Source organism: Micrococcus sp. H39-S4, assembly GCF_027158145.1.
GTDB lineage: Bacteria > Actinomycetota > Actinomycetes > Actinomycetales > Micrococcaceae > Micrococcus > Micrococcus luteus.
Genome location: NZ_JAPVLT010000013.1, coordinates 1 through 48,878, shown reverse-complemented (window position 1 = coordinate 48,878; position 48,878 = coordinate 1). Strand labels below are relative to the sequence as shown.

The following is a 48,878-nucleotide window of genomic DNA, read 5'->3' as shown; positions in this document are numbered from 1 at the left end:
TGCCGACTCACCACCGTCAGCAACACGGGAAGCGAGGTGAACCCCGACACCGCGCCCGCCCTCGAGTTCAGCGCCTGACAACCCCAACGAAGGAATCAGCCGCTACACCACTTCATGGGGCTTGACCTGACGGGCTGCAGCCTCAACGAAGTCCGCTCCCCACAGGAGCGGAGACTGCCCGGTCGCGAGGAGGGAGGACACGGTGCGGATGCCGCCTCAATGAAGTCCGCTCCCCACAGGAGCGGAGACGGCCTGGATCAAGCGCGGCCTGGGCTACCCGACGCCTCAACGAAGTCCGCTCCCCACAGGAGCGGAGACAGCACCTCAGATTACAGCCCTTTGACATGGGCAGACGCGACCGTCGGCGAGCCCTGGGCTCAAGAGGCGTCCGTGGAGCGCCATGCTTATCGGCCTCGACCCATGAACCGTGGGCTGACAAGCCCTTTTCTGATGCGACGGCTCGCCGGATTCCGGACATCGACGGAGCCTTCGCGAAGGTCCCTGGCTCGCTTCAGATGATGATGGGCCCATCCACAGTGATCTCGCGTGATCGACCCAGAAAGCTGAACTGCTCTGCGCCAAGCGTGGCCGTCAGGCCGAGGTCGCAGACCAGCACGCTGTCCTCGCCCGGATCCAGCACCGCTTCGAGGGCTGCCTGGAGGGAGACGAACTGGGCGGGCAAGGCATCCACCACGAAGACTGAATATTGGACTCGATCTCCGTACCCTTCGAGGACGCGGGCCGCCCGGGATCTGCGGCGGTCGTCAGGAATGTCATAGGCGATGAGCCGCCTCCGGAGACGATCCCGGGCACTCAACGGACTCGCACCCCCTTGTAGACCTCCTGCGAGCCGTCCAGGACGCCGAGGAACATCCTCGCCTGGACCTCTATCGCGCGGCGCCACGTCACTCTGTATCCGAAGACGGGGTGCTTGAACTCCGTCCCGAGACGCCGTTCCACCGCCGCGATCACTTTGCGCCGGCCGGCCGGAATGAGCCGCGCGCCGCCGAGCACATGAGTGAAAGACAGTCGCCCCAACTCGCCATTGTTGAACGCGGCCAGGATGGCGGAATCGACCACGGGCGGACGGAACTCCTCCATCAGGTCCAGCGCCAGGGCCGGCTTGTTCCGTCCGCTGGAGTGCAGCACCCCGGCATGCGGGTCCAGGCCGCAGGCCAGGACCGCACGGATCACCTCGGACAGGAGCATCCCATACCCGTAGTTCAAGGCGATGTTCAATGGGTCGGTGGCCCCTCGCCCGACCCGACCGGGGAAGGACTCAGCCACGCCCGCGTCCACACCTGGCGCCAGCAGTCCCGGGAATCCTGCGAAATACTCTGCGGCGGCCCGGCCCTCGATTCCGAACAACTGGCCGGTGGACGTCGCCGTGCTCGCCAGTCACGTCGCCGATCGAAGACGCTTGACCACAGCTGGCATGCCTCCGAAACGCCGGAGGATCGTAGCCTGGTTCGCGACCTTGGCCACCACGAGCTCGCGAGCGATGTCCACTCGGCCTTCGGCCGATGCCGCGAACTGACGGAAGCGTGCGCCGCCATTCGGCGGCTTGACTCCATTGGTCCATCCGACGACGCGCCCCGCCCCCGTGCACCAGACACAGGGAAGGCCTCGCCACATCAGCTCCCGCAGCAACGCTCCTGAGAGGTCGACGTTGCCGTGCACCACGACGGCTGCCACCCGCTCCAAAGGGATGCTGGCCAGCCGCTCATCGCCCTTCACCACCGTGATCCGCCCGGCCGACATGCTCGCTCGACTCCCCGGCACAGTGAGGTGCAGGGTCTCACCGGCAGGGTCCGGCGGGACGATTCGGGACAGCACTTCTGCTTCCTGCCGTTCCTCAGGGAGGCAGACGGAGGCGTGGGAGTACCGCATGCACCTCGGGTCGTCCAGTAACGGTGCCGGAGCGGTCTTCCCGTTGACCACGGACCGAGCCGATGCCACCGCATCACGGGCGGCCTTTCGGTCCGCAGCCGAGATCTCGACCGGGACCCGCCGGTGATGGGTGGTGAAGTACACCTCGGCGTCCTCCACCGTGTTCCCCTGGGATTCGAGCGCCATCGTCTGTAGTACCAGCTGCAGACGATTGGCGTCGCTGATTCGGGCAGCTCGCTTCACCGGGGTGGCTTTGTGCTCGACGACGCGTAGACGCCCCGACGGGAGTCGCTCGACCCGGTCGACTCGCCCGTGGACGCCGAGAGACGGGTCGCGCACGTCGATGCCGCGCATCGTCTGAGCCTCACGTGTGGTGGGCACGTCCACCCGCGCATGGTCCGCCACTCCCTGCTGGATCTGCGCCACCTTCGGCGCTTTCTCGTCCATAGCCTCGAGCCATGCCCGACGCGGGCAGAAACTCCAGTGCGCGACCAGACTGAATGGCAGCGAATCAGCATACGGCTCCCCGTGTCGTGCCCAGTCATCTCAGCGCCCTCGCCGCGAGAGTGCGCCGCTCCGGGGCCGACGCACTGCCGGTGACGTTCACGGGGAAGCTCAGGATCTGAGCGAACCCCCACTCCTCCAGGATCGCCTGAGCGGCCGTTGTCTCGGCTGAGCCCAGGCTGGGCCCTGTCGCGTCTTCCCCCGCCGCGAGCAGGTATCGAGAGCGCAAGGCGGCCTGCATCCGCGCCACCGTCACCCAGGACGTCGACACCGGCATCAACAACCGCGCCAAGGACTCCCTGCGGGCAGGGATATGAGCGGACGAAACGGACCGCCCGCGGCTGTCCGCCCAGACGGGCAAGGCCGCGAGCGCCCACAGCCCCACCCAGGCACGCGCGGCATCCACCGGCCCCAGGGGGGCCATGCCCGTCGCCGTGCGGGAATCCGGCTTGTTCTTGCCCGGTTCGTCCTCCACCGTGGTCCCGAGAAGGCCCGAGGTCACTGCCTCCACCGCTCGGCCAGCCACGGCCCTTCCCGTGGGGAGGAGTGAATGCGCGATGAACTCCATGCCCTTGTTCCTGGTGCGCATCTCCCAGGCGGCCGCGCCATGGTCAGGCCGGAACGATTTGCTCGTCCTGTGCCACCAGGCCCGCTCCCCCAAGCCCACCACGAGAGCCGAGTCGAGCCCGCGCAATGGCCGCGCCGCCTCTGTGCGATCGTGCAGCAGGTCGACCCACGCGTGCTCGGACGCCGGCATCTTGGTCCGGGCCGAGAACAACGATCCGGCCACTGCGTCCGTGGAGTACAGCCAGCCCCTCAGGTCTTGGACATGCCGGGTCGCATGGCGGTGGATGAGGCCGCCAAGGGCCGCGGCATCAAGCCCTGCCCCACACAACTGCGGTCGAGAGTCCGGCTCGTCGGTCCACCGCAGCCGCACGGCACCGGCTCCCAGTTCCTCCTCCACGATCATCGCGGCGCCGAGCAGTGCCGTATGGGACAGCAGCACGTCCCACGTGCCTGCCAGCGTCACGGGCTCAGTCGTGCGGGCCATGTTCATCGTCCTTCCTTGGAGATCGTCACGTCGGCGGCCCGCAGTACCGCCTCGAGCCAGGCCACAGCCCATAGCCCCCACGTCTGCTCTACGGACAGGACCAGTGCGTCCCAGACTCCGACGTCGAACAGTTCCTCCGCGGCCGTGCGGACGTGGGGGGCTGCCTCCGCGTGGACAAGGCTCTCCGCGCCCATCAGGAACGTGCCGCGCCCATGTCCGTGGCTCGTTCCGACCAGACACAGGGCCAGTGCGTCCGCCCCGTCCGCATGCGCGCGGAGCATCGCGGCGGACAGTTGCTCGTGCCGCCAGCCAGCGGGGAGGAACCGTGACTGCCGGAAGGGCAGGGCGCTCAGCAGACTCTTCGCCATCGGCTCGTCCACGCCAGCCACACCCTGGGTCAACCAGGCTTGGTAACGCTCGTCGCTCTTGCCGTCGTCGTGGTGTGCCCCCGCCACGGTCAACGTCCGCTTCAGACTCTCAGGCAGGCCGAGAACCTGGGCGAACTCGCCGGCCCGGTCTGCCACGTCCCTCTGGTGATCGGCGAGGGACACAGGGCTGCGCCCGGTTGTCGCAGACAGCTGGGCGTCGTCAGGATCGGCCGCGTCCAGCAGCTCGAACACCACCCATGCCGCCTGCTGCGGCGAGTCGGGAGCCCGGCCACCCACGTGGACCTTCACGTCGAATCGTGCGGCCAGGTCCGGGTCCGCCCACTGGCCGAGATAAGCGGTGAGCCACGCGGACTGTCCCCGGTCATCCAGCGCATCCAGCACGCTGGGGAGGGTCAGCGGAACGTCCGCCTCCTGCAGGCCCGCGCAGACCTCCAACAGGGAACATCGAAGGTAGTCCTGCACGCCAGGCGAGGCGACGCCGGTCATGAACACCACCCTGCGCCGACTGGCCTTCACCGGCTCGAGCGAGAGCATCGTTCCGTCCGGAGACCGCGGGTCGAGGACGTCGCCGACAGGCTCCCGGCCATCCTCGACCAGGACGTGATGATGTGTGGCAGCCCAGTCGTGGGGGACGCAGACGACATCTCCCGGGACGATCCCGTGACCCGAGGCATCCGGATCCACGAGCGTCCACTGGCGTCCACGACGGACGAACGCGGGCGTCGCCCGCCCGCGGCGGCCCCCGGCGAGCAGCAGGCGCAGCCGGGAGAGCGTGACCGGATAGGCCTCATGCGGCTGAGGTGGGGCAGTCGTCAGCAACGCCGCGGACTCCGCCTGGTCCAACCCTGACCAGTCCTCTCCAGCGTCTTCGCCGAGACGGGGAAGCCGGCGGCCCACGACGGCGACGTCCGTTTCCGCGTCTAGTGAGTCCCTCAGCCACAGCGTCAAGTCCGGTTCGACGGCCAGTGCCTCGGACGTGCGGCTGAACAGGGCCGCGCGCGCGGCTTCGATCTCACTGAGGACGGGCCTGGCCGGGGCGGTGGACGGGGCCGGGTGCTCCAGGAGAGCAGCGGGACTCACCCCCTTCGGATCCTCTGCGCGGTCCCGGAGCCACTCGAGCGCGTCGGTGATGTCCTGCACTTCGTAAGGAGCCGCCGTCTTGGCCGTGGGATCGGCGGACGGGCAGAGCACATGCACGGGCGCGGACTCCCGGGCCCCGGTGCGGTTGAGTCGCCCCGCCCGCTGCGCGAGCGCCGATCCCGACGCGATGTCCGTGATGAGGAACCCGAAGTCCAGGTCGAGGCCGACTTCGATCGCCTGGGTCGCCACGTAGACATCCGGGGTCCGGGATCGTTCGAGGGCCTGCTCCCAGCGGCGGCGCGGCCCCACGACGAGCGCGACATCCAGGCCGCCATTGAGACCGAGGAGGGCACGGTGCACGGCCAGGGCCGACGCGACGCGGTTCATGACGACCCCCACGGGGGTGTGTCCCGCCTGCACGGCGTCCGCCGCCATGCGGGCGATCTCCTGCGCTCCCTGCGTCGTTTCACGCGCTGTGCCCCCGACGAGCCAGGGGCCGTCCAGGTGCAGATGGACTGGCTTCGGACGATCCAGACGGCGCAGGAGCGCCTCCCCCACGGCACCCGTGCGGATGTCCGAAAGCTCGATGCCAATAGAAGTCTGGGCCGGCGCGAGTCCCGCCGGAGTGGCCGTCGTCTCGACGACCTGCAGTACTGGCACGTGAGCGGCGAGAGGTGACTCACCGGCGAGCGACGCGACACGACGAGCCGTGGTGAGCAGCTGCCGGTTGAGATGGGCCTCGTCCAGGATCAGCACGGAGTCGTATGCGATCAGCCCCGCCTCGCGGGGACGCATTCCTGCGGTGGAGCCATAGCCCCGGAACAGGAGCCGGCTGCCGGCCATGTCCGGCGTCGCACAGATCACCTGGCAGGAGACCGGGTCGTCCTGCCATCCGCGCTCCGGTGCGATCCCGCCGCGGAGCGTTGTCACCGAGCCCGGTTGCCCGGCCGGCGAGATGCGCCTCAGGGCAGCTGCGACTCGGCTCAATGGCGCCTCACCCGGGACGTCCGTGATCTCGGCGAGCTGGTCGAACACACCCTCGGCCCGGGAGGCCATGTCGTCAACGAGCGCTCGGCGCCCCACCACGTGCCAGAGGCGACGAGGGGCCCGGGCCCCTTCCCACCCGGGTGCGTGGGTCATGGCCACCGCGAAGACGTGCACCTCCAAGACGCTCGATTTGCCAGCGCCCGTGGGCGCAACGACGGCGTCAGGCCAGCGTCCCGTCGTCACGACCTGCCTCAGCAGAGCACGCTGCCAGGCGTAGGGCTCACGGCCATGGTTCACGGCGGCGAAGAACTCGTCGAACTCATCGATGGCGACGGTCAAGGCCGCCTTGTCATTGACGTTCATGACCGCTCCTGGGTCGATCCGGGAATGTCCGTGGGCACCAGCAGTCCGCAGCCCAGATGACGGCTCTGACCGAGCGCGAGGATGGCCCGATCAGGCACGACGGTACTGAGAGTGAGCGTGAGGCGGAACGGCTCGATGGGGCTGCGGCGGTCCGTACGGTGGACGTACGCCGTCGGCGTGAGCGTGCGGAACGCCCTGCCCCGAAGCCGCGCTCCGCTCTCCACGACCGCTGCGTGTCGAGCAACAGGGTCCTTCGTCGTGAACGCCGGTTCGAGGTCGCGGAGCACATTGCCCAGAGACCATGCGGCAGCCAGGTCGACGTCCCGGATCGGGGGCTTCGACTTGAGCCGTCGTTCTACGACCACGGCCGGCTGGGCGTCCCACGTCCGCACCGCACCCTCGGGCGGGGCCTTCCAGAATTGCGCCCCGTCATACACCTCGATCTCCTCGGGGGCGACGGTCAGCTGGTGCTCTGAGGTGACGACACGGCGGACGCCGGCCACGGCTGATGCCAGCATCCCCAGGGCGGGCCCGGGCATCCCTCGCGGCACGAGGACGAGGAATCGATCCCGTCCGTCCGAGAACGGCAGGGCCGGAAGGTCCCCCGGCACCAGGTGGAGTGCGACACGGTTGGCCGGTGGGGCATCGGACGGCGCATAACGGCCGGTGATCTCCGGCGGGGCGTCGGGTCCCAGGCGCGACACGAGCGCGCGGTGCAGGGCGACGCAGACACTCACGTACCGCTCTTCAGGGACAGTGGAGTTGGCCCCGATGACGGGGACCGCCAGCACCTGGGTCCAGGGAACGTCAGGTTCGTGTTGCTCGACCGACGCGAAGATCCCGCTCCGGAGGTGGTCGCGCGGCGGCAGGGCGGCATGCGGCACCGCCGACGTCGTGTGCTTGTCGCCGCTGGCCGAGGGCTTCCGCCCCAGCGTCGTTGCCGCGTGGGCACGGTCGAGCTCTGCCCTCCGTCCGGGATTCGGCATCGCCTGCCGCACCGCACCGGGGACCGCACGCAGACTTGCATTCCGGTCACGTCGATGCGTGGGCGCCGGAAGGCCCTCCCCCTCGTGCACCGTCAGACGTACGGGCGACGACGCCTCTCCGAGATGGGGCACGTCCGCGCAGAGTTGTTCCAGAGTTGAGCAGACCTGTGTGTCCGTCCCGCTGGGCCCGTCATCCCAGACCCACTGCACGGGGCCGCCGAGCGCAGTTCCGTCCGAGACAGGCCGGCCGGTCACTTTGTAGTTGGTCTTGCCGACCTCCTTGAGGAAGACCCCCTCCTTCCGGTACGCGAAGCGTCGCACGCCAGGTGCCACGGGCGTGTGACCAGGCAGGACCAACGCATCCGGCGGATGCTCCTCGAGCCAGTCCAGGGCGGCCAACGACTCTGCCGTGAACGGAGCCTCAGGATCCCCCGTCGAAAGAGTCCCCGCAGCGGCCGCCTGCACGAGGGCCGAGAAGAGCCTCGCGACATCAGGGAATCGCTCTGCGCCGCCGTCCGGCCCGTGGCCCGTGTAGACGCCCAGCGGGAAGTCCGCGCTGATGACGAGTCCGCCCACGGTCACACCTCGACGTCGTCGGTGCTGGCGGCGCCCAGGATCGCCGGGTCGCCCACCAGTTGGATGGTCTGCCCGTTCCACTCGACACCGGCGACCGACTTCGCATGCGCCAGCGCCGCTTCGAACACCTGGACGGCCACCTCGTCCGTGATGGGGGCGAGCGCCCGGGACTTGCCGTACCGGAGGTCGAGGGTCACGGTCGGCTCATCGGATTCGACCAGATGGCAGTTCGCACGCAGATGCAGCTCGCGGTCCGAGAGGGCCATGCCGAGCAGGGCGTAGGCCGCGAGCAGGGCGCGGCACGCCACGTCCTGCTCCGTCGTGCCGCCGAAGCGGAGCTGACGGAGCGCGGAAAAGGACAGGAGGCGTCGTCGCATGATGGAACGGCACGCGACACCGCCCAGTTCGCCGAGGACCGGCGGGATGTGGCCCAGGCCGAGCGTGGACATGGACGATCCGGTCTCCCCCTTCTTCTTGGCCTCGGCGAGCACCTTGTCCTGCAGTTTGGCGCTCAGTTCACCCGCCTGCGCCTTGACCAGTGCCTCGACGTCCTTGGCCGATGGCTTGACGCTCGCCGCGACGGGGTCCACACGGCCAGCTGCGCGCCGATTGGTCCGCGGCGCCCCGCCCTCCTGGTCCTGGTCGGCCAGAACGCCGATGGTCTCACCCGTCATGCAGGACTGGTAGCGGCCCTGATGCGACTTCCGAGTGGAGTCCCATGCGCCGAGGACCAAGGCCGTCGGTGCGGCGTCCAGCAGAGCCCGGGCGTCGAGCTTCGTGGCGTCCCGCAGTGCACGGTAGGCCTCGGTCTGCGTCACGGGAGCACCGTCAAGGGTGGCCGCCCGGATGTGTCCGTCGAACGCACGATGAGGCAGGGAGAGATCCGACTCGACAGCCTCTCCGTAACGCACCTCGATGGTCGGCACCTTGCGCAGCGCCTCTCCCTCCGGTGTCCCCTGATCCCGCCGAGCGGAGATGATGGCGTCCTCGTCCCGGTTGGAGACCGACTGCTTGCTGTCCACGACGACGGTCCACACCGGTCGCGGCTGACCGGCCTCGTCGAGTTCCATCCGACGCTCGTAGGCGTAGGTGGTCTCACCCCGGCCCTCGATCACCTTGGCCGGCGCGATCACCGCCCCGGGGCCGCCGGCGGGCCGGAGCGGGGTCTCCGACAAGAGTGAGGTGCTCCCCCCGGGAGCACACGCGGCGAGGAGGTCCTCGAGGGACAGGGTGTCGAAGTCAGACATGACGCGGCCTTTCGTCCTGGTCTCGGGGCCGCCCCATTCGCTCGGGCGCTGCCCCCGCTTAACGTGTCCGCCTCCCGCGCGAAGATCGAGTGGTCGGAAGCCTCGGTGAGGCATGACACAGATGCTGACAGAGCGGGCGCACAGGGTCAATAATGGAACCCTCTTAGCAAGTTCTCACTCGCATACTTACTATCAGCTAGTAGGGGTACATCCCCTGGCCCGCCTGCCCCGCGCGCCATGGGGACGCCTCCCCAGCACGCGCGTCCTCACGTAGGGTCGTCTTCGTCGCGCGGAGTCACCCACCCCCTTCGTTGAGGCTAGGTCTGTGCCTGAGAACTGCGCCCAGACGCACACCACGCGGGATCTCCGCGTCTTCGCTGAGCCGGCTCCGCGCGACACCGCCGGGCTCCATCAGGTGATTCCGCACAAGGCTGTGGAGCCTGCAGCCCCACCCCACAGACAAGGTGACGGTCGTGGGCGCTTCCGGTGTCCGGAGGCGACCACGACCGTCACCTTGTCTATCGCGGGGTACACGCCCCGCCTGACAGGCCTCACCTCACGGGGTCGGCATGCCGCCGGTCACCGGGATGGTCGCGCCCACCACATAGGAGGACTCCGGCGAGGCCAAGAACACGTACGCCGGGGCCAGCTCGGTGGGCTGCCCGGCGCGGCCCAGCGGAGTGGACTGGCCGAACTCCGGCAGGGCCTCCGGCTTCTGGCCGCCGGAGGGCTGCAGCGGGGTCCAGATCGGACCGGGCGCCACGGCGTTCACGCGGATGCCCTTCGGTGCCAGCTGCTGGCCCAGGGCCTTCGTGAAGGTGTTGATGGCGGCCTTGGTGGAGGAGTAGTCCACCAGCTGCTCCGGGGCCATGTAGGCGACCACGGAGGTGGTGTTGATGATCGTGGAGCCCGGCTTCAGGTGCGGCAGGGCGGCCTTGACCAGGCGGAACTGGGCCAGGATGTTGATGTCGAAGGTGGCCTCGAGCTGCTCGTCGTCGATGTCCTCGATCGAGTCCTGCGCCACCTGCTTGCCGCCGTTGTTCACCAGCACGTCCAGCCCGCCGAGCTTCTCGACCGCCTGGGCCACGAGGTCGGCGCAGAACGTCTTGTCGCGGAGGTCACCGGGGATCCCGACGGCGGTGCGCCCCTCCGCCTGCAGGACCTCGAGGACGTGCTGGGCGTCCTTCTCCTCCTCGGGCAGGTAGGTGATCACGACGTCGGCGCCCTCGCGCGCGAACGCGATCGCGGTGGCCGCGCCGATGCCGGAGTCACCGCCGGTGATGAGCGCCTTGCGGCCCTCGAGACGGCCGGTGCCGCGGTAGGACTTCTCACCCAGGTCGGCCTTCGGCGTCATCTCCGCGTCCAGGCCGGTGCCGGGCAGCGACTGCTCCGGCGGGCTGATCACGGGGTAGCGCTTCGTGGGGTCCTGCAGGGTGAGCTGGTCGGTGGTGGTGGTGTTCGCGTCGTCGTGCGCCACGGGGTGCTCCTCACGGTCTCGGGGCGACGCGCGGTCTGCGCGCCGTCCTCTGAGCGTAGGGAGCAGCCCCCCAGCAGAGCCACGGCTGACCGCCGGGTCACCGGACGTGCCCCACCCGCTCCCCCGGATGACGAGCCCTGCGATATGGCCCCTAAACCACGCGTTTAGGGGCCATATCGCAGGGCTCGTCGCGAGGAGTCGGGGCCGGTGCCGGGGCCGGGCGTCACAGTCCGCCGTGCACGAACTCCCCTCCCACGGCGGTGGCGACGACGTCGATCGCCGCGATCTGCTCGCTCGGCACCGCCCGAGGGTCCTCGCTGAGCACCGTGAAGTCCGCGAGCTGGCCTGCGACGAGCCGTCCCTTGCGGCCGCCCCAGCCGGTCGCCTCCGCGGAGCCGACCGTGTAGGCGTGGAGGGCCTCGGCCACCGTGAGCCGCTCCGCGTCCGGGCCGTACTGCTCGCCGGTCTCGGTGCGGCGCAGCACGAAGTCCTGGATGACCTCCAGCGGGCGGCCGCCGGCCACGGGACGGTCCGAGCTGCCCGGCAGCACCAGGCCCGCGCGCAGCAGCCGCCCGGCCGGGTACGACAGCGCGGCCCGCTCCGGCCCGATCCGCTCCCGCACCGACCCGCCGAACGCGCTGATGAAGTTCGGCTGGGTGGCCATCACGACCTCCAGCTCGGCCATACGGGCCACCTGATCGTCGCGGACCACCCCGCCGTGCTCCACGCGGTGCGGCATCACGGGCCGCCCGAACCGGCCCCGCGCCTCGGCGATCACGTCGAGGGCGAAGTCGAGGGCGGCGTCGCCGATCGCGTGCAGGGCCAGCGCCCAGCCGGCGGCCGCCGCACCGAGGCACGCCCGGCGCATCTCCCCCGCGTCCTGCTGCAGGTAACCGCGGCCATGACCGTGGCCGCAGTAGTCCTCGGTCATCGCGGCGGTCTGCCCGAGCATCGACCCGTCCGTGAACACCTTCGCCGGCCCGATCTGCAGCCACTCGTCGCCCACGCCCGTGCGCACGCCGGCGTCGAGGGTGAGGTGCGTGCCGTCGTCGGGATGGCCGTCCACCGAGTGCAGCGCGTCCAGGGTGACCATCGTCTGGAAGCGGGTGCGCAGCAGCCCCGCGTCCCGGGCGCGCTGATACGCGCCAAACTCGAGCGGGCTGTGCCCGATCCACCCGCCGGCCACCCCCGCATCGGTCACCGAGGTGATGCCCTCGGCCGCGTACTCCTGCGACGCCCGCGCCAGGCACGCGCCGATGTGCTCGTGGGACTCCGGGTGCAGCAGCCGGGTCACCAGGCTCATGGCGGTCTCCTCCAACAGACCGGTGGGCCGGCCGGCGGCGTCCGTGAGGATCCGCCCGCCCTCGGGCTGCTGCAGCACCTGCTCCCCCACGCCGGCCAGGACCAGCACCGCCCCGGACACCGTGACGGCGTGGCCCGTGTTGTGGCGGATGAGCACGGGGCGCCCGGAGGCGGCGGCATCGAGGCTGTCCCGGTCCGGTTGGGGTCCGGTGAGGTGGCCGGGGTCGAAGCCGGTGCACGTCACCCAGGCGCCGGGGTCGAGCTCGGCGGCGCGGGCGCGGACCCGGCGGTGGACCTCCTCCGCGGTGCGCGCGCCCTCGAGGTCCACGTCCAGCCGGGACTGGCCGAACCAGACGCTGTGCGCGTGGGCGTCGTTGAACCCGGCGAGGACGGTGCGCCCCCGCGCGTCGAGGCATTCGCGCGTCGCGAGGCCGTCCAGCTCCTCGTCCACCCCGACGACGACGCCCCGCCACACCCCCAGCCGCGAGGCCGACGGGCGGGCGGGGTCGCCGGTGATGAGGCAGGCGTTCTCCACGATCAGGTCGAGCTGCATGGGGGCGGGTCTCCTGGGGCGGGGCGGGCGGGCGAGGCGCGGGTGGGCGGCCTCGTCCGCGAGCGTAGCCGGGACGCGGGTCAGGGTGAGGTCTCGGCGGCGCTCACTTTCAGGGCCGAATACGACTCTCCCGGGCCCCAGAGCCCCCGGGAGAGTCGTATTCGGCCCACAAAGTGCGGAGGGCGCGGGTCAGGCGGTCGGCCCGCCGCCCGCGGCGGTCATCGCGCGTTCCAGGTCGGCCAGCAGCTCGGCGGTGGGCTCCACGCCCACGGACAGACGCACGAAACCGTCCGGGACGTCGTCGCCCCAGCGGGCGCGGCGCTCGGCCGCCGTGTGCGTGCCGCCGAAGCTGGTCTGCGGCACCACGTACTGCGCCGCGGCGATGAACCGCTCGGCCGCCGCCGCGTCCGCGAACCGCAGCCCGACGAGGCCGCCCGCCGCCGTCATCTGACGCGCCACGACCTCCGCGTCCGGGTGGTCCGCCAGCCCCGGGTAGACCACGGCGCGCACCGCCGGGTGGCCCGCGGCCAGCTCCGCGACCGCCTGCGCCGAGGCGCACATCCGGGCGAAGCGGACCTCGAGGGTCTCGAGACCGCGGTGGATGAGCCAGGCCTCGTGGGTGCCCAGGATCCCGCCGGCCAGGGTCCGCCAGCCGCGCACCCGCGCCATCACCTGCGGGTCCCGGCTGGCCACGTGCCCGCCGAGGGCGTCCGTGTGCCCGTTGACGGCCTTCGTGTCCGAGGCCACGACCACGTCCGCCCCCAGCTCCAGCGGGCGCTGCCCCAGGGGGGTCAGCAGCGTGTTGTCCACCACCACGAGGGCCCCCGCGCCGTCCCGGCGGCCGTTCGCGTGGGCGCGGGCGGCGACGTCCGCCAGGTCCGCGACGCGCAGCCCCGGGTTGGAGGGGGTCTCCACGAGCACCAGGTCGTAGTCGCTCAGGTCCGCATGGGCGAGCCCCTGGGTGGCGACCAGGTCCACGTGCACGCCTCGGGGCGTGAGGTGCTCGGCGGCGAGGGCGCGGGTGGGCCCGTAGCCGTCCGCGGGCAGGAGGGCGCGGTCCCCCGGGTGCAGCAGGGGCAGCAGGACGGCGGCGATCGCGGCCATGCCGGAGGGGACCACGGCGACGTCGGCGTCCTCCAGCGCGCCCAGGGCGGCCTCGAGCGCGGACCAGGTGGGCGTGGCCCAGCGCGCGTACTGGAAAGGCACGTCCGCGCCGGGGGCGGTGGGGGCGCCGTCCGGGTCCGCGCCGGGCAGGTGGAACGCGCTCGCGTGGACCAGCGGCGGGGAGATGGACTCCCCCGGGGCCATCCCGTGGGCGCGGTGGTGCAGGACGGTGCCGAAGGCGGGCGGCGGCGGGGCGGCGGACATGGCCCCGAGCGTAGTCCCGACCCCGGACGCGGCAGCGCGCCCCCTCCCTAGACTGGCGGACATGACCTCCGGCCCTCCCTCCCCCGCCCTGCCCGCCGGGCCCGCCGCCCACCTGCGCGGCGAGCACCTGACCGTCTCGCTCGGCGGGCACCGCGTGCTCACGGACGCCACGGTGCGGATCAACGCCGGCTCGCGGCTCGGGATCGTGGGTGAGAACGGGCGCGGCAAGACCACGCTGCTCCACGTGCTCACGGGCCGGATCACGCCCGACGTCGGCCGCGTGACGCGGGCGGGCACGCTCGCGTTCGTCCCGCAGGCGCTGCGGGCGCGGGCCGACGGGCGCTCCCGCACGGTGGGCGACCTGGTCCGCGACGCCCTCACGGGCCCGCACGCCGCACTCGAGGCCCTGGACGCCGCCGCGGCCGCCCTGGCCGAGGCCCCCGACGACGCCGGCGCCGGACACCGGTACTCCACCGCGCTGGAGCGGGCCCACCTCTACGACGCCTGGGACGCCGGCCGGCGCGTGGACATGGACCTCGAGGGGCTGCACGCGTGCACGGACCGCGAGCACCCCCTCACATCGCTCTCGGTCGGCCAGCGCCACCGGGTGCGCCTGGCCGTCACCCTCGGCTCCCGGCCGGACCTGCTGCTGCTGGACGAGCCGACCAACCACCTGGACGACGTCGCCCTGGACTTCCTCACCCGCCGGCTGGTGGAGCACCCGGGCGGGGTCGCCGTCGTCAGCCACGACCGCGCCCTGCTGCGCGCCGTGTGCACCGACATCGTGGACCTGGATCCCAGCCAGGACGGGCGGCCGCGGCGGTACTCCGGCGGGTACGCCGGCTGGGCGAAGGGGCGCCGCCGCGCCCGGGCCGCCTGGGAGCAGGAGTACGCCGAGCAGAACGCCGAGCGCGAGCGGCTGGAGCTGGCCGTGGAGGACGCGCGGGAGCAGATGCAGGGCTCGTGGCGGCCCCCGAAGGGCACCGGCAAGCACCAGCGCTCGAGCCGGTCGGCGGGGATCGTGCAGATGTTCAACCGGCGCTTCGACGAGCTGGAGGCGCACCGGATCACCGTGCCCGAGCCGCCCCTGCGCCTGGACTGGCCGTTCGCGGACATGCCCGACGGCGACCCGCGGGACGGCGCGGACGCGGCGGCGGGCACGGCGGGCGGGCCGGGCACGGCGGGCGACGACGTCCTGCTCACCGCGGACGCCGTGCGCGTGGCCGGGCGGCTCGAGCAGCCGATGGGCGCGGCCCTCGTGCCGGGCGGCCGCGTGCTGGTGACGGGCCCGAACGGGGCCGGGAAGTCCACGCTGCTGCGCGTGCTCGCCGGGGACCTGGAGCCCACGAGCGGCTTGGTGACCGTGGGCGCCGACGTGCGCGTGCGCCTCGTGGCGCAGGAGACCCCCGCGTGGGACGAGGAGCGCACCGCCGCCGCCGTGTTCGAGGAGCACGTGCGCCGCGTCGGCGCGGACGAGGCCGGCGTCGACGACCTGGGCCGTCCCCTGCCGGCCCCCACGCTGCCCTCGCTCGGGCTGCTCACCGCCGAGGCCGCGGACACCCCGGTCGGACGCCTGTCCCAGGGGCAGCAGGCCCGTCTGCACCTGGCGATGGTGCTCATCGAGCGCCCCCACGTGCTGCTGCTGGACGAGCCGACGAACCACCTCTCCCCCGCGCTCGTGGACGAGATGACCGAGGCCCTGCAGGTCACGGAGCAGGCCGTCGTCGTGGTGACCCACGACCGGCAGATGCTCGCCGACCTCGCCGACTGGCCGCGCGTCGAGCTGCGGACCGACGCCGCGGCGGTGTGAGGCGGGCGGGGCCCCTGGCCACAGGCCCGGCCCGGCGGTCCGCCCTCAGAGGTGCGCCCGGCACAGCCGCCGCAGCGCCACGCGGGCCGGCAGTCGGTAGGCCAGGGCGACGACGGCGGGCCCGTGGACCGTCAGCCCCGCCCGGGTGCCGCGGGGGGTGGCGGTGAGGTCGTGCGTCATGGAGACCGCCGTCCCGGCCACCCGCACCGTCCACCGCCAGGTGCGGGCGTCATCGTCGACCTCCTCGACCACGAACGGGACGCGCAGCCCCAGGGGCGCGTGGACCACGCCGCGAAGCCCGGCCCGCAGCCGGCGCCGTGGCGCCTCCACGGCGCGGATCTGCGGAGCCCACCGCGGCCACAGGCGCAGGTCGGCGTAGCGGGCCCAGGCCACGTCCACGGCGGCGGGCCCGGTCGTCGTCACGCGGCGGAACTGTCGGGGGCGGCGCGCGCGCCTCGCGCCGGCGGGGGTGCGGGTCCAGGGGGTCCGGATCATGGTGCCGAGCGTAGGGTCCGGACCGCCGGCCGGGACACGCCCGCCGGCCCGAGCGGCTCGGCCAGTGCACCGGGGGCGGCGTCGCGCTCCGGCAGGATGGGCGCATGACCCTCCCCACCCCCTCCGGCCGCTGGACGACGACGGCGCGGCCTGCCTTCGCCGTCGCCGCGGCCCTGTCCCTGGGCGGCAACCTGCTCTCACTGTGGATCGGCTCGTGGAAGTCCTCGGACCTGCCGGCCGACGCGGGCTACGCGGGCGTGCTCGAGGGCGGCTGGGAGCACATGCTCAACCAGCCCACGTACTTCACGTTCCTCTCGAACTTCCTGGTGGGGCTGACGTCCCTGCTGCTGGCGCTGCGCCTGCACCGGCCGGGCACGCTGTTCCGGGTGCTGCGGGTGACGGGGGTGGTGTGCATCGTGATCACGGGCGTGGTGTTCAACGTGCTGCTGCGGGACGCCGACCCGATGACCGCCGTCGAGCGGTTCAACGACACCCTGCAGCACATCGTCACGCCGATCCTCACCCCGGTGCTGTGGGCGGTCTTCGGGCCGCGGCGGCAGATCACGTGGCGGGTGGTGTGGTTGTCCACGCTCATCCCGCTCGCCTGGCTGGCGTTCACGCTGCTGCGCGGGCCGTGGCTGGACTGGTACCCGTACACGATCCTGGACGTCCCGCGGCTGGGCTACGACGGCGTCGCCGTCTACGTGGTGGCGATCCTCGTGTTCTTCGTGGCGGTCGCCGCCCTGCTGCGGGTGGCCGACGGCCTGCTGGCGCGGGCCGGCGTCGGGGTGGGGGCGGGCGCCGAGGCGGAGGCCCGGGTGGAGGCCCGTCCCTCCCCCTGACCCCGCCTCAGTCCGACGCCGCGCGGCCCACCTGCACCGCCCACGCGCGGACGAGCGCCTCGGCGACCTCCGGCTGGTCCAGGTGCACGTTGTGGCCGGCGGCGTCGAGCGCCGCGTAGGTGGCGCGCGGGTAATGCTCCAGGAGCGCGGCCTGGTCCCGGTAGCCGACGAGGTGGTCCTCCCGGCCGGTGAGGATCAGGGCGGGCCCCTCGAACGGCGGCGCGGCCTCCTCCGGCACGGCGTCCAGGACGTAGCGCGCGGACAGGCGCTTCAGCGCCTCCTCGTCCACGGCGCGGACGCCCGGCAGCGCGTGCTCGCGGAACCGCTCCCACGTGTCCCGCGTCAGCCGCGGGGACATCTCGAGGAACGGGGCGGCGTCGTCGGGGTCGAGGGTAGACATGAAGGCGTCGTCGCGCTCGCGCACCACCAGGTCGGTGCGGGTGCGCCGGTCCTCGTCCGGGTCGACGACGGGCGCGAGCAGCCCCAGCCCCAACACCTGCGCGCCGAACTCGGCCGCCACGTGCCGGGCGAGCAGGCCGCCGAGGGAGTTGCCGAGCACCGCGAACGGCCGCTCGCCGACCTCCGCGCGGATCCAGTCCACGAGCCAGGCGGCGAGCTCGGGGAGGCCGCCGTCGTCCTGGAGGGCCGAGGTCCGGCCGAAGCCCGGCAGGTCCACGTAGATCCGCTCGACCTCCCCGGCCTCGGCGAGGGCGTCGTCGAGCGGCAGCAGCAGCCGGTGGTCCACGCTGTTGCCGTGCACCGCGATCAGCGGGACGCCGGAGCCGCGGCGGACGACGTGGGGGTTCTCGGGGGTGTGCTCGGATGTGTGCTCGGTCATGGGTCCGAGCGTAGGGCTGAGCGCGCGGTGCCGCCCTCTCCCCGCCGCCCTCTCCTCGCCACCCTCTCCCCGCTGCCCCCTCCCCACCGCTTTGCGGGCCGAATGCGACGCTCCCGTGCCCGATTCAGGGGCTCATCCGTCGGATTCGGCCCACAAAGTGCTCGGCCGGGCCGCCCGGTGCCGGCCGGTCACCAGAGCAGCTGGTCCCCGCGGATCTGCGTCTGGAGTCCGTCGATGCGCCCGAGCACGGAGACCTGCAGCAGGGCCGGCCAGGCGTGCACCACGAGCCCCAGGGCCACCGCGACCACGCCCCAGACCAAATGCCCGACGGCCGCCAGCGCCACGCCCGCCACCGCGTGCAGACCCGCGGAGGCGGCGTGGCTGACGAGGGAGCCCACGGCGGCGGTGCGGATGCGCCGCAGGTCGGCCCGGCCGGTGATGCGGCGGCTGATGGCCGCGTTCCAGCCGACGGCGCCCAGCTGCCGGGAGAGCCAGTCGGTGCGGACCCGGCGGGCGAGATCGCGCCAGCGCGTGTCCCGCCTCCACGGCCGGTCCACGAGCTGCCGCGAGGGCTCCCCGTAGAACGGGCCGAACCCGAAGGTCCCCACCGTGAGCACGCCGACGAACAGCCCCGGCGCCGTCGGCGCCATCAGCACGAAGGCGGACATCAGGGCGGCGACGGTGAGGGCCAGACCGGCGAGCGAGCGGGGAGTCATCACCGCGGACGCTAGCGCACCGGGCCCGCACCCCGGGCGATCCCCTCGAGCCGCCGCACGTGCGCGGCCCACCGCTCGGCGTCCCAGCCGGGCAGGTTGTCCCCGGGGCCGCGCAGGCCGGCCTGCCCGTCGATCCCCTCGCGCAGGATGTCGGCGTGGCCGGCATGGCGGGCCGCGTCGAGGGCCACGTGGGAGAGGATCTGCGCCAGAGTCACCTCGGCCAGGTGCGCGGGCCACCAGGGGACCCGCCCCCGCGCGTCGAGGACGAGGGCCTCGATGGTCGCGTCCGCGTGCGCGAAGCATCGCCGCGCGTAGTCGAGGACGTCCTCGAGGGTCTCGTCCTCGGCGGCGAACAGGTCCGCGCCGTCCTCCTCGCCCACCCCCGGCGCGTCCCAGGGCAGGGGGATGCCGGCGGGGCGGCCGAAGACCTCGCCGAAGTACTCGAGCTCGCACGTGGCCGCGTGCTTGAGCAGGCCCAGCAGGTTGGTGCCGGTGGGGGTGCGGGGCAGGCGGACCTCCCGCTCGGGCAGGCCGTCCAGCTTCGCGAAGAGGGCGTCGCGCTGCCGGCGCAGCCCCTGATGGAGGATCTCCTTGTGGTCCATGGGGTGAGCCTGCCGGGATTCAGGCCGCGCGGACGGCCCTGGCCCGTGGCCCGACGTCGTCGCGGACGTCCGGCGCCCCGGGCCGCCGTCGTCGGTCCTCAGCCCTCCCGGCGCGGGACCACGGTGATGGCCCGGGTGTCCGGGGCGGTGTCCGCGACGTGGTCCATGGCCTCGTCCACGTCCCCGGTGCGCTCGTAGGCGGCGTGGATCTGTTCCCACAGGTGGGCGTTGCGGACGCCGATGGCGGCCGGGTCCAGGACGGGGTCCTGGCCGGCGCGGCGCTGGCGGTCGTAGTCCTTGAGCAGGCGGATGGCCACGGGGCTCAGGAGCACGAGCGCGAGGATGTTCACCCACGTGTACAGGCCCACACCGAAGTCCGCAAGGGACCACACGAACGCGGAGGTCTGCACGGAGCCGATGACCATGGAGGCGGCCAGCAGCAGGCGGGCGGCCGCGATGCAGATGCGCTGCGCCTTCTTGTTCGGGATCAGGTACGCGAGGTTCGTCTCGGCGTAGAACGCGAAGGACAGCAGCGTGGTGAAGGCGAACAGGAACACCGCCACGGCCACGAAGGACGGACCGAAGGACGGCAGGACGACGTCGATGCCGATCTGCACCCAGGCCGGGCCCTCCTCGACGCCGGGCAGATGCTCCACGATCGGGGGGCCCTCACCCGTGCCGAGCACGTTGAAGCTGTTGGTGGACAGGATCACCAGGCCGGTCATGGTGCACACGAACAGGGTGTCCACATAGGCGGAGAACGCCTGGGCCAGGCCCTGCTTCACCGGGTGGGAGACGTGGGCGGCGGCGGAGGCCTGGGCGCCCGAGCCGGTGCCGATCTCGGTGGAGTACACGGCGCGGCGCACGCCCCACGCGATGGCGGCGCCGAGCATGCCGGCGTAGACGGAGTCGGCGGCGAAGGCGCTGGTGAAGATCAGGGAGAACATGGCCGGGACCTCCTGCCACATCACCGCGACGACGACGAGCCCCACCAGGATGTACGCGCCGGCCATGAACGGGACCACGAGGCCCACCGTGCGGCCGAGGCGGTGCATGCCGCCGAACACGATCACGCAGAACAGCACGGCCATCCCGAGACCCACCCACAGCGGGTCCCAGCCCCACGCCTCGGTCGTGGCGGCGGTGACGGCGTTGGCCTGGATCTGCGGGCCGGTGAAGACCGTGGCGAACACGGTGGCCGCGGCGTAGGCGACCGCCAGCCACCGCCAGTTCCGGCCGAGCCCCTCGAGGATGTAGTACGCGGGCCCGCCGCGGTACTCGCCGCGGACCTTGTGCTTGTAGAGCTGTGCGAGCGAGCTCTCCACGAGCGCCACGGGGGCGCCGAGGATCGCCGTCACCCACATCCAGAACAGCGCGCCCGGGCCGCCCAGGTAGATCGCGGCCGCGACGCCCGCGATGTTGCCGACGCCGATGCGCCCACCCAGGGCCATGGCGAACGCCTGGAACGAGCTGATCCCCGCCGACGACGATCCTCCCCTGACCAGCTGGCCCACCATGTCCTTGAGCAGCCGCACCTGGGGAGCCGCCATGCGGATCGTGAAGTACAGGCCCAGGGCGAGGAGCCCGACGACCATGGGCAGGCTCCACATGATCGAGTTGGCGGCGGTGACGAACTGCTCCATGGTCACTTCCCAGGTCGTGGACAGGATCCGTGCACTCCATCACATTCGGGCCACCTCGGGCACCCCTGAGCCCCCGGGGGGTCTGCGCGGGACCGGCAGGGTCGGCCGGCCAGACACGCCGTGCCGTCCCCGCGCCGGCTCACCCCTGCCCCGCTCCCGCCTCCTCCCGCACCGTCATCGCCAGCTCGACGTGGCCGGCGTCCGGGTCCGCGAGGATCTGGCGGATCTCCGGCGCGGCGCCGGCATCCTCCACGTCGAACGCGTCCATCAGTCCCAGCAGGTCCGGATGGGGCAGCGCGCCGCCGGGGGCGTCGTCGAGCAGGTCGACCTCGCCCGCATCGGCCCGCACGTCCACGTACCGCTCCACGCGGCGCGGCAGCGCCCCGGTCACCACCTCGTGCCCGCCGACCCTGAGGCCCGTGGGAGCCGGGCCGCTCAGCGGGACGGCCAGGACGGTCTCCACGACGTCGGCGGTGCCCGGCACCGGACGCAGTGCCGTCCACGGCGGCCCGGCCGGTGCCGACCCCGCCTCCGCGAGCGCCTGGAACAGCGTCGCGAAGGCGTCGTTCGCGCGCTCGGTGGTCGCCTCCTCACCAGCCTCGTCCAGGGCCACCCGCTGCACGACGCCGGCCCACGGCGTCGGCCCGACCGTGCGCTCCGCCACGGGGCCGGGACGGGCGGGGGCGCCGTCGTCGTCAGGATCCGGGGCCGCGTAGACACCGGCGACCGCGAGCGCGAGCGCGCGGTCCTCGAGGTCGCGGCGGCGTCGCAGCTCGGCCGCGTGCGCCTTCGCGCTCAGTCCGGTGGCGAGGGCGAACTCGCCGACGGTCATCGGGGGGCTCATGGGGCGACCTTTCTCTCAGGTGATCCCAGCGTGGGCGTTCCCCCAAGGGGAGGGTCAAGCGTCGCCCACGGCGCCCCCGCGCGTCGTCTCCGGCACAGCCCTGCGACTGTTACCCCGCACGTCCTGCCCGGCGCGCGGGACCGGCCGCACCCTGTCTCATGGCAGGCATGATCATCACCGGACTCCTCCTCGGCCTCGTCCTGGGCTTCGTGTTCCAGCGCGGACGCTTCTGCGTCACGGGCGCTTTCCGCGACCTGTTCACTATCCGGTCCACCCGATGGCTCACCGCGTTCATGGTGATCGTGGCCGTCCAGTCGGTGGGCGTGTTCGCCCTCGACGCCCTGGGCGTGATCACCCTGGAGGCGGAGACGTTCCCGTGGCTGGGCACGATCATCGGCGGCCTGATCTTCGGCTTCTCGATCGTGCTCGCGGGCGGCTGCGCCACCGGCACGTACTACCGCGCGGGCGAGGGCCTCGTGGGCTCGTGGTTCGCACTGATCTTCTACATCGTGGGCGCCACCGCGTTCCGCAAGGGACCGCTGGCCGGCACCACCGAGGCCGTCCGCTCCGTGGAGACGCAGACGGGCTCGTTCCAGCAGCTCACGGGGCTGTCCCCGTGGGTGTTCGTGGCGCTGCTCGTGGCCGGCGTCGGCCTGGCCGTGCGTCATCACCTGCGTCGCGAGGCGGCCATGACCCGCTTCCGCCTGCCCGCCGCCAAGACCGGCCTCGCGCACGTGCTCACCGAGAAGGCGTGGCACCCGTTCGTCACCGCGGCGATCATCGGCGTGCTGGCGATCCTCGCGTGGCCGCTCTCCTGGGCGACCGGCCGCGAGTCCGGCCTGGGCATCACCGGCCCGTCCGCGAACATCGGCGCGTTCCTCGGCACGGGCGAACTCGAGCTCGTGGACTGGGGCGTGCTGATGGTGACGGGCCTGCTGATCGGCTCGTTCATCGCCGCGAAGGCCTCCGGCGAGTTCCGCGTCCGCGTGCCCGACGCGCAGACCACCGTCCGCTCGATCATCGGCGGCCTCGGCATGGGCTGGGGCGCGGCGTGGGCCGGCGGCTGCACCATCGGCAACGCGATGGTGAACACCGCGACCTTCAGCTTCCAGGGCTGGACCGCGCTCGTGTTCATGGTGCTCGGCACCGGCCTGGCGGCCAAGCTCTTCATCCTCAACCACCGCGGCAAGGGCACGACGCCGGTCCCCGCCCCCGGCTCCGGCCTCGCCTCGGCCGAGGGCGCGGCGGCGGACGCCGGGACGGCCCGCCCCGTGAAGCTCACGCCGATCGGCTGAGCCGGCCCGCCCGCGCACGACCTCTGACCACCGACACCAAGGAGAGAACACCATGGCGAAGCACCTGCTCGAGACCGACGGCCAGGTCTGCCCCTTCCCGCTCGTGGAGGCCAACCAGGCGATGCAGCAGATCCCCTCCGGGGACGAGCTCGTGATCGACTTCGACTGCACCCAGGCCACCGACTCCCTGCCCCGCTGGGCCGCGGAGAACGGCCACGAGGTCACCGACTTCGTGAAGCGCGGCGCCGCAGAGTGGACGATCACCGTGAAGAAGGGCTGAGGGGCGGCGGAGCCTCTCGGCACCTCCGCCCGCCGCGGAGGGCCTCAGACCTCCAGCAGCACCTTGATCTCGCGGCGCTCGTCCATGGCCCGATACGCCTCGGCGGCGTCGTCGAGCGGCATGCGCGCGGTGAACACGCGGCCGGGCTGGATCTCCCCGGACTGGATGCGCTCGATCAGCTCGGGCAGGAAGCGGCGGACGGGGGCGGGGCCGCCCTCGAGGTGGATCTGCCGGCCGAAGAGGTCGGAGCCGTCGAGGGTCTGGTCGTGGGAGACGCCCACGAACCCGAGGTACCCGCCGGGGCGGAGCGTGCGGCCGCCGCCACCACACGAGCCCGGTTCAGACCGAGGTCAGGGCCGGTAAGTCTGGATGACCTGCGAATCGTCCTTCAGGGTCAGACCGGCCTCGGCGGCGTCCAGGTACTTCTGCTTGGCGGCCTCCAGCACGGGCACCGCGATCCCGGCCTCGGCGGCGGTGGCGCTCACCAGGGCGGAGTCCTTCACGAAGATCCCGATCGCGCTGGCGACCTGTGCGTCCAGGCCCTCGAGCATCCGGGGCCCCCGGTCGGAGAGCATGAACGACCCGGCGGCGCCGTCCGCCACGGCGTCGAGCACCTCGGCGGGGTCCAGCCCCAGACGCTCGGCCAGGGCCAGGGCCTCGGCTCCGGCGACGATGTGCACCGCGCACAGCAGTTGGTTGACCACCTTGAATGACTGGCCGCGCCCCGGCTCCGCCCCGCAGTCCACCACGGCGCCCATGGCGTCCAGGACGGCGCGTCCCGCGTCGATGGCCGCCGGGTCACCGGAGACGAACATGCGCAGCTCTCCGCGTGCCGCACGCGCGATGCCGCCGGTGACGGGGGCGTCCACCAGTCCGATGCCCCGTTCGGCGGCTGGCGCGACGAGCGAGCGCACCGCCTCCGGGCCCACGGTGCTCATCACGATCAACGTGCTCCCGGGCCGCATGCGGGCGACGAGCCCGTCCTGGCCCAGGGCTGCGGAGGACAGCTGGTCGGGGGTTGCCACCATCACGATCACGGCGTCCGCCTCGGCCGCCGAGGCGGCGTCGGCCGCGGCCGGCAGCCCCTGCTCCAGCGCCGCCACTCGCTGGCGTTCGGAGAAGTCAACCCCCGTGACGTCGAACCCCGCCGCCGCCACCGAGAGGGCCATCGGCAAGCCGATGGCGCCGATGCCGACGAAGGTGACGTTCTGTGCCTGAGGAGTCATACGGCGGCGCCTTCCGTGGTGCGGTTCACAATCTGGCCCTTCGATGTTAGCTTATGTGAAATTCCGTCCCATGTTCACAGAGTCGAACAAATCGGGCGACCCCGCCCGATCAGAAAGGTGCACCATGCCGTTGCGAGCAGGAGTGATCGCCGACGACTTCACCGGAGCCACGGACATCGCCGGGGCCCTTGTGGACGGTGGGCTCCGCACCGTGCAGTTCTCGGGTGCCGCACACGTCCCCGATCACGTGGACGCGGACGCGGTGGTCATCAGCCTCAAGACCCGCTCGATCCCGCCCGGGGACGCCGCCGCCCAGAGCCTCGAGGCCTGCCGCGCCCTCGAACGCCTCGGTGCGGAGCGGATCGTCTTCAAGTACTGCTCCACCTTCGACTCCACCGCCGAGGGCAACATCGGCCCCGTGACGGACGCTCTGCTGGGGCACCTCGGCGAGGACTTCACCGTCGTGGCCCCGGCCCTCCCGGTCAACGGCCGCACCGTCTACCAGGGACACCTGTTCGTGCACGACCGACTCCTCCAGGAGTCGGGCATGAAGGACCATCCCGTGACGCCCATGCGGGACTCGGACCTGGTCCGGCTCATGGAACGGCAGAGCAGCGGACGGGCCGCGTCCGTCCCCTCGACGGTGGTGGGCGGTGGGTCCGAGGTGCTGCGCGGCGAGCTAGACCGCCTCCGCTCCGAAGGGGTCCGGTATGCCGTGCTGGACACCCTGGACGACACCCACCTCGACACCATCGGCGCGGCAGTGTCCGGCCTACGCCTGACCACGGGCGGCTCCGGCCTCGGCTCCGGACTGGCCCGTTCGCTCACCGGCCGCGCGATCACCGGCGCCGCCACGACCGCGGCCGACGCCTGGCGGTTCACCCCGGGGCGCACCGTGGTGCTGTCCGGCTCGGCGTCCGAGATGACGAATCGACAGGTCGATCGCTATCGCAAGATCGCCCCGTCCCTGGCCGTCGACGTCGTCCGCACGCTGGAGGACGCCACGGCCCTCCGAGACGAGATCCTCGCCTTCGTCCTCGCCCAGGACGGCGGCCCCGCCCCCCTCGTGTACGCGACGGCCGGACCCGACGAGGTCCGTCGCCTGCAGGAGGTCCACGGAAGGCAGCGCGTGTCCACGGCCATCGAGCGCCTCTTCGGCACCCTGGCGGCCGCGCTGCGCGAACGCGGGGTGAGCCGGTTCGTCGTTGCCGGGGGCGAGACCTCCGGTGCGGTGACGCACGCGCTCGGCGTCACCGGGCTGCGCGTTGGTCCCCAGATCGCCCCCGGCGTCCCGTGGACGGCGAGCCTGGACGGTGCGGTGGACCTCGCGCTGAAGTCCGGGAACTTCGGGGACGAGGACTTCTTCTCCGCCGCTCAGCGCCTCACCGACCCCCGGACCTGACCCTCCACCGACCATCACCCGCCCGACACCGAGGATCCACCGATGCCGCAGTTCGCCGCGAATCTCAGCATGATGTTCACCGAGCGTCCCTTCCTGGAGCGCTTCGCCGCCGCCGCGGAGGCGGGCTTCACCGGTGTCGAGTACCTCTTCCCGTACGAGTACCCCGCCGCAGAGGTCGCGGCGGCCCTGCGCTCGGCCGGACTGACCCAGGCGCTGTTCAACGCCCCAGCCGGTGACTGGGACGCGGGGGAACGGGGGCTCGCGTCCCTGCCCGGCCGCGACGCGGAGTTCGAACGCGGCATCGCCACCGCCCTGGAGTACGCGCGCGCCCTCGCGTGCCCGCGGGTGCACGTGATGGCCGGCATCGCGGATCCCGACGACGCCGACGCCCGACGCCGTTACGTGGAGCGGATCCGCCGCGCCTGCGACGCCGCGGCGCAGCACGGCGTGGAGGTCCTGCTGGAGCCCATCAATGCGGTGGACATGCCGGGGTACTTCCTGTCCCGTGTCCCGCAGGCCCGGGAGCTGCTGGCCGAGGTTGACCGCCCCAACGTCGGATTGCAGCTGGACCTCTACCATGCCCAGATCACCGAGGGGGACCTCACCCGACTGGTGGACACATCTGTGGACCTCACCCGCCACGTGCAGATCGCCGGCGTCCCGGACCGTCATGAGCCGGACACCGGAGAGGTCGCCTACGAGCACCTGTTCGCGCACCTGGACAAGGCCGGCTACACGGGCTGGGTGGGCTGCGAGTACCGCCCCGCCGGGCGCACCGAGGACGGCCTCGGCTGGTTCGCGGCACACCGCGGGTCCCAGCGCCCCGGAGAACGGGCATGATCGCGGACGAGCGGCGGCGGCGTCTGGTCAACCTCGTGGTGGAGCGCGGCTCTGCCTCCGTGACCGCGCTGGCGGATGAGCTGGGCGTGTCCTCCATGACCGTGCGCCGGGATGTGAAGCGGCTCGAGGAGGAGGGCCGCCTCGTCTCCGTGGCTGGCGGCGTCGCCAAGCCGGCGCGCCTGTCCCTGGACGCGACGCACCGGGTGAAGCTTGGGATCCGGCCCCGGGAGAAGGCGGCCATCGCCCGCCGAGCGGCAGAGCTGATCCGCCCGGGGGACCTCCTTTATCTGGACGCCGGGACCACCATGCTCGCCCTGGCCCGACTGCTTGCGGCCCGCCCCGCCGCGGAACGGGTCGACGTGGTCACCAACGACCTGGCCGTGGCGGCGGCCGTCGGCGAGCACCCGGGAGCCCAGATCCACGTGCTCGGCGGCCGCCTGGACGCCGGGAACCTGTCCACGGACGGACCCACTGCCGCCGCGGAGCTGGCGGGTTTCAACATCGACCTGGCGTTCATCTCGGCGTCCTCGTTCGACCTCCGCGGACTCTCGGTGCCCACCGAAGGCAAGGCGATCGTGAAGCGAAGCATCGCCGAGCACGCGGACCGCTGCGTGCTCGTCGCGGACTCCTCGAAGTACGGGCGCGTGTCCACCTTCAAGGCCCTCCCCCTCCGGGCCTTCGACGCGATCGTCACCGACCCCGCGTTGCCCGACGCCGTCCGCGATCGGGCGACCGCGGTCGGTGTGGACCTCCTATTGACCCCCCTTCCCGACCCTTCCCACGTAGGAGAACACCCATGAACATCGTCGTCACCGGCGGCGCCGGCTTCCTCGGCAGCCGCGTGATCCGCTCCCTCCTCCAGGCCCAGGACGCCGGCCGCCTGCCCGTGCCGGTGGACTCCGTCGTCTCGCTCGACCTGGCGCCCTGCCCTGTGGAGGACCCCCGGGTGAGCTCCCGAGTCGGCGACATGGCCGACCCCGCGGTCCTGGCCGAGGCCATCACCGCAGACACGGCAGGGATCTTCCACCTCGCCGCCGTGCTCTCCGGCGGCGCCGAGCAGGACTTCAACCTCGCGCTGCGCGTGAACGTGGACGCCACGGAGCGGCTGCTGGAGGCCGCCCGTGCCACCGGGGCCCGGCCCCGGTTCGTCTTCACCAGCTCCCTGGCCGTGTTCGGCAGCGCCGTGCCGACGGTGGTCCCCGAAGACCTGGCCACCCAGCCCGAGTCCACCTACGGGGCGACGAAGGCCATCGGCGAACTGCTGGTCAACGAGTACTCGCGCAAGGGGTACGTGGACGGCCGGGTCTGCCGGCTGCCCACCATCTCGGTGCGACCCGGGAAGCCGAACTCGGCCGCGTCCTCGTTCGCCAGCGGCATCATCCGCGAGCCCCTCCAGGGTCTGCAGGCTGAGCTGCCGGTGCCGGAGGACACCCGGATGTGGCTGTCCTCCCCCGACACGGCGGTGCAGAACCTCGTGCACGCCTTCATCGTGGAATCCGAGCGGCTAGGGGGCTGGCGGGTGCTGAACATCCCGGGCGTCTCCGTGACCGTGGCGGAGATGCTCGACGCCCTCGAGGCCGTCGGGGGGCCCGAGGCACGGGCACGGGTCGTCCCACGCCCGGATCAGAGGGTCATGGACATCGTGTGCTCGTGGCCCGGCGAGTTCGACGTCGAGCGAACCCTGTCCCTCGGCTTCCGCCCAGACAGCAGCTTCGAGGCCGCCGTCCGTCAGTTCCACCGCGAGTTCGTCGCCTGAGTCGGCCTCACCCCTCGGATCCACACCACTAGGAGAACCACCATGAACGGGCTCGAAGCCTCCGAGATCGGTGCGCTGGTCGGCCTCACGGCAGCCGTCGCCCTGCTCATCTTCTTCGTCATCCGGACCAAGATCCACGCCGTCCTGGCCTTGGTCATCGCCGCCTCCATCGCGGGTCTGGCGGCCGGGATGGCCCCGGACGCCGTTATCCAGGCCATCACCACCAGCTTCGGCTCGACCCTCGGGACCATCGGCCTCGTCATCGGCATGGGCGTGATGATGGGGCGCATCCTCGAGGTCTCGGGGGCCGCGGAAAAGCTGGCCTACTCCCTCATCCGCGTGCTGGGTAAGGGGAAGGAGGAGTGGGCGCTCGCCGGCGCGGGCTTCGTCATCTCCATCCCGATCTTCGTGGACTCCGCCTTCGTGATCCTGCAGCCGCTCGTGCGGTCGCTGGCCCGGACCTCCGGGCGGTCCATCCTCACCCTGGGCATCGCCCTCGCCGGCGGCCTGGTCGTCACCCACCACGCCGTCCCCCCGACGCCGGGCCCGCTCGGCGCCGCCGGCATCTTCGACGTGAACGTCGGCGAGATGATCCTCTGGGGCCTCATCCTCAGCTTCCCCGCCATGATCGCGGTGACCCTGTACGCGAAGGTCATGGGTCCGAAGATCGAGGCCATGATCGAACGGGACACGGGCGAACGCCTCTCCCCCGCGGAGGCCTTCGAGGAGTTCCAGGAGCGTGCCGCCGTCCGGGAACGCGAGCTGCCCGGGCTGTTCATCTCGATCCTGCCGATCCTGCTGCCGATCGTCCTGATCTTCCTGAACACCTTCTCCGCCACCATGGTGGAGAACAACGAAGGTGCCCTGCCTGCCGGGCTGGTCTCCACGCTCGCCTTCATCGGCAACCCCGTCATCGCCCTGCTGCTCGGCGTCCTCGTGGCGATCTACGGCCTCGCCCGCAACCAGTCGCGCCAGGAGACTCTGGACGACATGGAGTTCGGCGTACAGTCGGCGGGCATCATCCTGTTGGTCACCGGCGCCGGCGGAGCCCTCGGCGGCGTTCTGCGCGAGTCCGGGACGGCGGAGTCCATCGGCCAGGCGGTGGCCGGCCTCCCCCTGCCGACCATCCTGATCCCGTTCGTCATCGCGACCATCGTCCGCCTCATCCAGGGGTCCGGTACGGTGGCCATCATCACCTCCGCCTCGATCTCCGCACCCATCCTCGCGGCCATGCCGGATGTGAACATGGTGTTGGCCGCGCAGGCCGCCGCCCTCGGCTCGCTGTTCTTCGGTTACTTCAACGACAGCTTCTTCTGGGTGGTGAACCGGATGCTGGGCATCAAGAACGCCAAGCATCAGATCCTCGCGTGGTCCATCCCCACCACGATCGCCTGGGCGACCACCCTGGTCGCCCTGCTCATCGCCAACGCACTCGTCTGAGAGGAGCCCCGTGACCGACGAGTCCTTGCTGCGCCGTCAGATCGCCGAGTTCGGTGCAAGCCTGTTCTCCCGTGGATTCTCCGTGGGCAGCGCCGGCAACATCAGCGTCCGGATCGAGGGCGGGTATCTCATGACGCCCACCAACTCCTCCCTCGGCCGGCTGGACCCCGAGGCGCTCTCCGTGCTGGATGAACACTGGAGGCACCAGGCTGGTCCCCGGCCGTCCAAGGAGGTGGTGATGCATCGGGCCATGTACGAGGCCCGCCCGGAGGCACAGGCGATCGTGCACCTGCACTCCACCTACGTGACGGCGTACAGCTGCCTGGCCGAGGACGGGGGCATCCCGCCCCTCACCCCGTACTTCGTGATGCGGCTGGGCCGGGACGTGCCGACCGTCCCCTACCACCGACCCGGTTCGGCGGAGATGCTGGACGACATCCTCGGGGCCGGGCGCCGGTCCCCCGGCGTGGTGCTGGCCAACCACGGCTCGATCGTCGCCGGTGCCACGTTGGAGAGCGCGGTCAACGCCGCGGAGGAGCTGGAGGTGTCGGCGCAGCTCGCCTTCCTGCTGGAGGGGCGCCCCACCCGCCCGCTGACCGAGGCGCAGGTCCAGGAGCTCCTCGGGCCGCAGTGACCCGAGGCCGATGGCCGGCGCGCGGGGCGTGGTGCGGACGTGGCCGCCCACCTTCCTAGCAGAGGCGGGCACGCTCAGCGCGCGGGTGCCTCAGACCTCCAGCAGCACCTTGATCTCGCGGCGCTCGTCCATGGCCCGGTACGCCTCGGCGGCGTCGTCGAGCGGCATGCGCGCGGTGAACACGCGGCCGGGCTGGATCTCCCCGGACTGGATGCGCTCGATCAGCTCGGGCAGGAAGCGGCGGACGGGCGCGGGCCCGCCCTCGAGGTGGATCTCACGGCCGAAGAGATCGGAGCCGTCGAGGGTCTGGTCGTGGGAGACGCCCACAAACCCGACGTACCCGCCGGGGCGCACCGAGGCCAGGGCCTGGTCCATGGAGCCCTGCGTGCCGACGGCCTCGCACACCCCGTGCGCTCCGTAGCCGCCGGTGAGCTCGCGCACCTGGGCGGCGCCCTCCTCGCCACGCTCGGCGATCACGACGTCCGCGCCGAACTCCCGGGCGAGCGCGGCCCGATCCTCATGGCGGGAGAACACGATGACCTTCTCCGCGCCGAGGGTCTTGGCGGCCAGGACGGCGCACAGGCCGACGGCGCCGTCGCCGACCACGGCGATGGTCTTGCCGGGGCCGGCCTGCGCGGCGACGGCGGCGTACCAGCCGGTGCCGAGCACATCCGAGGCGGCGAGGTAGTCGGCCAGGCGGTCCGGGTCCGAGGGCTCACCCCCGGGCACCTTCACGAGGGAGCCGTCCGCGAGCTCGACACGCATGTACTGCGCCTGGCTGCCCGTGTACTCGCCGGCGTTGACGCAGCGGGACTGGTAGCCGGCCTGGCAGATCTCGCACGTGTTGTCCGAGAGCATGAACGAGCCGATCACGAAGTCGCCGACCTCGAGGGTGGCGACGTCCTCGCCCTTCTCCACGATCGTGCCGACGTACTCGTGGCCCATGCGCCGGTGGTCGACCTTGTTGTGGCCGCGGTAGGGCCACAGGTCAGAGCCGCACACGCACGCGGCGGCCAGCTTCAGGACCACGTCCGTGGGCTGGGCGACGCGCGGAGTGTCCACCTCCTCCACGACGACGTCGCCCGGCGCACGCATGACGACCGCCTTCATCGTCGCGGGGATGGCAGGGGTGGCGGGGGTCTGTGCGGTCATGGTCTGTCCTCCGGTCTGGCCCGGCGGTCCGGGCGGCGGTGTGCGGGGACCAGTCTTGCGCCCCTGGGCCGTGGAGACGACACATCGACGTCGCAGGCGGGGCCGGTGGATGACCGCGCGCCAGCGACATCACCGCCGGGCAGAACCGCGGTGATGTCGCTGGCGTGAGGTCGGCCGACACACCCCGCTCGGCTCACAGCGAACGAGCGACCCCGGGCGTTACGCTGTGGTTCCCATCACATCCGACTCCCCCCGGAGGCCCGTCGTGACCCTCACCCTGCCCGCCCGCCTCGAGCGCACCGCCGCCGAGCATCCGCACTCCACCGCCCTGATCCTCGGCGAGAACCGCATGACGTACGCGGAGCTCCAGGACCAGTCCCAGCGCCTGGCCGGGCTCATGCGGCAGGAGGGCATCGGCCCCGGGGACCGCGTGGCGCTCATGGCGCCGAACATCCCGGCGTTCCCGGTGGTGTTCTTCGCGGCCCTGCAGCTGGGCGCCGTCGTCGTCCCGATGAACCCGCTGTTCAAGCGCCGCGAGATCGAGTACTACCTGGAGGACTCGGGCGCGTCGATGCTGTGGTCCGTGCCGTCCGAGGAAGCCGTGGAGGGCGCCCGCGAGCGCGGTGTGCCGCTGCGCACCCTCGGCGAGGACGGCCTCGCCCCGCACCTCGCGGAGAGCCCCGGCCCGGTGACCGAGACCGTCGAGCGGGACCTCGAGGACGACGCCGTCATCCTCTACACCTCCGGCACCACCGGCCGCCCCAAGGGCGCCCAGCTGACCCACCGGAACATGGGCACCAACGCGGACACCGCGGCGGAGACGCTGATCCAGCTCCAGCACGGGGAGACCGTGCTCGGCTGCCTGCCGCTGTTCCACGTCTTCGGCCTCACGTGCGCGCTCATGGCGCCCGTGACGACGGGCGCCAGCCTGGCGTTGATCCCCCGCTTCGATCCCGCCGTGGCCGCGCAGACCGTCCGGGAGTGCGCGGTGGACGTGTTCATCGGCGTGCCCACCATGTACGGGGCCGTGCTGGCCGCGGCCAAGGACCATCCGGAGGACCTGGCCAGCCTGCGCCTGGGCGTCTCCGGCGGATCCGCCATGCCCGTGGAGCTGCTGCGCCGCTTCGAGGCCACCTTCGACTGCGAGATCCTGGAGGGCTACGGCCTGTCCGAGACCTCCCCGGTGGCGTGCTTCAACCACCCGGGCGAGGAGCACCATCCGGGCTCGATCGGACGCGCCGTCCGAGGGTGCGAGATGCAGCTGGTGACGCCGGACGGGGCCGTCGTGCCCGAGGGCGATGAGGAGACCCTGGGCGAGGTGTGGATCCGCGGGGAGAACGTGATGAAGGGCTACTGGGGCAAGCCGGAGGCCACCGCCCAGGCCATCACCGAGGACGGCTCGTTCCGCTCCGGCGACCTCGCCCGGCGCGATGCCGCGGGCAACTACTACATCGTGGACCGCACGAAGGACATGATCCTGCGCGGCGGGCTCAACGTGTACCCGCGCGAGATCGAGGAGGTGCTCTACGAGCACCCGGCCGTCGCGGAGGCCGCCGTGGTGGGGGTGCCCCACCCGGAGCTCGGCCAGGAGGTCGCCGCGCACGTGGTGCTCGCCCCCGGTGCGCACGCCACGGAGGAGGAGCTGATCCAGCACGTGAAGTCCCAGGTGGCGCCCTACAAGTACCCGCGCACCGTGACCGTGCGGGACGGGCTGCCCAAGACCGCCACCGGCAAGATCCTCAAGCGGGAACTGACGCCGACGGAGTGATCTCGGGATGACCGCCCGGGCCCTCGTGTGGGCCGAGGTGCTTGCGGAGGCGGGCGCCGCGGTCGCCCCGGACCCGGTGCGTGGCATCCCGTTCGACGAGGCCGGGCGCGCAGACCTGGCGGTCCCCGTGGACCGGGCGCTGCGGGTGGCGCCGCCGGCCGACGTCGACGGCGCCTCCCCCTGGTGGCTGCTGGAGACGGACGTGCCCCAGGACGACGACGGCGGCGTCCTGCCGGTGATCCGGGTGGCGGTCGGGGCCCCGGGGCAGGTGCACGCGGTGCTCCCGGACTGCGGATGCGACGCCTGCGACCCCGGGTCGGATGAGCTGCTCGAGGCCGTGGACCAGGCGGTCGTGCGCGCGGTCGGGACGGGGGTGAGCCTGCGGGGCCGTCATGGGCTGCGGCGCCGGGACTGGCACGTGCACTGGCGCGAGGACGGCACGGCCGAGGGGCTGGGCCGGGTCCCGGGATGGCCGTTCGAGGCGCTCACGGACGCCTGCCGGGACCTGGCCGCCGGCGGCCGTCCGAGGCTGCCGCGTGGGACCGAGGCGACCGTGCGGGCGGGGTGGCTCCCGGAGGCGTGAGGGGGCGGCGGTGGCCGGGTGCCGCCGCTCAGAACAGTGCCGCCACCCCCCGAGCGGCGAGCGGGATGAGCCGCACGGCCCGCACCACGGTGAACGCAGTGACCACCGAGACGAGCGCCCACTCCCGCCAGGACCCGGTCCGGCCGAGCAGGGGGAGCCGGAACCGTCCGGAGGACTGCCACCACCACAGGCGCGCGGGGGGCTCCGGGCTGAGCGGCCAGAGCAGGGCCACCCCGTTGTTGGTGAGGGCGTCGCCGAGGATGTGCACGCTCACGCCGACGGCCACGGAGGCGGGGATCCACCACAGCCCGTCGCTGAGGACGGTCGCCGACACCGCGACCAGGATGCCGAGCGCCCACGCGGCCCTCCATCCCCGGTTCGGGAGCAGTCGGAGGGCCTTGGCAGCCACGGCCGCCAGGAACGCGGCGATGACCCCCTGCCCCGGCGTGTAGACGTGCCCCGCGATCGGCACCTGGATGGAGGCGGCCGCCGTCGCGATGGCGGTGAACGCCGCGACCCCCACCAGCGAGTGTGTGCCGCGCCGATGCCCGCCGGCCACGTGGCGGATGCCGCGGCTCATCCACTCGGTCAGGGGCGGCAGGGCGTGGACGACGGTGGCGCGGGGGTGGTCCCAGTCGCTGATCATGGCCGCGCCGGCGGTGGTCACGGCGCCGAGCAGCTGGAGTTCGGCGGGCAGGTGCAGCACGGCGATCGGCGACTGCCAGTGCGTGAGCGCCAGCCAGGCCGCGGCGCCGGTGGCCGCGTGGGACGGGCCCATCATGGGTGGGGTCCTCTCGTTCGCAGGACCGGGCCGCGTCACCGCGCCAGCGAGGGCCGGCGGGCGGCCCGCGGGGAAGGAAGAGGACCAGGGTGGCAGGCGGGGCGGACACGGTAAGGACGCCGCCGCGGCTGGAGCGGGTCGAGGCGGCTGCCCGGCCGGGGGCGGCCGCCCGGCCCCTCACCCCGTCATCGCCAGCACCAGCGGGGCCAGCAGGGCGGTGAGCACACCGGAGCAGGCCATGGCGAGGGCGGAGAACGCACCGGTCTTCGGGCCTTCGGCGAGGGCGCGGGCGGTGCCGATGCCGTGGGAGCTCACGCCGATGGCCAGGCCGCGCACGCGGGGGTCGCGCACGCGCAGCCGGTCGAGCACCCAGGGGGCCAGCACGGCGCCGAGCACGCCGGTGAGCACGGGGAGCACGGCGGCGAGGGAGACGATCCCGCCGCCGGCGTCGGCCACCGCCATGGCGATCGGCGTCGTCGCGGACTTGGGGGCGAACGTGGCGGCCAGCGCGGCGTCCCCGCCCATTGCCCGCACGATCAGCACGGCGCTCACCATGGCGGTCAGCGAGCCGACGGTGACCCCGACGGCGACCGGCAGCAGCAGCTTCCGGATGTCAGGGCCGGCCCGGTACAGGGGGACGGCGAGGGCCACGGTGGCGGGGCCCAGCAGGAAGGTGAGGTAGCTGCCGCCGATCATGTAGGTCTCGTAGTCGATGCCGGTCAGGGCCAGGAACGCGGCCACCAGCACGATCGTCACGAGCACGGGCGTGAGCAGGGCGGTCTGCCGGGCGGCGAGCCACAGGCGGCGGGAGAGCACAGCAACGGCGAGGGTCAGCGCGATGCCGAACAGCGGTGTGTGCAGGAGCGCGTCCCAGGCCTCGGCGAGGGAGTCGGTCAGTTCGGCGGCGTTCACTGTGCGTCCTCCTTGTCCGTGAGGCGGCGGGCGAGCGGGGCGGCGACGCCGGCGGTGACCACCAGCCCCAGCAGCCAGGGCACCACGAAGCCGACCAGCATCAGCGCCCGGTGTTCCTCGATGAGGCCCAGCACCGCGACGACGCCGACGCCCGCCGGGACGAACAGCAGCGGCAGGTGCTGGAGCAGGTGATGGCTCGCCGTCATCACCGGCGCGTCCTCGGCCGGCCGGCGCCACGCGAGCAGGCCGAGCAGCAGGAGCATGCCCAGCACGGCCCCGGGGATCGGCAGGTGCAGCGTGTCGGCCACGAGCGTGCCCGCCAGCTGGCAGAGCAGCAGGATCAGCAGGCCCTCGATCATCGGGGTTCACCTGCCTCGGACGGGCCCACGGGCGGCAGGCCGGGGACGACGCCGCTCCCCGCGGCGTCGAGGTGCGCCTGCAGGGCGCGCTGGGCGTCTGCGGCGCGCCCGGCGGCCAGCTGGGCGCAGATCTCGGCGTGCCCATCGAGGAGGCGGCGGGCGGCGTCGACGGATCCGCCGGTGGCGGCGTGGATCAGGCGTGCCAGGCGGGGGGCGAAGGTGCGCACGACCTCGTCGAAGGCGGCGTTGCCGCACGTGGCGATCACGTCCCGGTGGAACCGCACGTCCAGCGCGGAGAACGCCGCGAGGTCGCCGGCGTCCAGGGCGGCGCGCTGCTGCTCCAGGTTGGCGGTGAGCGTGGCGACGAGGGGCCCGACGGCGTCGGGCCGCGCGACGACCGTGGCGAGGGCGGTGGACTCGAGGAGGCCGCGCAGGGCCGTGAGGTCGGCCACGGTCTGCGGCGTGAGGGCCTGCACGGCCGCGCCCTTCTTGGGGAGGAGCCGCACCAGGCCCCAGCGCTCGAGCTGGAGGAGGGCCTCCCGGGCCGGCGTCCGGGAGATGCCGGCCTCCGTGGAGAGCTGGACCTCGGTGAGCATCTCCCCCGCGGCGATCTCACCGCGGACGATGCGCCAGGCGACGTCGTGGGCCAGGCGGCCGGCAGCCGTGGCACGACTGCCCCATAAGGGGTCGGAGAGTGGAGACATGCGGGCCAGAATAATCGGATGCATGCATGGATGTATGCATTGTGTCGGACTCGGAAGGGGTCCGGGTGGGGAGGCGCCCATGATGCCGGCGCCCACCCTCGCCCCATGACCGTCGCCATCACCCGTCTCGACCCCGCCGGCGCGGACCGCGCGGAGCTCATTGCGCTGCTCACCGGCAACGCGTGGCCCTTCCCTGTGCGCCCCACGTCACCCGGCCGGTGGCGAAGGAGGCCATCGAGGACGGCGGCAGGCACCACACACTGTCGGGTCACCAGCTCCCGATGTAGTCCTCCGGGCCGAGGAGACCCTGGGTGTCCGCCCAGGCTCCCCAGCGGTCGAGGAGGAGGGGGATGGCCTGGTCCTCCCACCAGGGCAGATGGACGAGGCCCTGACTCATGCCTCCGCGGTTGAACCGCTCCACGTTGACCTTGTCCTCGTCGTAAGGCTCGGCCCCCTCAAGGGAGCGATTGAGCGCATCGCGCAGGAGCCGGCCGAGTTCATACTCACTGGTGGGCATGGGGGTGTCGTCGAGCCGTTCAGCGAGCTCCTCCCAGAGACCGACGCTTCCCCGCAGCCCGTACTGGCTGGGGCGGCGGCGGAACAAGTAGCCGACGGTCGCGCGCGCCGACGAATGGACTTCCACCACGTCCACACCGCGCTTCGCCTGCTCCGCCAGGCCCGTGCGGGCCTTCCGGATGCGCTGGCGGAGCAGCTGTGCTTCGGGGCTGGTGCCGCCGTAGGTGAGGTTCAACGGCGGGGTGTGCGCGTCGATCACAGGCTTCTCAATGCCCCCGAGCGGTGTCACTTCCGCGAACCCGGCGGGTGTCTGCCACACGCGGACGGCGAGGTGACGGCGCATCCAGGTGGTCAGCTGCTCGCCGCTCTCCGGGGTGAGGGAGAATCGACCCGCGGAAGCGACGGCGACCGGCTCCAGGTCCAGCCGATCCACCAGGAGTGCGGCCAGAGTGCGGCGCAGAGTGGAGTGCGCGGTGCCGCCGCCCGCGAAATGCTTGCGTTCCAGGCGGGCCCGCAGGCTGCCCTCGGCCTTGCCGATGTAAAGCACATCGCTTCGACTGACAGACGTGTCCAATCGCAGCTCGGCTCGCACCGCGTCTGGATCCTGCGCGACAACCGCGTACAGCCCGGTCGAATCCGGCACGACCTCGCCGCCACCCCCGCCGATGACCACACCGCCGTCCTCGACGCGTGCGAACAGCTGGGGACCGTTCTGCAGAGCATGGGAAGCGGCCTCGATGAACCCCACCTTGGTGGTCATGCCAATGTCCTCTCTTCGTCCGGGACATCCACCCCGGCTACGCCTCGAGCCTACGGAGGGCCTTGGACACGGTAGGCGCCCTGGCGATAGATCGCTGACCCCTCACCGCGCCAGGATCCACCGGTCCTCGGGGTCGAAGACGTGGAGGTCGTCGCATGCGAAGCCGCGCAGCCACGGGACGTGGTCCACGACACGCAGGTACAGGCCGCGGTGCACACCGGACTCGTCGCCGATCAGCTGCTCAGCGGACACGTTCATCCCGACGCCAACCGCGCACAGGCGGGCGGGGCTTCATGCCTCGTCGGGCGCCCGGTCCTCCGCGTCGGCGATGACGTCCTCCAGAGCCTGCAGGTGGGGCTCGGCGTCGTCCCCGGCGCCCAGGTCGGCCAGCGCGAGGCGGAGGGCCTCGAGCAGCTCGCCGGCCTCCGGGTCCGCGGCGGCGGAACTCCAGCTCTCCCGCCAGGGCTCCTGGGTGGCGTCCTGCTGCTGGAGGAAGATGAGCCGCTCGACGTCGTCGGCCGGGATCTTGAGTTCCTCACCCCACGCCTGCATGGTCTCCACGTACGTGGCGTACTTGCGGGGGTAGGTCCAACCGCCGCCGATCCGGACGTCGACGTCCTTCGCATGCTCGGCGAACCAAGCGCGCACCACGGAGTCGAGGACGGGGGCGATGTCGGACTCCCGGTGGGCCTTGGTGAGGAAGTAGAGGTACTTGGTGCCGAAGGCCGCGCCGAGGTGCTTGAGGCAGCCGACCCCGCTCTTGCGCTGCTGCCGGATGTGCTCGAAGGCCGCGGGCCCGCCCTGCTCGAGGGTGATGCGGGTGACGTCGGCGAGCTGCTCCTCAAACCCGGGCTGCGCCATGATGCGCTCCACCCGGGAGGGGCCGTAGCCGACCCGTCCGTATCCCCACACCATCGCGGCGATGAAGGCGTCCCGCTGCACGGCGCGGTCCTCGGCGGTCACCTTCGCGGCGTAACCGGTGACGACGGCGCGGGTCAGCGGCTCGCGCTCGAGGCAGGCGGGCAGGTCGGGCACGTGGGCCGTCCAGTGATCGAAGGACCAACGCGTGGGCTCGTCGGCGGGCCTGCCGGCGGCAGCCCACGCATCGAATGAGCGCTGGAGGGCAGGGGGTACGGCGGCAGCGGGGATACTCGTCATGGCCACAGCGTAGGCCCAGCGGCGGAACGGGAGGCATGTGCCTTCAGTTCCGGCCCGGCCCGCCGCTCCCCTCCGCGATGGCGGTCAGACGGTCCACGTGGGCGGCCCAGCGGTCGGCGCCCCACACGGGCAGGTTGTTCCCCGGGGCGCGCAGGCCGGCCTGCCCGTCGATCTGCTCCCGCAGGATGTCCGCGTGGCCGGCGTGCCGGGCCTCGTCCAGGGCGACGTGCGCGATGATCTGCGCGAGCGTGACCTCCGCCTTGTCGTCGGGCCACCACGCCACCCGCCCGTGGGCGTCGGCGCCGAGGGCCGTGATGGTCGCGTCCGCGTGTGCGAAGCAGCGGCGGGCGAACTCGAGGACGTCCTCGAGGGACTCCCCCTCGGCGGCGAACATGTCCACGTTGTCCTCCTCCGACTGCCCCGCCGCCGCCCAGGGCAGCTGCACCTCCGCGGGGCGGTCGAACGTCTCGCCGAAGTACTCCAGCTCGACGACGGCGGCGTGCTTGACCAGTCCCAGCAGGTTGGTGCCGGTGGGAGTGCGCGGCAGGCGGGCGTCGCGCTCGCTGAGGCCCTCGAGCTTCTGCAGGAGGGCCGCACGCTGGCGGCGCAGCCCGTCGTGGAGGATCTGCTTGTGGTCCATGAGGTGATCCTGCCCCAGAGCAATCAGGCCGCGAACCCCCGCACGAGCTCCGCCACCCGCTCCGGCGCGTCCAGGTGCACGTCGTGCCCCGCGCCGGGCACCTGCACGTGCCGCACATCCGGGCGCCGACGCCGCATCTCGTCCAGCTCTCCGGCGGGCACGTACCCGTTCTCCCCGGTGATCAGCAGGGTTGGCGCGGCGATCTGCCCCCATTCCTCCCACCGGGGCCGCTCGTGGACGGGCCGCAGGGCGGCCTCCAGCACGTCGACGTCGAAGCGTGGCACCCAGCCGACGTCGACGTCCCGGGTGGAGCGCGGGGAGGGCGCGGTTGCGGGCGGCCCCGCCCCTGACTGGCCGTTGCGCACCGCGCGCCTGTGACTGGCCGTTGCGCACCGCGCGCCTGACGCTGCGCCCACACCGGGAGGACGACCTCGGCTGGCCCTGGCGGATCGGTGTCTCTGGTGGTGGGGAACGTGGGCATGCCCGTGGGGACGTGATCCTGTGGCTGACGGACCGCGAGTCATCCCGCGGGCCTCACCTCGTGTGTTCGCCTGACCATGGCCGGGGCACTCCATACGGCACTGAGGCTGGTCAACCCTGTAGACCGCCCCCGTCAACCCCGCCGGCCCGCACGCGCGGCGAACTCGTCCAGACAGGCGAGCACCTCGGTGGCCAGCCACACCCGGTTCCGACGCTGGCTGGAGACCGGCTGCAGCACACCGGCCTCGACAAGCTGGTCCACGGCCCGCTGGGTGGCCGGGCGCGAGACACCCAGCACCTGGGCCAGGTGGTCCACGGTCACGGCGGGTTGCGCGATGATCACCGCGAGCGCCCGCCAGACCGCCGCGTCCCGCCGGGCGGTGAGCCGCTCGCGCCAGCCGGTCAGGGCCTCGTCCAGGTCCGCGACGAGCTCTCGGCCGTTGCCGACGGCGGCCAGGGCGGCCTGTGCGAAGCGGCGCACGATGGGCGCGGGGTCGCCGTCGCGGTAGGCGGTGAGGGCGTCGAAGTATCCGGCCGTGTCCGTGAGGAGTCCCGCGGAGAGGGGCACCCCCATACGGGTGATCGCGCCGGCCCGGTGCAACACGGCGTGCACGAGGACGCGCCCGGTGCGGCCGTTGCCGTCCGCGAACGGGTGGATGGTCTCGAACTGGGCGTGCGCGATGGCGGCCTGCACGAGGGCGGGTACGTCCGTGCGTCGCAGGTAGGCGAAGAGATCGTCCATCCCGGCACGCAGGCGCTCCGGGTGGGGCGGGACGAACTGCGCCGTGTGCGGCGTGGGCGCCCCGCCCCCGATCCACCCCTGCGCATCGCGGTAGGCGCCCGGCCGGGCATGCTCCTGACCGTCCATGAGGGCACGATGGGCGGCCAGCAGGGCGGGCTCGTCGAGGTCGGCGGCCAGCCGGGAAGCAGCGCCCATGGCCCTCACGTTCGCCGCCACGAGCGTTGCGTTCGGGCGGGTGCGTTCGCCGAGAGTCGCCAGGGCGAGGGCTCGCGCGCCCGCGGTGATGTGCTCGATCTGCGAGGAGGACGCGGGCTCAGTGCGCAGGAGCACCGCGTCGATCGGGGCGATCTCGCCGGTGAGCCCCGGGAGGGCGTGGCTGATCTCGGCGTCGAAGCGCACGACGGCGGCCGTCGCCTCCTCGACCTCGGTCGCCAGATCGGAGGGCAGGTCGAGCCCGAGTCGGGCGATGCGGGCCGGGAGCGCGGCTCGATACGGGCCCGAGGCGCGCACGCGAGCGCTGCGGGAGCGCAGCCCGGCGTCATCCGGGCCCGCGGCCCAGGGGCGCTCTTCCCAGCCGACGGCCCACGGGGTCGGGCGCGGATCGTTGCTCATGCCGCCACCTTACGCAACGTTATGTCTAGAGAGTTGCGTACTTCTGGGCGTCGTGAGGTGGAAAGCCGTCTGCCCCGGGCCCGATGCTCCGAGGCGAGCATCGCGTAAGTGACGCCGTCCACCCAGCCGCGGGTGCGGTGCAGTGACTCCTCCTTGAAGGTGCCCTCGTGGCGCAGGCCGACCTTCTCCATCACGCGCAGGATGGGCGCGTTGTCCGCGAAGGCGTGAGCCTCCACGGGTCGGACGCCGAGGCCTGCGAAGGCGAGGTCCAACAGGGCACAGGCCAGCTCGGTGGCGCGGCCCCGGCCGGCGTGGGCCTGGGCTATGGTCCAGCCGATCTCGGCCTGCGCGTCCCGGGCTTCCTCGCGCGGTGCGCCGCGAGGTCGAGGAGGGGCGTGGCCATGGGGTCACGGCAACGGGCGGCGGTGACGTCCCCTCCCCTACTCTCGGCCCCATGGACGTCACCTTCACTCCGCTCGACCCGGCAGGCGCCGACCGGGACGCGCTCGTCGCCCTGCTCACCGAGAACGCGTGGCCGTTCCACACGCGCCCGCGCGTCACCCGGCCGGAGGCGGAGAAGGCCGTCGATGGCGGCGCCTGGGAGGATGAGGACCACCGCACCTTCTGGATCGAGCATCCCGAGCACGGCCGCGTCGGCGTGGTGCGCCTGGAGGACCTCACGGACCCCACCCCCTTGTTCGACCTGCGCGTGGCGGAGCGGTTCCGCGGGCGCGGGCTCGGCGCGCAGATCCTCACCGCGCTCACCCGGCGCGTCTTCGAGACGATGCCCGCGGTGGACCGCTTCGAGGGCCAGACCCGCGAGGACAACGTCCCCATGCTGCGCACCTTCCGCCGGGCCGGCTGGGTCAAGGAGGCGCACTACCGGCGCGGCTGGCCCGTGGACGGCGGCGAGCCGTTCGCGTCCGTGGCCTACGCAATGTTGCGCCAGGACTGGGCGTCCGGCACGACGACGCCGGTCCCCGCCGACGTCGACGCCCCGCCTCCGGCGGGGCGCAAGGAGGGCGCGGCTGCGGGCGGCCGCGCCCCTGACTGGCCGTTGCCCACCGCGCGGCTGACGCTGCGGCCGCACCGGGAGGACGACTTCGGCTGGTTGCAGGAGATGTACACGCAGCCCGAGGTGGTGCGCCACCTGCTGGACGAGCCCTGGGACGAGGCGACCGCGCGGGCGAAGCTGGCCAAGCGGATCACGTGGGACGACCTCGGCGGCCCGTCCGGGGCGGTGTCCCTGGTGGTGGAGCACGCGGGCGTCCCCGTGGGTGACGTGATCCTGTGGCTGACGGACCGCGAGCGCGGTGTCGCGGAGATCGGCTGGGCACTGGATCCGCGACATGCCGGTCAAGGCTTCGCCCGGGAGGCCGCGGCTGCGCTGCTGGACCTGGGGTTCGAGACGTCTGGCCTGCACCGGGTAGTGGCACAGATGGATGCCCGCAACACGGCGTCCGCCCGACTGGCCGAGATGCTCGGGATGCGTCGAGAGGCACACCACCGGCAGGACCTGTGGAGCAAGGGCGAGTGGACGGACACCCTCGTCTACGCGATGCTCGCGAGCGACCGGGGGGTGAGGGGCCATCTATGACGACGAACGGACTTCTACGCTCACCCCATGCAGCTCGAGACCGTGAGGGGGTGGACTCGCGAGGCTCACCAGGTGTGCGGACCGAGGTCCTCGAGGATCTCCAGGTCGAGAGGCCACTCGTCAGGGCGGGGAGTCTCGGGGAGCACCGGCTCGTAGGCGCCGACGTAGACGACCTCCCCCAAGCCGAGGCCGGTGGCCTCCTCTGGCTCAAGGATCGTCAGGTCAGCGTGGCCGGGGACGCGGTCGATCTCGGCGAGCCGCCCCGAGGGCCACACCTCGTGTGCCGCCCTCACCACGGCCCGCACACGACGCAACGGGATCGACCCGGCGGGGCTGCCGTCGTCGTGATGGGTGACGACCCAGCCTGCAGAGGCCAGGGGCCCAGCCTGACTCACTCCCCGGGAGGGCAGCAGGATCAGCTCGTGGACTTCCCCCACGGCGATCGAGTCACCGCAGCATTCCTGCTCCCAGTCCGAGAGCGAGGCGCGGCCGACGGCGCCGACGGTGATGTCCATGGTCGGAGTGTAGGGGCGGGGCCTCACCCGAGGGCACGCGTCACCCGAGGCGCTCCGCCCTCGTTCCAGCGGAACAGGGTGAGGTGCCACAGCCCGAGGAGCGTGTGGGACGAGCCACCTCCACGCGCGCCGACGTGCCGCTGTTCGAGCGGCTCGGGTTCCGCGAGACCGTACCCGACGCGTGCATACCCGCGGCCCGGGAGTGACATCATGGACCTCGGCTCGTGCTGATACTGGGTATCGTGAGCCACGCCACTACACTGTGCTTCCACTGATAAAGGAGCAACCCCCCATGCCGACCCTGCGAACCGTCCCCCTCTCCGCCGCCACGCGGGAGGACCACCTCGCCCGCCTCCGGGCCACCAGCCCGGAGGCCCCCCTCGACATCCTGGTCGTGGGCGGCGGCTCCACCGGCGTGGGCGCCGCGTTCGACGCGGCCACCCGCGGCCTCGACGTGGGCATCGTCGAGGCCCGCGACTGGGCCTCCGGGACCTCGTCCCGCTCCTCCCGCCTCATGCACGGTGGCCTGCGCTACCTCGAGATGCTGGACGTCAAGCTGGTGTACGAGGCGCTGCGGGAGCGCGACCTGCTGCTCACCCAGACCGCGCCCCACCTGGTGCGTCCCCTGCGCTTCGTCTTCCCGTTCTTCCACAAGGTGATCGACCGCGGCTTCATCGGCGCCGGCGTCACCATGTACGACGCCATGCAGTCGCTCGGCCGCCGCCGCGCGATGGGCGCGCACCGCCATCTCAGCCGCCGCTCCATGGCCGCGACCTTCCCCTCCCTCGACGACGAGAAGATCGTCGGCGCGGTGGAGTACGCCGACGCCCAGTTCGACGACGCCCGCCTGGCCATGATGCTCGTGCGATCCGCCGTGGACCACGGCGCCGTGGCCGCCAACTACACCGCCGTCACCGGCTACCTGCGCGGCGACGACGGCCGTGTGCAGGGCGTGCGTGTCCGCGAGGAGACCTCCGGCGAGGAGTTCGACGTGCACGCGCGCGCCGTCATCCTGGCCGGGGGCGTGTGGACCCAGGAGCAGCAGGAGCTGGCCGGGGCCGACGGCGGCCTCGAGGTGCTCGCCTCCAAGGGCGCCCACATCACCGTCCCGCGCGACCGCATCCGCGCCGACGCCGCCACCGGCGTGATCACCAAGACGGAGAAGTCCGTGCTGTTCCTCATCCCGTGGGACGAGTACTGGGTGATCGGCACCACGGACACCCCGTGGGCGGAGGACGTGGCCCATCCGGCCACCACCGCGGACGACATCGACTACATCCTCGAGCACGCCAACGCGGTGCTGAAGGAGGACCTCACGCGAGACGACGTGATCGCCACGTACGCCGGCCTGCGCCCGCTCCTGCAGCCGGTCACCGGATCCGACGGCGGCTCCACCAAGATCTCCCGTGAGCACACCGTCACCGAGGTGGCCCCCGGCCTCACCGCCGTGGCCGGCGGCAAGTGGACCACGTACCGGGCCATGGCCGAGGACGTCGTGGACTTCGTGGTGCGCGAGACCCACCCGACCCGTCCCAGCCTCACCGAGCACATCCCCGTGCTCGGCGGCCTCGGCTACTCGGAGATCGAGGCGGAGGCGGACCGCATCGCCGCCGACTACGGCCTGGACGAGGCCCGCGTGGACCGGCTCCTGTTCCGCTACGGCACCGTGCTGCGCCACGTGCTCGACCTGATCGACGCCGACCCGTCCCTGAGCGTCCCTCTCGCCGAGGCGCCGCGCTACCTGCGCGCCGAGATCGTCCACGCCGCCCGGGCCGAGGGCGTCGTCCACCTGGACGACGTCATCGAGCGCCGCACGCGCCTGTCCACCGAGGTCCGTGACCGCGGCGTCGCGGCGGCCGCGGAGATCGCGTCCCTCGTGGCCCCCGAGCTGGGCTGGGATGAAGAGCGCATCGCCGGTGAGATCCGGGCGTACAAGGACCTCGTCGCCGCCCGCCTCCGCGGCGAGACCGCCCACGACGACGTCACCGCCGCCGCCGCGCTCGCAGCTGCCGACGCCGCCCCCGTCCACGGAAAGGAGCCCGTCCATGGGCACGATCTTCCTGCATGAGATCGCCGGCACGGCCATCCTCCTCCTGCTCGGCGTCGGCGTCGTCGCCAACGTCGTCCTGACGAAGACCAAGGGCAACGGCGGAGGCTGGCTGCTCATCAGCTTCGGCTGGGGGCTGGGCGTCTTCGCGGGCGTCTACGTCGCTGCCGCGACCGGTGCGCACCTGAACCCCGCCGTGACCGTCGGCCTGCTCGTCAGCGGCGCCGAGGAGTACGCCCCCGGCATCGCCGTGACCCTCGGCACCACGCTCGCGTACTTCGCGGCGCAGCTGATCGGCGCCTTCCTCGGCGCGGCCCTGGCCTGGCTGGCCTACCGCGACCACTACCAGGCGGAGACGGACCAGGGCGCGATCCTGGGCACGTTCGCCACAGGTCCCGAGATCCGCAACCCGCTGTGGAACATGGTCACCGAGGTGATCGCCACGTTCGTCCTGGTGTTCGTGATCCTGCTCTTCGGCTCCACCCCCTCCGGGCTCGGCCCGCTCGCGGTGGCCCTGCTCGTCGTCGCGATCGGCGCGAGCCTGGGCGGCCCCACGGGGTACGCCATCAACCCGGCGCGCGACCTGGGCCCCCGCCTGTTCCACGCCGTCGCGCCGATCCGGCACAAGGGCGGCTCGGACTGGGGCTACGCCTGGGTGCCGATCGTCGGCCCGCTCGTCGGCGCCGTCCTGGCCGGCCTCGCCGCGCCTCTGTTCGTCTGAGCGGTCTGCCCGTCCAACCCCGGCGGGCACGTTCCCCTGCGGGAACGTGCCCGCCACCCCCACACCCCCGTGACCACCTCCGAAGGAGTAGGACATGACCACCCCCCGCTACGTGATGGCCATCGACCAGGGCACCACGTCCACGCGCGCGATCCTCTTCGACCACAGTGGGGCCATCGTGTCCACTGGTCAGCGCGAACACGAGCAGATCTTCCCGCGCGCCGGCTGGGTGGAGCACGACCCGGTGGAGATCTGGACGAACACCCGCGAGGTCATCGGCGAGGCCCTGGCCCGCGCCGAGGTGACCCGACACGACGTCGCCGCCGTGGGCATCACGAACCAGCGTGAGACCACCGTGGTGTGGGACCGCAACACCGGCAAGCCGGTGTACAACGCCATCGTGTGGCAGGACACCCGCACCGACCACCTCTGCGAGCGCCTGGCCGGCGACGTCGGCGCGGACCGCTACAAGGAGCGCGTCGGGCTGCCCCTGGCCACGTACTTCTCCGGCCCCAAGGTGGCCTGGATTCTGGAGAACGTGGACGGTGCCCGGGAGGCCGCCGAGAACGGCGACCTCATCTTCGGCACCACGGACTCGTGGCTCGTGTGGAATCTCACCGGCGGCGGCGAGGGCGGCCGGCACGTCACCGACGTCACCAACGCCTCCCGCACCATGCTGATGAACCTGGACACCCTCGACTGGAACGAGGAGATCTGCGCGGACATGGGCATCCCGATGTCCATGCTTCCGGAGATCGTCAGCTCCTCCGCCGAGGTGGGCACCGTATCCGGCCAGCAGCTGCTGCGCGAGACGCCGATCACCGGCATCCTGGGCGACCAGCACGCGGCGACCTTCGGCCAGGCGTGCTTCGAGGTCGGCCAGGCCAAGAACACGTACGGCACCGGCAACTTCATGCTGATCAACACCGGCGAGGAGCCGGTGCACTCGGACAACGGCCTGCTCACCACGGTGGCGTACCGCATTGGCGACCAGAAGCCGGTGTACGCGCTGGAGGGCTCGATCGCCGTCACCGGCTCGCTGATCCAGTGGCTGCGGGACAACCTCGGGATGATCGGCAGCGCCCCGGAGGTCGAGACCCTGGCCGCCGGCGTGGAGGACAACGGCGGCGTGTACTTCGTCCCCGCGTTCTCCGGCCTCTTCGCCCCGCACTGGGACGCCGCGGCCCGCGGCGTCATGGTGGGCATGACCCGTTACGTCAACAAGGGGCACATCGCCCGCGCGGCGCTCGAGGCTACCGCCTTCCAGAGCCGCGAGGTCCTGGACGCCATGAACGCGGACTCCGGCGTGGACCTCACCGAACTGAAGGTCGACGGTGGCATGGTCGCCAACGAGCTGCTCATGCAGTTCCAGGCGGACCTGCTGCGCGTGCCCGTCGTGCGCCCCAAGGTCATCGAGACCACCGCTCTCGGCGCCGCCTACGCCGCAGGCCTGGCGGTGGGGTTCTGGGCGTCCCAGGACGAGCTCGTGGCCAACTGGGAAGAGGACAAGCGCTGGGAGCCCACCACGGACGAGGAGGAGGTTGAGCGCGCCCTGCGGCTGTGGAAGAAGGCCGTGGAACGCTCCCGCGACTGGGTCGACGAGGACGTCGAGTCGGCCCAGGGCTGAGCCGTCCGGTCCGTAGGTCGGTCCGGCCGGCCCCGTGCGCCCCGTGCGCCCCGGGCCGGTCCGGGCCCTCCAGAAGGACCCCGAGCAGCACTACCCCCTCGTCGGCCGCCTGCGCGCGGAGCGGGGCGGGGGTCGGTGCCGTTGCCATCGGTGCAGCGGCCAGGCCCGAGGTGCCCGGCTGCTCCGACGTCAAGCTGTCCTCACCCAGGGCGTCCTCTTCCCCCGCCGCTTCCGCCCAAGGCGGCGGTGGCCAGGCAGGCGAAGTAGTCCGCATCCACGTTCCGGCCGTCCTTGATGGCGCTCCGATGTGGAATCTCCTCGGAGAGGTTCTCCTCGTCCGCGTTGTTCGCCGAGGCCACCACCTTTTCGAGGCCGGCCACCTCGGGCCGGAGTTCGCGCGCCCGTCGTCGCATCCTGCCCTCGCCGGTCCACTCATGGGTGCGTTCGGTGAAGGCGTCGAGTGGGTTCTCACACGCAGACAATCGGCGTGCTCGTTCGACGACGTTGGACGCCAGGATGTCCCGGAGCATCGTCATCTTGCCGGTTCCGGGGAGGCCGTTCACACCTGTAAGCGGCCATGAAAAGCTGCCCATAGGTGGCCAGGGAATGACCCGCTGACGGCCATGAGGACTGCCCAGTGATGGCCATCTGGTTTGCCCGCGTTGCTCGTTGCCCGCCGCGTCGTGAGCCGGCGGGGGCCTCCTCCCCGGGTTGGATATCGGTGTCGAATCGAATCCAGCGAGGAAGAGGCCCTGAATGAAGGATGCC

General features: G+C 72.3%; 44 protein-coding genes and 3 pseudogenes. 16 read left to right on the top strand and 31 right to left on the bottom strand.

Annotated features, from left to right (window positions below; translation table 11 throughout):
* Positions 1-511 precede the first annotated feature (511 nt).
* The 9 genes and pseudogenes from cas2 to O3T09_RS10945 all read right to left on the bottom strand — a co-directional run bounded on the left by cas2 (position 512) and on the right by O3T09_RS10945 (position 13,773).
* Positions 512-904: a CRISPR-associated endonuclease Cas2 gene (gene cas2 / locus O3T09_RS10985; RefSeq protein WP_245231879.1), complete on the bottom strand. Its 393-nt coding sequence runs from the start codon at positions 902-904 to the stop codon at positions 512-514.
* Positions 814-2,385: pseudogene (gene cas1 / locus O3T09_RS10980) on the bottom strand (CRISPR-associated endonuclease Cas1). The gene cas2 and the pseudogene cas1 overlap by 91 nt, the downstream one beginning before the upstream one ends.
* A 46-nt stretch (positions 2,386-2,431) precedes the next feature.
* Positions 2,432-3,445 carry a hypothetical protein gene (locus O3T09_RS10975; RefSeq protein WP_269295545.1) on the bottom strand — a complete coding sequence of 338 codons (1,014 nt, stop codon included), beginning with the start codon at positions 3,443-3,445 and terminating at the stop codon, positions 2,432-2,434.
* 2 nt (positions 3,446-3,447) lie between these two features.
* Positions 3,448-6,264: a type I-G CRISPR-associated helicase/endonuclease Cas3g gene (gene cas3g / locus O3T09_RS10970; RefSeq protein ID WP_269295543.1), complete on the bottom strand. Its 2,817-nt coding sequence runs from the start codon at positions 6,262-6,264 to the stop codon at positions 3,448-3,450.
* A complete protein-coding gene (csb2, locus tag O3T09_RS10965; RefSeq protein WP_041105073.1) occupies positions 6,261-7,826 on the bottom strand; it encodes a type I-G CRISPR-associated protein Csb2 in 1,566 nt (521 codons plus the stop codon). Before csb2 ends, cas3g begins: the two co-directional genes overlap by 4 nt.
* 2 nt (positions 7,827-7,828) lie before the next feature.
* Positions 7,829-9,073, bottom strand: a complete 1,245-nt coding sequence (gene cas7g, locus O3T09_RS10960; RefSeq protein WP_070709798.1) for a type I-G CRISPR-associated RAMP protein Csb1/Cas7g — start codon at positions 9,071-9,073, stop codon at positions 7,829-7,831.
* A 556-nt stretch (positions 9,074-9,629) separates the two neighbouring features.
* Positions 9,630-10,550, bottom strand: coding sequence for an SDR family oxidoreductase (locus O3T09_RS10955; RefSeq protein ID WP_020624952.1), 921 nt, complete (start codon positions 10,548-10,550; stop codon positions 9,630-9,632).
* A 223-nt stretch (positions 10,551-10,773) separates the two neighbouring features.
* Positions 10,774-12,405 carry an amidohydrolase gene (locus O3T09_RS10950; protein ID WP_070709796.1) on the bottom strand — a complete coding sequence of 544 codons (1,632 nt, stop codon included), beginning with the start codon at positions 12,403-12,405 and terminating at the stop codon, positions 10,774-10,776.
* A 189-nt stretch (positions 12,406-12,594) separates the two neighbouring features.
* Entirely contained in the window at positions 12,595-13,773 is a 1,179-nt protein-coding gene (locus O3T09_RS10945) for a cystathionine gamma-lyase (RefSeq protein WP_269295542.1), read from the bottom strand.
* 61 nt (positions 13,774-13,834) lie between these two features.
* Here O3T09_RS10945 and O3T09_RS10940 point away from each other — a divergent pair, with 61 nt between their 5' ends.
* Positions 13,835-15,583 (top strand): ABC-F family ATP-binding cassette domain-containing protein, encoded by a 1,749-nt coding sequence (locus O3T09_RS10940; RefSeq protein WP_020627042.1) that lies wholly within the window; start codon positions 13,835-13,837, stop codon positions 15,581-15,583.
* 45 nt (positions 15,584-15,628) lie between these two features.
* On the opposite strand, the gene O3T09_RS10935 is transcribed toward O3T09_RS10940, so the two are convergent.
* Positions 15,629-16,078, bottom strand: coding sequence for an SRPBCC family protein (locus tag O3T09_RS10935; RefSeq protein ID WP_020627043.1), 450 nt, complete (start codon positions 16,076-16,078; stop codon positions 15,629-15,631).
* Positions 16,079-16,182: 104 nt separating this feature from the next.
* Between O3T09_RS10935 and O3T09_RS10930 the strand changes: the two genes are divergently transcribed.
* A complete protein-coding gene (locus O3T09_RS10930; RefSeq protein ID WP_020627044.1) occupies positions 16,183-16,920 on the top strand; it encodes a Pr6Pr family membrane protein in 738 nt (245 codons plus the stop codon).
* Positions 16,921-16,927: 7 nt separating this feature from the next.
* On the opposite strand, the gene O3T09_RS10925 is transcribed toward O3T09_RS10930, so the two are convergent.
* The 5 genes from O3T09_RS10925 to O3T09_RS10905 all read right to left on the bottom strand — a co-directional run bounded on the left by O3T09_RS10925 (position 16,928) and on the right by O3T09_RS10905 (position 21,563).
* A complete protein-coding gene (locus O3T09_RS10925; protein WP_020627045.1) occupies positions 16,928-17,758 on the bottom strand; it encodes an alpha/beta fold hydrolase in 831 nt (276 codons plus the stop codon).
* A 188-nt stretch (positions 17,759-17,946) separates the two neighbouring features.
* A complete protein-coding gene (locus O3T09_RS10920; RefSeq protein ID WP_020627046.1) occupies positions 17,947-18,474 on the bottom strand; it encodes a hypothetical protein in 528 nt (175 codons plus the stop codon).
* 11 nt (positions 18,475-18,485) lie between these two features.
* Complete coding sequence (locus tag O3T09_RS10915; RefSeq protein ID WP_010079843.1) at positions 18,486-19,076, bottom strand: DinB family protein; 591 nt, start codon at positions 19,074-19,076, stop codon at positions 18,486-18,488.
* A gap of 98 nt (positions 19,077-19,174) precedes the next feature.
* On the bottom strand, positions 19,175-20,719 hold the full coding sequence (locus O3T09_RS10910; protein WP_043281416.1) for an alanine/glycine:cation symporter family protein: 1,545 nt from the start codon (positions 20,717-20,719) through the stop codon (positions 19,175-19,177).
* A gap of 139 nt (positions 20,720-20,858) precedes the next feature.
* Entirely contained in the window at positions 20,859-21,563 is a 705-nt protein-coding gene (locus O3T09_RS10905; protein ID WP_043281415.1) for a hypothetical protein, read from the bottom strand.
* A 167-nt stretch (positions 21,564-21,730) separates the two neighbouring features.
* On the opposite strand from O3T09_RS10905, the gene O3T09_RS10900 reads away from it, so the two are divergent.
* Together O3T09_RS10900 and O3T09_RS10895 are read left to right on the top strand one after the other, a co-directional pair.
* Positions 21,731-22,858, top strand: a complete 1,128-nt coding sequence (locus O3T09_RS10900; protein WP_020627049.1) for a YeeE/YedE family protein — start codon at positions 21,731-21,733, stop codon at positions 22,856-22,858.
* Positions 22,859-22,910: 52 nt separating this feature from the next.
* Entirely contained in the window at positions 22,911-23,138 is a 228-nt protein-coding gene (locus tag O3T09_RS10895) for a sulfurtransferase TusA family protein (RefSeq protein WP_002855519.1), read from the top strand.
* A gap of 44 nt (positions 23,139-23,182) precedes the next feature.
* Here O3T09_RS10895 and O3T09_RS10890 read toward each other — a convergent pair.
* Positions 23,183-23,446 (bottom strand): annotated as a pseudogene (locus O3T09_RS10890) (IMP dehydrogenase); the annotation flags it as partial.
* A 42-nt stretch (positions 23,447-23,488) separates the two neighbouring features.
* Positions 23,489-24,364 (bottom strand): NAD(P)-dependent oxidoreductase, encoded by an 876-nt coding sequence (locus O3T09_RS10885; protein WP_049147433.1) that lies wholly within the window; start codon positions 24,362-24,364, stop codon positions 23,489-23,491.
* 124 nt (positions 24,365-24,488) lie between these two features.
* Between O3T09_RS10885 and otnK the strand changes: the two genes are divergently transcribed.
* The 6 genes from otnK to O3T09_RS10855 are packed head-to-tail and all read left to right on the top strand — an operon-like array spanning position 24,489 to position 30,436.
* Positions 24,489-25,766, top strand: coding sequence for a 3-oxo-tetronate kinase (otnK, locus tag O3T09_RS10880; protein ID WP_269295541.1), 1,278 nt, complete (start codon positions 24,489-24,491; stop codon positions 25,764-25,766).
* A gap of 42 nt (positions 25,767-25,808) precedes the next feature.
* On the top strand, positions 25,809-26,606 hold the full coding sequence (gene otnI / locus O3T09_RS10875; RefSeq protein ID WP_070708973.1) for a 2-oxo-tetronate isomerase: 798 nt from the start codon (positions 25,809-25,811) through the stop codon (positions 26,604-26,606).
* Positions 26,603-27,406 (top strand): DeoR/GlpR family DNA-binding transcription regulator, encoded by an 804-nt coding sequence (locus O3T09_RS10870; RefSeq protein ID WP_070708972.1) that lies wholly within the window; start codon positions 26,603-26,605, stop codon positions 27,404-27,406. The genes otnI and O3T09_RS10870 overlap by 4 nt, the downstream gene beginning before the upstream one ends.
* On the top strand, positions 27,403-28,362 hold the full coding sequence (gene denD, locus O3T09_RS10865) for a D-erythronate dehydrogenase (RefSeq protein WP_020625806.1): 960 nt from the start codon (positions 27,403-27,405) through the stop codon (positions 28,360-28,362). The genes O3T09_RS10870 and denD overlap by 4 nt, the downstream gene beginning before the upstream one ends.
* A gap of 42 nt (positions 28,363-28,404) precedes the next feature.
* On the top strand, positions 28,405-29,802 hold the full coding sequence (locus tag O3T09_RS10860) for a GntP family permease (protein ID WP_049147435.1): 1,398 nt from the start codon (positions 28,405-28,407) through the stop codon (positions 29,800-29,802).
* A 10-nt stretch (positions 29,803-29,812) separates the two neighbouring features.
* A complete protein-coding gene (locus tag O3T09_RS10855; RefSeq protein ID WP_049147437.1) occupies positions 29,813-30,436 on the top strand; it encodes a class II aldolase/adducin family protein in 624 nt (207 codons plus the stop codon).
* Between the two features lie 90 nt (positions 30,437-30,526).
* Here the strand turns inward: O3T09_RS10855 and O3T09_RS10850 are convergent, their stop codons facing one another.
* Positions 30,527-31,588: a zinc-binding dehydrogenase gene (locus O3T09_RS10850; RefSeq protein WP_020625207.1), complete on the bottom strand. Its 1,062-nt coding sequence runs from the start codon at positions 31,586-31,588 to the stop codon at positions 30,527-30,529.
* A gap of 265 nt (positions 31,589-31,853) precedes the next feature.
* Between O3T09_RS10850 and O3T09_RS10845 the strand changes: the two genes are divergently transcribed.
* Positions 31,854-33,356, top strand: coding sequence for a long-chain-fatty-acid--CoA ligase (locus tag O3T09_RS10845; RefSeq protein ID WP_070708971.1), 1,503 nt, complete (start codon positions 31,854-31,856; stop codon positions 33,354-33,356).
* Between the two features lie 7 nt (positions 33,357-33,363).
* Complete coding sequence (locus O3T09_RS10840) at positions 33,364-33,939, top strand: DUF6226 family protein (RefSeq protein ID WP_051995268.1); 576 nt, start codon at positions 33,364-33,366, stop codon at positions 33,937-33,939.
* Between the two features lie 28 nt (positions 33,940-33,967).
* Here the strand turns inward: O3T09_RS10840 and O3T09_RS10835 are convergent, their stop codons facing one another.
* The 11 genes and pseudogenes from O3T09_RS10835 to O3T09_RS10785 all read right to left on the bottom strand — a co-directional run.
* Positions 33,968-34,720 (bottom strand): metal-dependent hydrolase, encoded by a 753-nt coding sequence (locus O3T09_RS10835; protein ID WP_036315551.1) that lies wholly within the window; start codon positions 34,718-34,720, stop codon positions 33,968-33,970.
* Positions 34,721-34,897: 177 nt separating this feature from the next.
* On the bottom strand, positions 34,898-35,632 hold the full coding sequence (locus O3T09_RS10830; RefSeq protein WP_036315548.1) for an LrgB family protein: 735 nt from the start codon (positions 35,630-35,632) through the stop codon (positions 34,898-34,900).
* Complete coding sequence (locus O3T09_RS10825) at positions 35,629-35,991, bottom strand: CidA/LrgA family protein (protein ID WP_036315546.1); 363 nt, start codon at positions 35,989-35,991, stop codon at positions 35,629-35,631. The genes O3T09_RS10830 and O3T09_RS10825 overlap by 4 nt, the downstream gene beginning before the upstream one ends.
* Positions 35,988-36,695: a GntR family transcriptional regulator gene (locus O3T09_RS10820; protein ID WP_069941227.1), complete on the bottom strand. Its 708-nt coding sequence runs from the start codon at positions 36,693-36,695 to the stop codon at positions 35,988-35,990. The genes O3T09_RS10825 and O3T09_RS10820 overlap by 4 nt, the downstream gene beginning before the upstream one ends.
* A gap of 268 nt (positions 36,696-36,963) precedes the next feature.
* Entirely contained in the window at positions 36,964-37,971 is a 1,008-nt protein-coding gene (locus O3T09_RS10815) for a GIY-YIG nuclease family protein (RefSeq protein WP_070708970.1), read from the bottom strand.
* 102 nt (positions 37,972-38,073) lie between these two features.
* Positions 38,074-38,229, bottom strand: a complete 156-nt coding sequence (locus tag O3T09_RS10810; protein ID WP_158184087.1) for a hypothetical protein — start codon at positions 38,227-38,229, stop codon at positions 38,074-38,076.
* Positions 38,230-38,262: 33 nt separating this feature from the next.
* The gene (locus O3T09_RS10805; protein ID WP_129866855.1) at positions 38,263-39,129 is read right to left on the bottom strand and encodes an 8-oxoguanine DNA glycosylase OGG fold protein; all 867 of its coding nucleotides are present in this window, start codon (positions 39,127-39,129) and stop codon (positions 38,263-38,265) included.
* A 43-nt stretch (positions 39,130-39,172) separates the two neighbouring features.
* On the bottom strand, positions 39,173-39,769 hold the full coding sequence (locus tag O3T09_RS10800) for a DinB family protein (protein WP_020621621.1): 597 nt from the start codon (positions 39,767-39,769) through the stop codon (positions 39,173-39,175).
* A gap of 23 nt (positions 39,770-39,792) precedes the next feature.
* Positions 39,793-40,134, bottom strand: a complete 342-nt coding sequence (locus tag O3T09_RS10795) for an alpha/beta fold hydrolase (RefSeq protein WP_063189451.1) — start codon at positions 40,132-40,134, stop codon at positions 39,793-39,795.
* Positions 40,135-40,382: 248 nt separating this feature from the next.
* On the bottom strand, positions 40,383-41,603 hold the full coding sequence (locus O3T09_RS10790) for a Fic family protein (RefSeq protein ID WP_070708969.1): 1,221 nt from the start codon (positions 41,601-41,603) through the stop codon (positions 40,383-40,385).
* Positions 41,600-41,947: pseudogene (locus tag O3T09_RS10785) on the bottom strand (GNAT family N-acetyltransferase); the annotation flags it as partial. The pseudogene O3T09_RS10785 and the gene O3T09_RS10790, both read right to left, overlap by 4 nt.
* A gap of 110 nt (positions 41,948-42,057) precedes the next feature.
* Here O3T09_RS10785 and O3T09_RS11860 point away from each other — a divergent pair.
* Positions 42,058-43,200: a GNAT family N-acetyltransferase gene (locus O3T09_RS11860; RefSeq protein ID WP_070708968.1), complete on the top strand. Its 1,143-nt coding sequence runs from the start codon at positions 42,058-42,060 to the stop codon at positions 43,198-43,200.
* Positions 43,201-43,265: 65 nt separating this feature from the next.
* Here O3T09_RS11860 and O3T09_RS10770 read toward each other — a convergent pair whose 3' ends face one another.
* Entirely contained in the window at positions 43,266-43,715 is a 450-nt protein-coding gene (locus tag O3T09_RS10770; protein WP_070708974.1) for a hypothetical protein, read from the bottom strand.
* Between the two features lie 292 nt (positions 43,716-44,007).
* Between O3T09_RS10770 and O3T09_RS10765 the strand changes: the two genes are divergently transcribed.
* The 3 genes from O3T09_RS10765 (at position 44,008) to glpK (ending at position 48,110) form a co-directional block, all read left to right on the top strand.
* Positions 44,008-45,783, top strand: a complete 1,776-nt coding sequence (locus O3T09_RS10765) for a glycerol-3-phosphate dehydrogenase/oxidase (protein WP_044659370.1) — start codon at positions 44,008-44,010, stop codon at positions 45,781-45,783.
* Positions 45,761-46,483 (top strand): MIP/aquaporin family protein, encoded by a 723-nt coding sequence (locus O3T09_RS10760; protein WP_010079813.1) that lies wholly within the window; start codon positions 45,761-45,763, stop codon positions 46,481-46,483. The genes O3T09_RS10765 and O3T09_RS10760 overlap by 23 nt, the downstream gene beginning before the upstream one ends.
* A 94-nt stretch (positions 46,484-46,577) precedes the next feature.
* The gene (glpK, locus tag O3T09_RS10755) at positions 46,578-48,110 is read left to right on the top strand and encodes a glycerol kinase GlpK (protein ID WP_049145088.1); all 1,533 of its coding nucleotides are present in this window, start codon (positions 46,578-46,580) and stop codon (positions 48,108-48,110) included.
* Positions 48,111-48,310: 200 nt separating this feature from the next.
* Here glpK and O3T09_RS10750 read toward each other — a convergent pair whose 3' ends face one another.
* Positions 48,311-48,829 carry a hypothetical protein gene (locus O3T09_RS10750; RefSeq protein ID WP_269295546.1) on the bottom strand — a complete coding sequence of 173 codons (519 nt, stop codon included), beginning with the start codon at positions 48,827-48,829 and terminating at the stop codon, positions 48,311-48,313.
* Between the last annotated feature and the right edge of the window lie 49 nt (positions 48,830-48,878).

Bases quoted from the DNA above. Each gene is read 5' to 3' on its own strand.
- O3T09_RS10820 (WP_069941227.1), bottom strand. From the start codon at position 36,695: ATGTCTCCACTCTCCGACCCCTTATGGGGCAGTCGTGCCACGGCTGCC.
- O3T09_RS10975 (WP_269295545.1), bottom strand. From the start codon at position 3,445: ATGGCCCGCACGACTGAGCCCGTGACGCTGGCAGGCACGTGGGACGTG.
- O3T09_RS10800 (WP_020621621.1), bottom strand. From the start codon at position 39,769: ATGGACCACAAGCAGATCCTCCACGACGGGCTGCGCCGCCAGCGTGCG.
- O3T09_RS10885 (WP_049147433.1), bottom strand. From the start codon at position 24,364: ATGACTCCTCAGGCACAGAACGTCACCTTCGTCGGCATCGGCGCCATC.
- O3T09_RS10860 (WP_049147435.1), top strand. From the start codon at position 28,405: ATGAACGGGCTCGAAGCCTCCGAGATCGGTGCGCTGGTCGGCCTCACG.
- cas7g (WP_070709798.1), bottom strand. From the start codon at position 9,073: ATGTCTGACTTCGACACCCTGTCCCTCGAGGACCTCCTCGCCGCGTGT.
- O3T09_RS10910 (WP_043281416.1), bottom strand. From the start codon at position 20,719: ATGGAGCAGTTCGTCACCGCCGCCAACTCGATCATGTGGAGCCTGCCC.
- O3T09_RS10770 (WP_070708974.1), bottom strand. From the start codon at position 43,715: ATGGACATCACCGTCGGCGCCGTCGGCCGCGCCTCGCTCTCGGACTGG.
- denD (WP_020625806.1), top strand. From the start codon at position 27,403: ATGAACATCGTCGTCACCGGCGGCGCCGGCTTCCTCGGCAGCCGCGTG.
- O3T09_RS10895 (WP_002855519.1), top strand. From the start codon at position 22,911: ATGGCGAAGCACCTGCTCGAGACCGACGGCCAGGTCTGCCCCTTCCCG.
- O3T09_RS10915 (WP_010079843.1), bottom strand. From the start codon at position 19,076: ATGGACCACAAGGAGATCCTCCATCAGGGGCTGCGCCGGCAGCGCGAC.
- cas3g (WP_269295543.1), bottom strand. From the start codon at position 6,264: ATGAACGTCAATGACAAGGCGGCCTTGACCGTCGCCATCGATGAGTTC.
- O3T09_RS10850 (WP_020625207.1), bottom strand. From the start codon at position 31,588: ATGACCGCACAGACCCCCGCCACCCCTGCCATCCCCGCGACGATGAAG.
- O3T09_RS10810 (WP_158184087.1), bottom strand. From the start codon at position 38,229: ATGAACGTGTCCGCTGAGCAGCTGATCGGCGACGAGTCCGGTGTGCAC.
- O3T09_RS10950 (WP_070709796.1), bottom strand. From the start codon at position 12,405: ATGCAGCTCGACCTGATCGTGGAGAACGCCTGCCTCATCACCGGCGAC.
- O3T09_RS10940 (WP_020627042.1), top strand. From the start codon at position 13,835: ATGACCTCCGGCCCTCCCTCCCCCGCCCTGCCCGCCGGGCCCGCCGCC.
- O3T09_RS10840 (WP_051995268.1), top strand. From the start codon at position 33,364: ATGACCGCCCGGGCCCTCGTGTGGGCCGAGGTGCTTGCGGAGGCGGGC.
- O3T09_RS10765 (WP_044659370.1), top strand. From the start codon at position 44,008: ATGCCGACCCTGCGAACCGTCCCCCTCTCCGCCGCCACGCGGGAGGAC.
- O3T09_RS10870 (WP_070708972.1), top strand. From the start codon at position 26,603: ATGATCGCGGACGAGCGGCGGCGGCGTCTGGTCAACCTCGTGGTGGAG.
- glpK (WP_049145088.1), top strand. From the start codon at position 46,578: ATGACCACCCCCCGCTACGTGATGGCCATCGACCAGGGCACCACGTCC.
- O3T09_RS10920 (WP_020627046.1), bottom strand. From the start codon at position 18,474: ATGACTCCCCGCTCGCTCGCCGGTCTGGCCCTCACCGTCGCCGCCCTG.
- O3T09_RS10815 (WP_070708970.1), bottom strand. From the start codon at position 37,971: ATGACCACCAAGGTGGGGTTCATCGAGGCCGCTTCCCATGCTCTGCAG.
- O3T09_RS10905 (WP_043281415.1), bottom strand. From the start codon at position 21,563: ATGAGCCCCCCGATGACCGTCGGCGAGTTCGCCCTCGCCACCGGACTG.
- O3T09_RS10825 (WP_036315546.1), bottom strand. From the start codon at position 35,991: ATGATCGAGGGCCTGCTGATCCTGCTGCTCTGCCAGCTGGCGGGCACG.
- O3T09_RS10945 (WP_269295542.1), bottom strand. From the start codon at position 13,773: ATGTCCGCCGCCCCGCCGCCGCCCGCCTTCGGCACCGTCCTGCACCAC.
- O3T09_RS10790 (WP_070708969.1), bottom strand. From the start codon at position 41,603: ATGAGCAACGATCCGCGCCCGACCCCGTGGGCCGTCGGCTGGGAAGAG.
- O3T09_RS10925 (WP_020627045.1), bottom strand. From the start codon at position 17,758: ATGACCGAGCACACATCCGAGCACACCCCCGAGAACCCCCACGTCGTC.
- O3T09_RS11860 (WP_070708968.1), top strand. From the start codon at position 42,058: ATGGACGTCACCTTCACTCCGCTCGACCCGGCAGGCGCCGACCGGGAC.
- O3T09_RS10935 (WP_020627043.1), bottom strand. From the start codon at position 16,078: ATGATCCGGACCCCCTGGACCCGCACCCCCGCCGGCGCGAGGCGCGCG.
- O3T09_RS10805 (WP_129866855.1), bottom strand. From the start codon at position 39,129: ATGACGAGTATCCCCGCTGCCGCCGTACCCCCTGCCCTCCAGCGCTCA.
- O3T09_RS10930 (WP_020627044.1), top strand. From the start codon at position 16,183: ATGACCCTCCCCACCCCCTCCGGCCGCTGGACGACGACGGCGCGGCCT.
- O3T09_RS10760 (WP_010079813.1), top strand. From the start codon at position 45,761: ATGGGCACGATCTTCCTGCATGAGATCGCCGGCACGGCCATCCTCCTC.
- O3T09_RS10900 (WP_020627049.1), top strand. From the start codon at position 21,731: ATGATCATCACCGGACTCCTCCTCGGCCTCGTCCTGGGCTTCGTGTTC.
- otnI (WP_070708973.1), top strand. From the start codon at position 25,809: ATGCCGCAGTTCGCCGCGAATCTCAGCATGATGTTCACCGAGCGTCCC.
- otnK (WP_269295541.1), top strand. From the start codon at position 24,489: ATGCCGTTGCGAGCAGGAGTGATCGCCGACGACTTCACCGGAGCCACG.
- O3T09_RS10835 (WP_036315551.1), bottom strand. From the start codon at position 34,720: ATGATGGGCCCGTCCCACGCGGCCACCGGCGCCGCGGCCTGGCTGGCG.